The sequence below is a fragment of the Streptococcus suis YS161 genome (genome assembly GCF_002760245.1).
Lineage (GTDB): Bacteria > Bacillota > Bacilli > Lactobacillales > Streptococcaceae > Streptococcus > Streptococcus suis_I.
Window position 1 is genome coordinate 1 of record NZ_ASCA01000008.1, and the last position, 41603, is coordinate 41603.

Genomic DNA, 41603 nt, shown 5'->3' on the forward strand with positions numbered 1-41603 from the left:
TTAAATAATCGCCTTGCCTTTCGTATTTGCCGCCCATTTCCTCAAAAATTGTCTTTGCCATTGTCTGTTACCTCCACATTCTTTTTTATTTTGAATGTCCGCAAAATCCGTCCTACATCCATTGGAGCTTATGACCGTTCTCATAATTTACGGAATTGACAATAAAGTGCGTGTGTATATGCCCCTTGTCTATATGCGTGGCTATCAGAACTTCATGCCCTTTCCATGCCTTTGTATGCTCTGCCAGCTCGACAGCGTTCTTGTGAGCCTGCTCCGGGGTTATTTCCTCGTCCTCATGGTAGGATTGCACATAATGCTTACGTTTGCTTTATAAATCTACCTCAGTTCCTTCCAGTAAACAAACGGTTATTTCACCATCAAGTCCTATCCTGATATGGTCTAGCACTCGGCACATATCTGAGGGGTTGAAGTCTATCTGCTCCTGCCTAAGCAGGTCACTCAATGCCATGCTGTAGTGCTTATCCAGTAGGCGATTCTCTGCTAAGATTTTCTCCCACTTGCCATCAAGCAAATCAATGTTCTCGCTTAGTAGCTCTAATGCCTTTAGAAAAATCTGCTCGAGTGTCGCCTCATCCAAATGGCTACTGTAACACCCTTCAACACCCTTTATGCGATAGCGGTTGTTACATTGCCAAACTTTACGTTTCCCTCGGCTGGTTGCCCAATTCTTCCGTCCAAAGGCTGACCCGCAGGCTCCGCAGAACACCTTGGTGGTAAATGGGTTGTCCTCACTCTGCATGATATAAGATTTGAGCTGATGCTCATCTCGGTAGGTTTTGCGTCTAGCCATTTCCAGTTGAACAGTCTCCCAAGTCTCCTCATCAATAATGGCCTCATGGCTATTTTCTACATAGTATTGGTTAACCTGACCGTCATTTTGAACTCGTTTCTTAGTCAGAAAATCAACGGTAAAAGTCTTTTGCAATAAGGCATCACCCTTGTACTTTTCATTTTGAAGCATTTTCTGTATAGCACTTGGATACCAATTTGCCTTTCCTGTCCAACCAGGTATTTCATTGTCATTCAAATACTTAGCAATGGATTCAGGACTGTACCCCTCTAAGAATTTCTCGTATATGAATTTAACAGTTTCAGCTTGCTGAGGGTTAATGATAAGCCTACCATTCTCATCCTTGTCATAACCCATGAACTTTGTGGTATTCACGCGCACCTCACCACGTTCAAACTTTTTACGAATTCCCCACGTCGCATTCTCTGAGATCGAGCGTGACTCATCCTGTGCTAAGGAAGAAAGGATTGTAAGGAGAACTTCACCTTTGGAATCTAGGCTGTCAATATTCTCCTTCTCAAAAGTCACACCAACACCAAGTTCTTTCAACTCTCGGACGTATTTTATACAATCAAGGGTGTTTCTTGCAAAGCGACTGATCGACTTTACCAAAATCCTATCCACCTTACCAGCCCTACAATCTTGTATCAAGCGGTTAAAAGCATCACGTTTTTTGGTATTAGTTGCTGAGATGCCCTCATCCGCATAGATGTCAACTAACTCATAGTCCTCGTGTTTGGAGATATAATCTCGGTAATAATTAACTTGGTTTTCATAACTTGATAGCTGTTCGTCTTGGTCGGTGGACACTCGGCAATATGCGGCTACATTGACTTTCTTTCTGACCTGATGTTGAACGCTGGTCTGCACTTTCTTGGCCGGAATAACTGTAATACTTTTCCCCATCTCTATCCCTTTCTATCACTTTTACTGGCGAGGTTACTGTCCAATTTGAGATATCTACTTCTGGCACACGCATCCCTTGACAAGCTGCTTTTCCTTCCTTAATGTATTTGGAACAGCACCAAACAATTTTTTTCTTGTAAGAAACTTGTCTCTTTAGAGTCGAACCACAATGCTGACACTTTAATAACCCCGTAAATTTATAGGTTTTGTTTCTACCTTGTTGCCATCTTCTACTGTTTAGTTTTACCTGGACTGCTTGCCAATCTTCCATTGAAATAATAGCTTCATGATTATCCTCTATCAGGTATTGTTCGAGTTCCCCCTGATTCAATTTTTTAGGACCATTCACACCATCGTGAAAATACTTCTGCAATAAGACCGAACCGTTGTATTTTTCATTGCTTAACATTTGACGGATTGTGGTGTCATGCCATTTAGCACCTGTAACCGTCGCAACTCCCTTTTCATTTAACAGTTTGGCAATACGATGAGTACCATACCCTTCAAGGTAAAGTGCAAATATTTTTCTGACTATCAAAGCTTCTTCTGGATTGATAATCAACTCACCATTCTCGTCTATATCATATCCTAAGAATCGCTTGGTGTTAATGACTAGCTCTCCTCGTTGAAACTTCTTTTGAAATGCCCAACGTTGATTGCCACTCATACTCCTCAACTCGTCCTCAGCAATACTAGCTAATACTGAAAGCATCACTTCCCCTTCACTAGAAAGGGTATGAATGTTTTGTTCCTCAAAGAAAATGTCTACTCCTATTGCCTTCAGTTCACGACTAATTTCAAGAACTGTAACCGTGTTTCTAGCAAATCGAGCAATTGACTTGGTATGAATAATATCAATCATACCTTTACGACAATTTTCAATCATGGCTTGAAAATTTGGACGATTATCCTTAGAACCAGATATACCTCTGTCATGATAAACACCTACAAAATCAATATCGTCTCTATTGGAATACAGGTTTTCAAAATAATGTTTCTGATTTTCTAACGATTCTAACTGACTTCCATTAGTCGTCGAAACTCGAATGTAGGCACAGATCCTCTGCTTGTGTTTTTGTTTATTGACTCTAATCTTTTTTACGGACATTTACTCTCCTTCCTATGTAATGGCACACTATATATCACTCTAAAGGGAAAATAAGTCAAGTTATCAGACAAACTAATTCGACCTGATAAATTTATGCCAAAGTTCATGGAATACAAATATTCCTCCTACCTTACTAGGTAGGTTTGGGAGTAATTTTTCCGCACTTATTGAAAAAAAAAGCAAAAAAATAAAGCCTGATGTTCCCACCAGGCTTAAGACTTAATTATGATATTCTAAACCAACCTACAACTTTACCGAGTTTAACTGTTCCAGTAGAATCGTAGAGTGAGCCATCCGCCATCCATTGCCGTTTCACACGACGAGTAATTCCACCGCCACCAATTTCTAATTGGTCATTGATACCGTTCTTATTATAGTCAGAATATCCATCAATATTCTGTTCCACACCATCAATACTTTTTCCGTCAGAATCCGTCACACAGACACCAATATGCCCATAAACCATACCATCTGTTTGAATAACATAGAAATCACCTGCTTTAGGATTCACACCCCAAGCATCGTAGATTACTTGGAAACCATTTGATTTTGCTTTCTTCAAACAGTCAATGGCATTAGTATAGGACATATTCTTGTCCGTCAACTCTTGCACAATCTTATCCACCAAGGCGACACACTGCCCACCGTAAGGGTTAGATGGAACGGTCACCTTTTGACCGACCTTGGATAATGCTGACGCAACCACACGGCTTGCAACACTGGTTGGAATAGCCGTTGTTGTTCTTGAAGCTACGTTAACCTTGAGTGTTTGTCCAACTTTCAGGATATCCGACTTCTTCAAACCATTCACCACAAGAAGGGCATCCACTGATAGACCAAACTTCCGAGCGATTCCATAATACGTATCGCCTTTCTGTGCTTGATAGGTCTGCTCACTATGGCCTTTAGTTGTTCCTTCTACATCCTGCTCAAGCACCCATGACTTGATTCCATCAAGTAGATAAGCTCTCTTACTGTTGGACTGGTGAACATTTTTTACTTGGAGGATTTTGTAGGTTCGCCCCTTGACCCAGTTGGCGATTTTCTGACCAGTCTGATAATGAGTCGCATGAGGCAACACCCTAAGACTATCACCAACAAGATAGATTGGTTTTGAAGGAGTTCCTGAACTCCCAACAGTTGAACTGGGTGTCGAGTGTACAATTGTCTTGACTTCAACTCCTGTTATAGCTGATACAAGACCTCTCGCAATATCCTCTTTCTTGTTCTCAAAAATCGCCATATCTTGCTCATTATCGATGAAGGCAATTTCCACCAAACGATAAGTATATCCACGACTTGCTGCTTGGTTGGCATTATAGAGCCAATCTACCTTCTTAATGCCACGATTTTGGAAATAACGTGAAAGGAGAGATAGGATGGCCATATCTTCCTTGTCTGCTTCTAAGGAAGATTGAATCAAGACTTCTGTCCCTTTGGCACTACCATTAAAGGCATTGAAGTGCAATTCAGTAATCGAGTCGTATCCCTTACCAATACTAGTAATACTCCGATAATCATAAACATTTTGTTCGGTAATAAAATCAATCTGTTGTCCACTGTACTTAGACATTAACTTGGCTAATTCTCGAACCTTTCCTGCTTCTGTGATGCCTAGTTTGGCATTCACTGCTCCAGGATCATAGCCTGTTCGCCCTTGCCCATGACCACAAATGACTAGATGTTTTCCCATATCTTCTCACCTCTCGTTGATTTGTTTTAAGATTGCTTGTAGTTTCTCAGGTATCGGTAGACCAATTCGAACGGTATTTTCTAGAATGCTTAACCCTTCATTACTGAGATAAAAGAAAATGACCATGGTTCGAATTGTTCCACCCTGCTTGATGATTGCAGTATCAATCATATGGCCTAATGAAACTAAAAATAAAATGGCTATCTTTTTAAAGATGCCATGAAAACCGATACTACTTGACAATTGTTTCTCTACAACTGCCGCAAAAATTCCTGTTAGATAGTCAATAATAATGAAGACAAGTAGGGCATACAGGATACCATCCAATTCTCCAAATAGACTACCAATCAAGCCTCCAATCATAGAGAATAAAATCTTATTAAGTGTTAACAATTCCTTCATCGGTCACCTCACTTTCTACTGAACCTTCCTGCACAATGGTAGGGTCTGACCAATCTGGTTGACCGTTCTCATCAAACCGCATCAGATAGAAACAATCATGGAACAGATCAGAAAGGTTCAGTGTTAATGTGGTACTGCCCCACTGATTAAATGCCCAAACTGTTTCTGTAGTAACTAACTGGCGCTTTCCATTTTTAATGGCAGGTCGCCTTACTTCTTCAAGATACATGTAAAAATCCTGCTCAGCTGTCTTACATCGGATGAACTCTCCATTCTTGCGCATGTAGGCAAGAGCTGTCTCCAAATCAAATGGTTCTGTTACTTTGTCAATATTGAGTAGTGCCATAATCGCTATTCTCCTTTCCCTACTCCAGGTTTTGTCTGAACTTCTAACAACTCAGTCAATTCCTGTTTTTCTTTCCGCAATTGACTAAGCTCCTCATCTCTTTCCACCAATTGGATAGCGATGAGGTTCTTAGCGGTAATTTCATCAGAGAGCTTTGTGACAAGCTCCTGAATAGTTAGTTTTAATGATTGGTTGATTTGTTCTAGATTCATCCGTGAACTCCTTTATTTAATCGTATCCCATGTCAAGATGACGTCACCTCGACCTGTGATGTTTACTAAGTGTTTAAAATTGTGATTGAATTGATGAAGTACGTCTTTCAAGCTGACATAGGTTGTCCCATTTCGATAGATGCGGATATCTCCGATATTCAAAATGGAACTTGGGCGGTCGGATGCTTTAAAGGCATCAATACTCAATCGGTTAGGCAACGTTACTATTTCCCAGCCATCTGGATTTGTGTATGGAGCACTAGCTAAACGTACCTTATCGCCCACCACATCAATTTGGTCGGTATCAGTACCGTTCCATGCTCTAATCCCTACAAAGCCACCGTCATTGGCGTTCCAGTTGTTCCATCGATTCGAACCGATAATGGTTACACCACATGGTTTCCCGTTTGATGTTCCTGTCTCAAAGGAAACCCATTGGTGGGGATATCCACTAACCTCTCGAGAAATGGATGGAGAGTTTGTATAGAACTTGATGTTTCCAAGTGATAGATTGATTTTCATAGCTCCGTTGATTGCTGACAAAATACCTCCAGAAATTTTGTTGGCAGATAGGGTTACTGACTGCACTTGAGTTATGAAGGCTGATTTGGCGAATAACTGCTTGAGATAGGCTTCCGTTGCCATAAACTTGGTGAAGAAAGCTTGGTCAACCTTTAACTTATCCGCAGTGATAGCTTCTGCTCCAATTCGAGCCGCTGATATGATGCCTGACGTAATCTTTCCTGCATCAAGACTGGCAATCTTTCCGCTCGCAATCACACCATCTTGGATATAGGTCGTGCCTGTTATTTGAACGAGTTTTCCATCAATCTTGACTGTGCCATCCTTATTGAGATTAAGTTGACTCAATACTGTTCCAGCACTGGTCAAATTTCGAACCGACCACGCCCCTGCAAGTGTTGAAACCTGCGTTTGAATGGCAGTTACTGTGGCAGTTGTCGCTCGACTTGTTTCTAGATTGCCAACTCGTGTCACAATCCCATTAGCCGTTTGAACAACCTGACTGATTTGATTGGTGTGATCTCCAATGGTCCGAGTGTGACTACTTACAGTATCCCGCACTTCATGAAAGGCGGTCACTGTCGTAAAGTCGTCTAATGATGGTGTCCAATAGTCTGGAAAGATATCACCAGTTGATACCATTAAGGCTCTCACATGAAACTTACCTGTCTTAACCCCATCAATTCTGACTTGAAGTTCAAACCCTTTTGACTGTTGGTACATCTCTTGAGTGACGGTAGAGGTTAGTTTGATTAACCGATAATTATTACCAGTTGTCAGATTACTGCTCCATTTATTGTAGAAAGGGTGATACAAATTCCAGTTGGTCCATGTCCAAACATTTTGACTATCCAAGATTGGACCTTGGAGTTTCATAGAACGAGTCGTCACCGCAGGGTCAAAGGTAATCTCATCCGCTGAGATATGAACATATAAATGGACTTTTGACCCGATATAGATACCACTATTATCTCCAAATTGTACTCTTCCTAAAGAGGCTATCCAGTTACTACTCACATTTATCGTCTGATAAGCCCCCCCATCTATCCGAAGTACCAGCTATCAAGTTGCGATGCGAAACTGAGGTAGGGATTCTGCTTTCTGTTTGACTGATTCGCTGGGTAAAACTATCAGAGGTAGATCTAATCAAATTCTGCACACTGGTTGTCGTCGCATAAGGTTGTAGCGAACTGCTGGTTAGATAGCCACGACCCGTAATATTGGAATCAACCTGAGACTTGGTTTGGTAGCCTTTTGAGTTAATGGCTGATTCAACTTGCGTACTTGTTAGTCGTTGTTCAATTTGCCCAGCCTGTGTATGTATAGTGGATTCTGCACTTGCTACTCGACCGCTCAAATTATTAAAATCCGTCTTTGCGACTTTCTGTGAGATGGCATCATTGGCAATAGTTAGCTCAGACTTGGTCTGACTAATCATTGTCGCATTGCTAGTTGCTTTTGAAAGGGCTGCTTCTGCCGTAGATTTCACACCGTCCACAAAGGTCTTGTCAGCTTTAAGTAAAATGGACTGGGTCGTTTGATTAATACTTGTCGTATGATTCTCAACTGTACTCTTGAGATTGTCATAGTCCATTTTAGATACTTTACTAGCCACATCACCCAACAATTGCCTGATTTGGGTTTCAGCATTCATCATTTTATTCTCAGTATGAGTAAGCTTTGTAGACAGCTGAGTTTGGCCCTCAGCTGTCTGAGTAATTAGTGTTCTGGTTTGACTGAGATCTGTGATTAAGTCTTCAGGAGCAGGTGACCAGTCAGTAGGCATAGAAGAAAGTTCAAACTTTGGTCTTCCAGCTAAGGCATTTCCTCTGACTTGCACAAAAAGATTGAGCTTTGCTACACTAACAACCGATACACCATCAGGAATACGAACCGTTCGGTATATTCGCTCGCGAGGTTGGGTTGCTGAAACAACTTTATAGCAGTTTAGATAGAGAGGATTGCCATTGGATAAAGTCAAGCGTAGCTCGCATCCTATCCTAGACTGTCCTCTTTCATCAGGCGACAGATTTTCCCCCTTGATATCAACGCTGATCGTCACAAACTTTCCTGCCTGAGCATAGTCGATAAAGTCCGAAGCACTATCTAGAAACTTACTCCCGGATGTAATATAAGTATCACTTTTTAGTATGTAATTTCGACCACCAAAATCAACTGGAATCTTAGCTACGGTCTCTCGAATCTCAGTTGTTATCCGATTCCCCAATTGCGTAATCGTTGACTCTGCAGTTTCGATTCTCTGTTTTGCTTGGTTAAAATCGCTAGTCTTAACACGCTGGGAAATTTGGTCTGCTTGCGTTTGAATCATGGATTCTGCACTAATTACTCGACCAGTCAGACCATCCACCAGTTGCTTACTCGCAAGTAGTTTTATATCCTCCTTGGTTTGTGTGAGATTGGTAGTGACAGTTGCCAACTGTCCACCTATCAGTGATTTTGCTACATCAACCAATCGACTCGCCTCAGAGATAGCTTGTGATTTTGCTGTCGCAATTTTTAACTCTGTTTGACTACGCTCCGTCGAAGTCAAGCGGTTAGCTTCTTGAATCGCATCGAGCTTGGCTTGTTCTGCCCTTCTGAGAGCTTCAGTTGCCCCAGTTTGAGCCTGTACTGCCTTTTGTTTGGCTTCTGTGGCTAGGTTGGTATTTACCCCAGCCTTTGCCAATAAATCACGAGTTGTGCGTTGCTGTTCCTCTTCTTGTTGCAGCATCTGTTGGTGAATAGAAGAAAGCTCACTATCAATGCTAGCCTTTAATCGATCCGCATAGACCTCCCCATGACTTTGAGCCTGAAGGATTGCATTATCAATGGCTACTTGACGTTTCTCAAATTCTGCATCAAAGGCTCTGTTGGCATTCTCAATGGCAATTTCAACGGCAACATCCTCACTCCGCTTATTCCCTTCAAGGAGATTATTTGCTAGGGTAGTCAAGCTTCCGCCAGTTTTACCTGTACCGATACTTGCCTTATCATCAAACGTGATAGAGCGGTAATTCTTAGCTAGAGGATCATAATCATAAGCAAGGGCTTTCTTCCTCACATCAATGCCGTGTAGCTTGCTTTTTAAAGTCACTGTATCGCCTAGATGAACTGTTTGACCATCTAATTCAAATGCCTCAATGATGATGGCATCTTTGGGCTTATCAATACCCTCTAAGCGAAACTTGCTACTAGCCCACTCTATTAACTCTTGACGAGTTCTGACACTATTATTTGTATAGGTCACTTCATTGATGAAAGGATAAGAGTTTATCAACGGACTGTCTACAGTTACTTGAAGGACAGCTTCCCTATCCTGACCCTCTTGTTTAAAGCTTGAAGTGGCATGGATACGAGTGATAATCTGTGAACTTTCTTTCGTTCGCTGATACTTTTTCAAATTGTAGTGAGTAGAGATAACAACTCCACGGTCCTGTCCTCGCTCACTCTTAATTGATAAGGCAAGGTTATCTCGAACCAGTTCTCCCTCCCAAGTTCCAAGGATAGAGTGTTTACCATCCATCAGGCTGGAGTACAGCGTCTGTTCCTTGTCCGTTGTATAGGTTCTATTCTTGACAATGTCACTGGTAAAAGAAAAATCTCCAAGTGGAGACTTGCTTGCCATGACCATGCTTGATAGTGCTGTTGCACAAGGTACCTGTTCACACCTAAATGGAGATACCAACCTAGTCATGACGTCATCTGATATGTGATAGGCCACAACTTCAAGACTGGTGTCTCCTTCAATGACTTTCTTAATCCTAAACAACTGGTGTCCCAATACTGGAACTGGGCTACGAACGAGGTAGTCCTCTTTTAACTCTCGAAATAGTCCGCTGTCTGTGATTGGATAGGTAAAATTTAGGACAAAATCCCCATTCAAGGTTTCTTTAACGCTTGCCTTTATGGTCTCTGGGAGTGGTTTCCCATGCCATTTTGCCGTTCGAACGGTTTTGTCTAATAAAGATAGCACTAAGCCCACCCCCAATTCATTTCTATTGTTAATGATGTAATGCCAGCACCTAAGACAACTCCAACCGAGTCATTTCTGGCCGCATCAATGGAAATAAAATCGCCAGACCATTTTACAGGCTGACCTCTTTGTGTCTTAAAACTTGGCTGACTAGGATTATTATCCATAATGAGTGTTTCTTGTAATCGCTCCAAGCGGATGACATCATCCCCAATCGTAAAGCTAGTTTCACTAGTCGAGTTGCCACTTATGGTAATCTTTGGAAAAGCAATGGCTGAACCTTGACTTCTAAAAGTACCACTAGTCCTAAACACCTGCGAGGTCGTCGTTTTGAACCACTTGGTTGGGTGACAAGAAAATGTAACCTTAAACTCATACACCCCCAGCTTATCCTTTTGAACTGGAGTATGGTGTACCTTGTAACACCAAAAGCGTATGGTCTTGAAACTAGCGTTCTCAAGCCAAAATCCTTCTTTCAAAAATAGCTTCAAAAAGGATAATAACTGTTCTTCACTAGGTTTTACAAGATAGAGGGTGTAGCTCAGTTCCATGACACTTCTGCGAGGATTGGTTTGAAGAACCGCTCCTGACAGGCCTTGGTGTTCTATCAATTGCGTCTTACTTTCACTTACTGTGATTGAAGGACTATCTTCCACGATTACCTTAAAAGGAAAAGAACTCGTGGACACTCCACCAATGGTTAATGCATTATGTTTAATCATGGTTTCACTCCTCTCAATCCTTGTTGACGTTCTAATTCATACACTAGTTTTTCTCCAACCATCTCCGCTAGTCGGTGAAGGTCAGTTTCTTCTCTTATCGTATTTCCAGTAATGGTGATGTGAATGGTTGGTAAATTGCTTGTCATGGTCTTTGCGATTCCTCGACCAATTGCACCCAATGTTTGTTCATTCAAGGGCAAGACTGCTTCTTTTCCAGCCTCACCTCCAACCATTAGGCTATTGCCATTCATTCCAAATGCAGTGGGCTTGGTTAAAATTCCACCTTTGGCATACCAATCAATGGAGATTCTCGGAATACCGCCCTTCAACCAATCGAGTGGATTGGCAGAACCTGATACTCGAAAATGAGGAAGGGGAATATGTGGCCATCTGATTTGGAAGTTAAAAAGATTTTTAATGGCATTGATGGCATTACTCACGGCATCTCTTGCACCATTGATAGCACTTGAAATGGTATTTTTCACACCGTTCCAAACAGATGAAACTGTATTGGATATCCCATTCAGAATATTGGATACGGTACTACTGATACCATTCCATATGGTTGATACTGTTGAACCAATCGCAGACATAACACTGGAAATTGTCGACTGAATAGCTGACCAGATAGATGAAATGACAGAACTAATGGCAGATAGTACATTTGAGATGGTATGCTTGATACCTGTCCAAGCAGTTGAGATGTACTGGGCGATGAAATTGAGGGCTAAGGAAATAAGGGACTTGATGCCCTCCCATGCTATCGACAAGACCTGTTTGATGGTTTCCCAAGCGCCAGTCCAATCACCAGTGATAACCTGCATGACTGCCTTGATGATACCAAGTACCACATTGATAGCAGTCTCGACCACAATCTTTATCATCTCCCAAGCGGCTGTGATGATGAGTTTGATATTCTCCCAACTTGCTTGGATGAGCGGTCCAAGAATAGTCATCACCGTTTGAATAACCGTATTGATGGCATTCCATACCGTGGTTGCAGCATTTAGAATCAATTGCTGGTTTTCAGTCCACCATGTGGTTAGCGTTCCCCAGATGGACATAACAAAACTAGAAATCTGCTGGATGATCATGGACAGAAAGGCATAGATACTATTCCAGATTTCCGTCACAGCCGTTCGAAAGCCTTCGTGATTCGTCCAGAGTTCTTTTAACCCAACAATCAGTAAGGTAATGGCAGCTACAATACCAACAATAATCCCCACAATCGGCAAAAATGCCGTTATCATTCCAACAACGGTTGTCCCCATAGCGGCTGCCGCAACCTGTAAGCCCAAGAAAATAGGAAGTAACATACCTACCACGGCTAAAATACCTGTGAAGATAATGACGACTTCCTTGATGGGACTGGATAAGTTGGTAAACCAAGTCGCTAGTTGACTAATAATGTCTGCCAAACTTTGGAAGACTGGAATAAGGATCTCCAGAATCGGTTGACCGATTGCTGCTAGAGCATTAGTTCCAGACTGTCTTAAGTTACCCAGAACGTTTTCCAGTCCATCTGATTCCCTTGCAGCTTGTCCCAAGGCTCCAGAGAGTTCATTGCCGTCCTCTACCATTTGAAGGAGGGTTAACTGCTTCTGAGCTTCTGATAGTTCATTGAAGGACTTTCCATAGAGCTTGTTCGCCGCTGCATTACGAGTGGTTTCTGTCGCAGAAATACCTAGAGCTGCGTCATTTTCATAGTTTCCTTTGAGGAAGGACTGCAGGTTTTCGGTGACTTCTTCGATGGATTTGTCGTAAAATGCTGCCCCATCAGCCGCTGCTCTGGTGGCACGAGTGGTCAGATCCAAAGCCTGAGCCGTATCCATTCCAGAGGTTTTGGCAAAGGAAGCCATCTGAGTGAAGGAGCCTTGAAGACGCTCTGGAACAATGTCCATCTCTTCCCCAATCTTATTGAGGGCATCCTTAGCAGCATTCTCCATATCCCCAAATACTGTAGAGAATTGGGCATTGCTGGCTTGAAGTTGAGCTGCCGCAGACATGGACTCTGTTCCGACTTCGAAGATTTTCTGAGAGATGTCTGCTAGCTTCTCACTGGTTGCTTGAAGTGCCTCAGCCCGAATGGTGTCAGACATGGCTTTCATACCATCTTGAGCACCATCGGCAGAGGATTTGGTCTCATCCATCTCGTTGTTCAAGTTATTGAGAGCGGTCTTTGCTTGGTTCAACTCAGCCTCCATCTTATTGGCTTCAATGGAATTCTCACCATATTCACTCTTTGTCAGGGCTAGTTGCTTTTCGAGATTGGAAATTTGTTTAGAAACAATTTCTGACTGTGCTCCGATCTTTTGTTGGGCTATGGCATTGCGTTCTGCTTCGGAACTATTGGATGACAAAGCACTTTCTTGTAACTCAAATTGAGACGTGACCTTGTTCATCTCACTTGCTAACTGCCCCTGCTCCACTTGGAGTTTATCTAATTGTTGAGCCGCTGAACTACTTGCTCGACCGTGATTCTCAAGTGTTGATGACACATCAGCTAACTTAGTTTCATAGGACGTTAGCAGCCTTTGAGTAGTTTCCACCTCACGTTGAAAGGCACGGTACTGGTCTGCCCCAATATCCCCAGCCTTAAATTGAGCTTCCACCTGTGATTGGGCTTGACGGAGCGTTGCCAATTTTTCTTTGGTTGTCTCGACTTGTTTTGCCAAGACTTCCTGCTTTTGAGTAAGGAGGGTGACATTGCCTGTATCAAACTTGAGAGCCTTATCAATTTGTCTTAGTTCTTTGGTAGCTTCAGATGCTTGTTTGTTCACACCCTTTAGGGCATCTTGTAAGGGTTGGGTATCGCCACCAATTTCAATTGTAATCCCCTTTATGTTTCCAGCCATAGTCCCTCCTTTCTACCATCAGAAATTATCAAAATCAGCTTGAGTTGCCGGGCGTGTTTGAGAAGTTTCTCGAGTACGCATCTCCACATAGTCCGTTTGATAGTCAAGTGCCATTCCAATAGAGATATGTTTTAAATCGTCAATGGTCAGACCAGTCTCCTTACAACAGGAGAAATAACTCTCTACTGTGAAGATTTCTTCACTCGCTGTTTCTGTTTCATCTGCTTTTTTCTGGTTGACATCCCTTGGTTCAACATATTCATCAAGACAGGGGCTACTTCCTGAACTGGAAATTCCTCCAATTCCATGAAGAAATCCACAAAAGGTTTCACACGAGGATTGGCAGATTTGGCAAAAACCCAAAAAAGACGATGGAAAAAGGTCATATCAAAGTCAGATAAGATAGACACATCAACCTGACTTGCCTTGAGTTCTTCCCCTTCCTCCAGCTGGTCTAGCTTATCCAAGATAGCTTGACTATTGACCATAGAAAAGAGATCTTGGAAATAGTCCTTACCAAACTGCTCTTTATAAGCAATTGGTGTGTAGGCATTGGTTGCTAACTCGTAGGTTGTTCCTGCTATGGTAATACTTTCTCTCATTGCCTACTCCTTACTTACGAGGTTCAAAAACTGCCTTGAACCAGTTTTGACGAATCTCATCACTCGTTTCCTCCGTTGTTCGTCGACGTACAACCTTATCAAGAGGGCGAGGACTGGCAGTAAAGGTCAACTCTACCTCATTGATATCTGAACCAGACTTGGTTTTTGAACCAACTGTCGGTCGAGATGCGTAACAATAATACAAAACGTGTAATGTTTCTTTTTTATCCCCTTCAAAACGGAACATCAACGCAAAATTTTTCTTTTCGCTGTTTGCGATTTCTGAAATGGTATTTGTCGTCGCATCCAACTGTTCTCCAAGGACTCGAGTCAAAAATTCTTGCGTTAGAAGAGCAACTTTTAGCGTTCCTTCATAACCATCGTTTGACTCAGTAGTATAAAAATTGATATTGTCTGCCTTATAAGAACCCTTGTCGCCTGTTGGTTCTAGGGTTAATTCTGCAGCACCACGAAGGCGTTCTACATTGCCGTATGTCAACGCACCATCAGAACCTTCGCTTGTAACTTCTGCCCAATGGACATCTTGTAGTCCAAAGGTGACCTTATTCTTTTCAGCCATATTATCCTCCATGTAATGTGATGTAATAGGTTATTTGATAGAGTTTCTCAGATGAGATATAGGTCTCTACTTTTTCAAAATAAATAAGGTGGCTGTCAAATAATGACTCCACCTTTTGTTCAGTTGCTAAATCTTTCTTAGTAGTATAGAGTTCCACTTGCAGATTATTCTGCTTATGATAGGTCCAATTGTCTGCACCATGATTTTCTGATTCAGTCACTAAATAAACCAGATACGGTGGTCTTGGACGACTCCCTTCTTCAAAATGATGGTAAGCGAGGGGGAGCTGTAATTCTTTGAGAATGGAGTACATTTCGCTCAGTAACATGTCTTATCACACTCGCTTTCTCAGCTTTTCTTCTAAGGTTCGTATCGCTTGTTTCTCAACGGGAGCGATATGCTTAATTCCCTCAACTCGCCCGCCAGAGCTTTTTGCATGACCATTTTCTAATAGATGCGTCAGGCCTGGCGTTCGATTATGAATGGTTTTGGTTAAACCTGTACTGGTATCAATCGTTGCTTTACTCTTCCACCCTTTGGCATAGGAACCACTCTTTCTAGGTGACATTGCTTTCAAGGTTTCAATGGATTCATCTGTGACTTCCTCTACAACTTCACGCATCACCTCTGTTGTATCCTCAACAAATTCTGCCAGCTCATTTGCGATGGCAGTTTCTAGTGCATCTAGTTCAATTCTAGTCATAACTCTCCTCCCTAATGGCGACGATGTAAATTAGTTGTCGTGGCACTGTATCTCCATCAATCGACTCAATCTCATAGGTTTGACCACGAAATTGAATGCGAGTCGTTAAGGAATGAAGTCCAAGAATTGCCTTTTCATACCTGAGGGTGAACTGGACTTTCTCTTGATCCAGTTTCGTCACACTACCGTCCCTTTCGGTCAAGGTGAGAGGACGACAAGAGCACCACCGTTCAAATAAAGGGAGCCATGTCGAAGTTTCATTACCAATCTCATCTTGAACAATCTGTCGAACATGAAATGACAAGCGTTCTCTCAGAGGTGCAATCTTCATCAGAACACATCCTTTCGTTCAGCCAACAACAAGTGATAGAGAGTCTCCTTCAACTCCTTATGATTTGCATCTTCTCTATGTTCATAAAGATAGGCAACCCCATATAGGATTGCCGTCTTTAGAACATCTGAATAGGTCGATTGACGCAGAATATCTTCACAGAGTTGTTGACAGGTTTCAAGCAACTGCTCAATCAGCCCATCCTCATCCTCGTGTTCCACTTTAAGATACTGTTTTGCTTCTGCTAAACTAACCATGACTACTTAGCCTTTACTGTTAGTGTCTTCACGGCTTCAGGTAGGACTAACTTGCCATCAACACGTTGTGAAGCAAGAAAACCAATCTGTCCATTATTGGCATAGAGTTCGTTCAGACGTTTGAAGGTACGTCCCTGACGGTCCGCAATCCAATAATATGAGAAATCACCAAATGCAATGGCCTTGTTTCCTGCTTCAGGAAGTGGAGCAAAGGTTGATGTATAGTATGGACGATTTAGAATCAAATCTGGTTGTCCAGCTTGAGTGGATGGCTGCCAAATGTAATTGCCATTATTATCTTTGAGTTTACGGATAGCTTTGACAGTCGTATCATGTAAAATCCAAACTGCGTTCTTACGATATGGTGCTGGTAGAGAATGATACAATTCAATCATGTCATCAAAGGTAATATCCTTTGTAGCAGTCGTTGGACCTGTAACTTCTGCCTGAGTAAAGATACCTGTCGGTTTCTTAGAACCATCACCAATCAAGAATGCCTTTTCTTCTTCCGTTCCAATACGACGAGCAAATTCAGCTGTCATATAGGACTCAAGGTCAAAGACTGAATCGTTAAGCAACTCTTCTGAAATACGAATGGCAGTACCAATCTTATGAGAGTCGAGTGTCACCTGACCAAAGGTTTCTTCTGTTTCTGGATATAAACCATTTTCATCCATCCATGAGGCTGATCCATGTCCAGTCACAACAGGAATCTTTCGCTCACCACTAGATGTTTTGATAACAGTCGCAAGGCTACGGAAGAAATTCTCTTCTTGTAATCCTTGAACTAGTTTCTTCTCATACTCATCAGGAACCAGATGACCACCTTCGGTATCTTCCCCAACTCGAAGGACGTCTTTAACATCAAAGAAGTGACGCTTACGGACACTTGTCCAAAATGTCTTGGCATAGCTATCTGAAGCCACACCCTTCTTTTCCTCTTCAGTAGTCTTGTCATTCAGAACTGTAGTGGGCTGCCCAATTAGAGCCTGTGAGGCTGGTTGAGAAAGTTCAAGGTCAATCTTTTCTTGTCGCTCCAACCGGGCAATCTCTTGATTGTAGAGGTTGATTTTTGCTTCCATGTCATCATAGCGTTTAGAATCCTCCTCTGATACCAGTCCATCTTCTGAGCGAACAGAATCAAGGAAGGTTTTTGCTTGTTGCCAAGCTAGGTTACGTTTTTCTTTCAATTCAAGTAATTTAGACATCAGTTCATTTTCCTTTCGTTATTTAAGCAAATTCAATCGTTTTTCCAACTGATTGATCGGGATTGTTTTCTTTGGTTGTTGGACTCCAAGTTTCGCCTGCATTTTGACAAGTAAATCTTGTTGGGCAGCAGTTCGACTGAAAGAATAACTCTCAGTCTCCATTCTATGTTCCTCTTGTTTGTCAAAGAGAATCTTGTCTGCAAAGCCCAGTTCAACAGCCTTTTTGGCATTGAACCAAGACTCTGAGTCCATGAGGTGTGATAGCTTGGTTCTTGAAAGTCCTGTTCTTAGTTCATAGGCATTGATGATGGATTCCTTAATTTCTCCCAACATTTCAATGACTTTCTGCATATCTTTGGCTTCACCTTGTGCCACTGTCCAAGGATTGTGTATCATCATCATGGCTACTGGACTCATAGAAACCGTTGTACCTGCCATTGCAATGACACTAGCAGCACTTGCGGCCAATCCATCAATCACTACATGGACATCACCTTTGTAATCCATCAACATGTTATAGATTTGAGCAGCCGCAAAAACATCACCCCCTGGACTGTTTATCCAGAGGGTGATATTTCCACTACCTGCATGTAAATCATTTTTAAATACTTGTGGCGTGACTTCATCGCCAAACCACGTCTCATCAGCAATCTGTCCTTCAATACGAAGTGTTCGACCACTATCATCTTCTGTAAAATTCCAAAACTTATGCATCCATATCCTCCTCATATTGAGTTTCTTGTTCTAACGTTGCTTGTTTCATAAAGCCACCCGCATCCTTCAGTTTCGTCATATTTCCGTTTATCAAGTAGAGATTGCCTCCTTCCTCATCTGAAAGGAGATTCAAATCCTCAAGTTCACGAATATCATTCGTCGATAGCCAGCCATTTTGTCTCCCAATCGCATAGCCGTTCATACGACTCTGATAATCACCACGAAGAAGACCATCTACATTGAACTTCACAAAGTAGGTTTTCTTTTCTTCAGGTAAAAAAAGAGACCTCTTGAAAGCCTGTTCAAGACGAACTACCCAAGGGTCTAAGGTATATTTAACAAATTCTAGAGATTGTTGCTCGATGTTTGAAAATGAGGATTTCTCCAAGTCACCAACCATATGAGGTGGAATGCGGTAGAGCCTTGCAATTTCATTGATTTGGAATTTTCTTGTCTGAAGAAACTGAGCTTCTTCAGGTGGTATGCCTACTTGAGTGTATTTCATCCCTTCCTCAAGAACTGCCACTTTATGGGCATTGGTTACCCCATTGTAGACTGCATTCCAAGAATCTCTCACTCGTTTGGGATCTTTGAGAATCCCTGGATGTTCCAAAACGCCACCTGGATTTGCACCATTCTTAAAGAATGATGCACCATAGTTTTCCGTAGCCAATGTCATACCGATAGCATTTTTTGCAAGGGCAATTGGAGAATAACCTATCAAGCCATCAAAACCCAGCCCAGGAACATGGAGAACATCTTCTGCTCTTAAGATAGCATCTCCTTTTTCCTTAAAGTTTGGATTTTCCTCTGACTGACGCTTGTATTTGTAGTAGAGCTTTCCACTATCGTCACGATGAACAGACATCTTATCTGGTAAGAGTGGGTAAAGACTGATAACCTGTCCACTCCTATCTCGAATAATCTGGACATAGGCATTGCCCCATATCAGAAGATGGGTCATCAAGGTTTCTCTAAAGACAAAAGATGACATCTCATGGTTAGGTTCATCATGTAAGAGAAAATAAAGGGGATGTTCCACCTTTCTCTCTTTTCCAGTTGCCGTTCTCTCATAAACATGAATGGGTAGTGAAGCTACTGCTTCGGCTAAGATACGGACACAAGCATACACAGCAGTCGTCTGCATAGCTTTAAACTCATCCACATTCTCCCCACTGCTCGTTCGTCCAAACAGATAGGAAAAGTCCTGGCCTTCATAACTATTTCGTGGCTTATCTCTAGCACGCTTAAGTCCCAGTAAATATAGTAGTCCCATAGTTCCTCCTTTTGAGTACGAAAAAAGCACCTCAATTGAAGTGCTTTTCGTTTATTCTTAGATGGTTTTCATCTCTCCTTCTTCAAGAAGATACCAAGTTCAATCACTTTCTTGAAGTTGTATCCTCAATAAGAAAAGTTTTAATGATTCCGAATGTATTCTAAAATTGCATCATAATCTAATTCTGATGAAGCTACTCCAAGTCCTAGCTTCACTACTTCATCATCAGTCTGATTTAACACAATGCCATTTAATTCTAGGAAAATAATCATGACAAAAACTCCAATTCGCTTGTTCCCATCAAGGAAGGCATGATTATTAACTAGCGAATAACAAAGTCTAGCAGCCTTTTCTTCAATACTTGGATACTTCTCAACACCAAAATAAGTACTAAAAGCTGAAGATAGTGAAGATTCTATTAAACCAACATCCCTAACACCATCTAAACCCCCAGTAGCTTGAATTAACCTAGTGTGTAATTCAATAACCTGTTCAACAGTTAATACTTTCATTTTGCCAATTCCTTAAATGCATCAAGATGGCGTGATAAAACTGAAGTCGCAACTTCATCCAAAGTTGATTGTTCAACAACCGTAGGTGTTGCCTGTTCCTCTTTAATTAGACTCTGATAGTCCACTAATACATACTTTGGTGTGTTATTTTTCAAAATTACTGCAGTACCATTCGTATCGACCATACGAGCTACCTTAGAAAAGTTTTGATTTGCTTCAGAAATAGAGACTAAGTTTTCAATATTGATTTGCATGGTAATATCCTCCTTTTCTCTATTCTACCACTTTTTAGGATATATTCAACCTATTTAGGTTGAATATATCCTAAAAACTCAATATTCCACGTTCATCATACACACTTCCTTCATCGGTTTGGTGACGTATACAACGGTCCAGTCCCATAATGAGTGCTACAATACCGTCAATCTTCTCGACTGACTTTTCCTTATCAGGCTTGATATTACCAGCAGGGTCTTGTCTCATGACTACGTTTTGTCCCATCCATTTCAGAACTGGATGCCCACCATGTTGAATCTTGCCTTCCATCAAAAGTTTGTAAAGTTCCTTTGATGGTGGACTCATATCCTTGTATCCCTGACCGAAAGGCACCATGTTCAAGCCCATCCCTTCTAGATTCTGAACCATCTGCGTCGCATTCCAACGGTCATAGGCTATTTCCTTAATATGATAGATTTCAGATAAGTCTTCTATAAATTTTTCGATAAAACCATAGTGAACAACATTACCCTCTGTAGTTTTGATGTAGCCTTGACGCTCCCAAACATTATATAGAACATGGTCACGTCGACATCTCAGTTCCAGTGTATCCTCAGGTAGCCAAAAGTAAGGCAGTACGATATAATTTTCCTCTTCAAATCTAGGAGGAAATACTAAGACTAATGCTGTTATATCGGACGTACTAGACAGGTCTAGCCCTGCATAGCAACTACGACCCTTGAGGCTTTCATATTGAATAGGATCATTTCCCTTGGCATAGACATGTTCAGGAATCCAAGCAACGCTTGAGCTTGTCCACATATTTAGACGAAGCTGCTTAAAGACATTTTCTTCTGCTGGGTTATCAAGTGCCTGTTGGTAGGCTTCTCTAACACGGTCAATCCCAATAGTATGCCCTAGTGAAGGGTTGGCTCTTCTCCAGTTTTCTTCATCATTCCAATCATCTTCATCGGATAATCCATAAACCACCGGATAGAATGAAGTGTCCTTCTTTCTACCATTCAGAATATCCAATGCTTTAGTATGCAATTCATAACAGATGGAGTTCCTATCCGTTCCAGCTGTTGTGATAATAAAAAAGAGGGGTTGTTCCCTTGCGTCTCCTGACCCCTTGGTTAATACATCATACAAATGACGATTAGGCTGAGCGTGGATTTCATCAAAGACCAAGCCAGATACGTTTAGTCCATGCTTTGTCCCAGTCTCTGCTGAAAGAACTTGGTAAAACCCAGCGTTAGAATAATTTACAATACGCTTGGTAGCACCCATTATCTTAGAACGCTTTTCCAAGGGGCGACTCATCTGCACCATCTGCTTGGCTACATCAAACACGATTGACGCTTGATTTCGGTCACAAGCCGCACCATAAACTTCTGCACTGGCTTCATTATCCGCATAAAGTAGATAAAGAGCGATAGCTGCTGCTAGTTCTGACTTGCCATTCTTCTTTGGAATTTCAATATAGGCAGTTAAGAACTGACGGTTACCATCTTCTTTCACAATCCCAAATAGATCACGAACAATCTGTTCCTGCCACGGCAACAAATCAAATCGCTTTCCTGCCCACTTGCCCTTTGTGTGGGAGAGATTATTGATAAATGTTACTGCCCTATCAGCCTTTACCTTATCATAGTGTGAGGTTGGAAGCATGAATGGACTTGGTTCATAATGATAGCTCATAAAATTCCTCCTAATAAATCTTCCATTTCATCACCAGTACCAACTTCCGAATCCATCGTCGCTAAACGGTTACGTGCTGATGGTGTTAAACCAAACTGTTCACAGAATTTAAGCATGATTTTGAGGTTAGTATGGCTGATAGAGACTTGAGGGACTTGTTGCAGATAACCATTCGGGGTTTTGATAATGGAGCCATGCTTGGTAAGAAACTCTTCCGCCTCTTTCCAGCGTGCGTAAGCTTGACAATATCCTGCAAATGCAGTCATGTCCATTTCGGTTAAAATTCCCATTTGTTCGAGAATTTTTCCCATCCGTTTCCACTCCTTCTTTGCATCATCTTCAAGCCACTGTGGGCAACGTGGGGCTTTTTGTTTGGGTTTGACTTCATTCGTAGGAAGTGGTCGCTTACCAGGATTTCCCTCAAGTATTTTCATATTCGTTGGCTTTGGTTTTCGCCCCCTGATTGCCACAATCTCACCTCCTTTAGAGTAAGAAAAAAGAACTCAATTCGAGTTCATTCTTAAAGTTCATTAAAGTTATCAAGAACTGCCTGACAAACTGTTCTATCAATATCGTCCATGTTATCTATTTCATTCCCATATCTATATTGGTAGATATATTCACCATCACGTTTTATTGTCAGAATTCTAATCCAAGCACCGTCTATATTTCTCGGGTCTGTGGTATCTTCACGGAGAAATTCACAAACGTAATTCCTATCACCAACCGTTCGAGTCATTATTTCCCACATCTTACTTTACCTTTTCCACGATATCTATTCCATACAAAACATTCAGACAACTGCCGTTTTCCCACTTAACTAAGAGTGAACCAATGTCATCCACTCCAATAACTGTACCAAGTGTTCCTTTAGGAACTGGATGTGGATCATCCATTTTTACTAATCTAACCTTTGTACCGACCGGATAGATTGTCTTTAGGTTGTCGAAAATTTTTGCGTCCATGTTATTCTCCAAACATATCGAATGCCCACTTGACAGCGTGACCAAGATCCGTAACAATTATTGATTCCTTGTATATTCGGTTAAGTCGGCATTCAAATATTTCAAATTCTTCAAGGCTATCAACGATTTCGTAAATCTCAACTACTGTTTCTTTGTTTCCTTTGGATGCTACGATAACCCATTCCTTGTAAGGAATGATACTTGCAGTTGTTGGGTAGATTTCATAGAGTTTTTCAAGTGTTGTTGTCATGGTTTTGTTCTCCTCTTCTTTTGTTGTGTACATATTAACTCTAAAGGAGACTTATATCCAGTCATTTATAGATTATTTTGAAGGTATTTTCGACTATTTTTCACTTGCTAGAATGGCACATCCAATGGCATAAACAACTGTTACCGTCACTCCATTTCCAGCTTGTTTATACAGTTGGGCATCGGAGTTTACTGCTTGGGCTTTTTCGAACAAATCATCCGAAAAACCTTGTAGTCGAAAACATTCTCGAGGGGTTAAACGTCTAATTTTCACCACTCGATCATTCCAAACCACAGCACCCATTTGACCACCGCAGGATAGGTTATGGGCGATTCCTTTCCCAACTCTTGCTCGTCTAGTTGGAGAGTTGGGATAAGATAAATCAACTGAATCACCTACCTCAGCAACTTGATAACCTTGCTTCGTACCATTTCTGACCTTGATACCTTCAAGAATGCCATGGCGGTCTTGAGAGGTCAATGTGAACATTGGCTCATCCTGTTCCTTGAGCCTGCGTCCATTTTGACGCTTATTGATTCTATTGGGTGTTAGAATAGGTTGAATTTCGAGTACTCCAGAATTCATAGCCGTCCGCTTTGTAGCTCCAGCAGTATATCGTGCAGTGATACAACGTGCCTCATCTGTCAACTTTGGTTCTGTCAAAGATTGGTCAATCAAATATAGACCAGTCTTAGCTCCCAGTCCACCACCCGCACCAACAAGGGTTGTGGCAATTCCACTAGGGTCGTAGACACGATAGCTTTGCATTCCACCTACAAGTTGCTTAAGATGGCTACCGCTTTCTCCGCTGATAGGTAGTACTTTTCGTCGACCTCTACTTCTAAGATGTCCGAGAGTGTAGATGCGTTCTCGATTTTGGGGAACTCCGTAGTCTTTTGAATTGAACACTTGCCACTCAAGGTCGTACCCTGCTTCATCCAAGATAGAGAGATAGTCGAGATAATCTCGTCCCCCGCCACTTGATAAAAGTCCCTTAACATTTTCAAGGAGTATCCACTCGGGTTTATCTTCTTCCTCTTGGCTTTGGAGGAGGTCAACAAATGTAAAAAAGAGTCCACTTCGTTCACCGTATAGGCCTGCTCGCTTCCCTGCGATAGACACATTTTGACAAGGGCTTCCCGCAGTCCATAAATCTGCTTTTGGAAGTTGTGTTGGGTCAATGCTTGTGATGTCGTCATGAAACCATTCTCCTTTCGTGTCATACATTGCTTCATAAGATTTTCGTGCAAACTTATCCTTTTCACAGTAACCGATACATTTGAACCCAGCTAATTCCAAACCACGACGAAAACCACCCACTCCTGCAAAGAAATCAAGAAAAGTTAAGGTCATACCGACTCCTCCATCATTGAATAAGCTTCATCAAAGGTCAATGTCTGTCCATCGCGCAACACCGTCACGTTATGATTTCCTGTTGACTCTATATAACGTTTGACAATGACATCCACAAACTTCTCATCCAACTCAATGCCGTAACAAACCCTTCCAGTTTGGTCTGCGGCCATTAGGGTCGAACCTGAACCAAGGAATGGATCAAGAACAATTGTCCCACGCATGGATGAATTTTGAATAGGATAGGCCATGAGCGGAATGGGTTTCATTGTTGGGTGGTCTTTACTAGATTTTGGACGGTCATATTCCCAAATGGTTGTTTGTTTACGGTCACTGAACCATTGATGTTTTCCCTTTTGTTTCCAGCCATAAAGACAGTTATGAGTAACAATTCCATCTGCAATATAATGTTCATATTTTTCAACAGCAAGAGAATAAACAGGTCCACTGAATCCTTTTGTAAGAACCTCATCAATTACGCCCCAGTAAAAATTTTCTCTCGTTTCCTTTTCATAAGTTTTTGGAATTGGAACTTGCATAATTTGAGGGATCAGATTACAAGCATTGATGCGAGCAGTTACTCGTTTACTAAATGCCTCATGTCCATTTCCTTTGTGAATGAGTGGGTATTTGATATTTCGACCATAGTCAACAAGCAAACGTCTAGCATTATCTAATTGAATTTGGCTATCCAAGTTATCATAAATCATATCGACATGATGAGATGTGCGTTGAGTTTCTTTCTTTGGAAGTCCTCTATCCATTTCCCAATGAGTATAAGGAATACCGTACTTGAGGGCTAATAACTGTTCGTGGCACTGGGCTGTTACTTTATCATCAAATACATCAATGACCCAAGCCTCTTCACCTTTCTCTCCACGAAGTCTCGTTTTCAAACCAAATCCCCTCGAGTTATAGAGTTCAGTAATCCCTACACGCCAACGGTCTCCTTTACGCATAAGATAGGTACAATAATTGTTTTTTGTTGATTCATTAAAACGAACCGAAAACTGATGGTTATCCGTAGCCCACGTTATTTTATTTCCAATTTTTATACCGTATAAGGTGCCATTATAATATCGAGAAGCTGTTTTTATCTCATAGCCACCATTACGCATCCCCAGAATTGTTCCTGAATAGGAATTGTAACTAATGACCCTATCACCATCCTTTAAGTCTTCTATTGGAACGGGACCATTTATAGTTTGAACAATCGTACCTGCTGGCTGACATGGTTCATGTTGCCACTGATAGGGACTACGTCCAAGAACTAAGGAGTTCTTCTTCCAAATGCAACACCCACTGAGGTAGAATCCCGCCTCTTTAAATGCCTTTCGGAAGTTCAGTCCTTCTGTATCCGCATGGAATACATAGATTGAACCATCAGACTCCATATGTTTTTCTACTTGAGTGAACATATCAAAAAGAAACTGGTAAAAGTCACTATCAGGCATATTGTCATTGAGAATCTTTCCAGCTGTTTCTTCTACATCAACATTATAGGGAGGGTCTGTCACAACCAAATTTGCCTTTTTATCACCTAAAAGTTGGTCATAAGTTTCAGCTTTCGTAGAGTCTCCACAAATCACTCGATGCTTACCAAGTTGCCAAATGTCCCCTCGTTTTGAAAAGGTGGGTTTCTTCAATTCCTCTTCAACATCAAAGTCATCATCTGATAGGTCTTTATCATGAACATTCGACAGGATATCGTCAATTTCTGGTGGTTCAAAACCAGTCAGGTCGAGATTGAAATCCGATTCCTGTAAATCCAAAAGCAAGTCCGCCAAAAGTTGGTCGTCCCATTGACCGGTGATTTTGTTAAGGGCAATGTTCAGTGCCTTTTCATCTTCTTTGGATAAATCGACAATGACACATTTGGCGGTTTCATAGTCTAAGTCCTTCAATACAGTTAATCGTTGATGGCCACCAATTACCGTCAAGTCTTTATTGACGATGATGGGGTCAACGTAGCCAAACTTGAGTAGACTTTGCTTAATCTTTTCATACTCCTTATCACCCTTTTTAAGTTTTTTTCGAGGATTGTAGGAGGCTGGGTGTAATTCAGACAATCGAATTTCTCTAATTTCCATTGTTGGTTGGCTTGTCATTGGTTTCTCCTTTATAAAAGCGTGATTGAATGTAACACGAATGGCTACAAAATTTCCTATTTGGATTGGCATAAGATAAAAATGACCTGCCACATTGCTGGCAAGTCAAATCTTCATATGCAGTTTTTGATTTGTCGTGTTCGTCAGAATGAGTGGCCCACCAGACTTTACGACATTTATCCGAACAGAACTTCTTTGGTCTTCCTATTTTATGAATTTTAAGTGTTTGATAACACTGTGGGCAACGGAGTCCGTCATTCTGGTCGGCTTTTGCCATTTGCTTTGTCGCCGCTCCATGACCAAGCAATGCTGGATTTCGTTTACAGTATTTTTTAACAGAATCTCTAGACAGTCCTGTAGCCTTACCGATTAAGCCATAGCCAAGACCTTCTGCTCGCATTTTCCAGATTTGTTTGCGTTGACTTTCGTCCATTTGTTTTCCTTTCCAGCAAAAAAGGACTAAAAACAACTATTTTCTACATTGTTTCTAGCCTTTTTCACTATTTTATTACCAAAATGACATACTTGGGAACGCTACATCCCCACATTAGAAACGTGATAACGGTGGGAAGGAACGTCAAAATGAAGCGATTTTAATGTACCCGCTTGCGAATTTTGCGAAATTGCACGTTTGAGGGGGCGTCGGTCTTAGTCTCCCAAGGGTTTAGAGATTTTATCCCCCCTCCCCCAATGGGCGAAAAATGAGATACTTTTGTAACGAAACTCCAAGACTAAAATCGATACGAATACTCCACATAACGATCAGTCGTCTTAGTCTTTCTGTCATGACAAGACTTACAAAGTGCTTGCCAGTTGGTTTGATTCCAAAAGAGTTCTTGGTCACCTCGGTGGGGTGTGATATGGTCAACGACCGTTGCCTTGGTCAGTCGACCTTTGGCTTTGCATTGAACACAGAGTGGATGAACTTTTAAGTAACGAAGTCGTGCTTTGTTCCACTGGGCATTGTATCCTTTGGCTTTGGTTGACTTGGAATCCAGTTGGTGGTTTGCTTTATGGTTCTCACAATACTTCTGACCATATGATACTAAGTTAGGACAACCATTTTGTTTACAAGGTATGCTTGGTCTTCGTGGCATTTTACTTCTCCCAAGGTAGATAGTCTTTCGTGAAATGTCCAAAGCAAGTTGTCTCGGTGTAGTCTACATCCAAGAGATGAAGTTTCTTAATGATACCTCCTGGTGTTAAATCATACCGCTCACGAATCATTCCTTCCAGTTGTTGTGTGGTGTAGCGACTGGTTCCAAAGGTTTCTACGTAAACCGACACAGGTTCTGCTACTCCAATGGCATAGGCAAGCTGAACTTCACAACGTTTGGCATAGCCTTCACGAACAATATCCTTGGCAATCTTTCGTGCCATGTATGCGGCTGAGCGGTCAACCTTGCTTGGGTCTTTTCCAGAGAAGGCACCTCCACCATGATGTGCGAAACCACCATATGTATCTGCCACAATCTTACGTCCAGTCACTCCTGCATCCGCAAATGAGCCACCAAGAACAAAACGTCCAGTTGGATTGACTAGAACTTTGAAATCTAGATTCTGACGATAACGATGAGCCACCGACATCATGGCTTCCATCACAATTCGCTTCACTTTGTCAAGGTCAGCCGTTTCGGTATGTTGGATGGAAACTAAAAATGTATCAATCCGTCTCTTCTCATAGTCGTAGGATACCTGAGCTTTAGCGTCCTTTCCAAGTAAGGGGTGACCAAGTGACATCAGTTTCTCAAGGACTCGAGTTGCTAGAACATAAGGAAGTGGCAGGTACTCAGGTGTTTCATCTGTCGCATAACCGAACATCATTCCTTGGTCACCAGCTCCACCATTGTCTACACCTTGGGCAATATCGGAACTCTGAAGTCCAAGTAGGTTAGTTACCCGAACATTCTTCAAACCTAGTGGCTCGACAACCTGTCGAACAATGTTCTCGAGATTAAAGTAATGTTTAGTAGAAATTTCACCAGCTACCACAACATGGTTATCCTTTATTAAAGTCTCAACTGCCACTCGACTTGATTTGTCATACTTGAGACACTCCGTCACAATAGCATCTGAAATCTGGTCACAGATTTTATCTGGGTGTCCAACCGACACTTGTTCACTAGTAATAATCATAATTCCTCCACGCAAAAAGCCCAACCCTCGGGCTAGGCTTTGGTTTATTTTACTGATTGTCGGCCTGCTTCGTAGGCTCTCTCCAATGCTCTTTTGATTCCCCAAACCGAAACATCGTAGAAATCGAGGTTGTCACTCCAACGTTTTTCCAAGGTTTCAACTAGTAGTTCTTCTTTAGCAATCTCTGTTAAAAGTGCATTGAGTTTTTCTTCTTGGCGTTTTGTCATTGTATTGTTCTCCTCTTCTTTTGTTGTGTACATATTAACTCTAAAAAGGAGATATATCCAGTCATTACTGGGTATTTTTTATCTTTTTTGACATCTTAAGTATATCACAGGTCTAGGTTGAAAATCAGTACTAAAACAGTACAAATTTAGTGCTAATGTAGTGCTAATTTAGTACCAATTTAGTGCAATCGACCATCACTAGATAGGAATGTGATAATCTTCCACCTTAAGTTCAAGACTTTTTGATGTCCAACGATAACACTTGCGTAATTGTTTTAGAATCTTACGCCTACGATAAGCAAGTGTTGAATGGCTGATTTCATAAATCTCTTCTAGTTCAGTCCAACTCTTGCCTAAGTAAATTAAATCATTAGCTAATGGTTTCAAATCCTCAGGCAATAACTCCATAACAAACTCAAAGTAATAAAGATCCATTTTTAAGCAGTAATAGGTATTAAGCAAACTACTGAGGTACTCTTGATTCTCTTGTTCTTGTTTTTCTCTAAAATTAAGGGAAATCAGCTCACTACGACCATGGTTTTTACTTTTCTTGACCATTTCTTGCTCTGACTTCTCAAATACTAATGACTGAATCACACTATCCTCTGAGATTGGTCGATAGTTGAGCAATTTCTCTTGAACTAACTGTAACTTCATTTTCATGTCTTGATAGTTCTTAGCAATATAATCCACCTTATCCATCTGCCCCTCCTACTTGTGCTTTTACAGCTGCAATCAGCCGTTCTTGTTGTGCATCTTTGTTTTCTAGTGCCTTGAGGATTTCCTCATCAATCGTTCCTTCAGTCACAATGTGTTGGATAACAACTGTCTCAGCCTCCTGGCCTTGACGCCAAAGTCGTGCATTCGTTTGTTGGTATAATTCCAATGACCACGTTAATCCAAACCAGACCAAGTGGTGACCGCCTTTTTGAAGGTTCAACCCATGACCTGCACCAGCTGGATGAAGTAAGCCAACTGGAACATTTCCCTTGTTCCACTCGCGAATATCTTCTTCTGTTTTCAACACCCGACTCTTCACCTTGAGTTTTTCTAAACGACCAATAATCCGAGCCAAGTCATGTTTGAACCAATAGGCCACTAAGACAGTTTCTCCATTTGCGGATTCAAGGATATCTTCTAGGGCATCTAGTTTCTGTTCATGAAGCGGCACGACTGTATGATCATCAGAATATACAGCACCATTGGACAACTGAACTAGCTTGTTCGTAAGACTTGCTGCATTGGCAGCAGTTACTTCTAATCCATCCAACTCTGATAAAACATACTCTTTCTTAAACTGACTGTACTTTTCTTTTTCCTTTTCTGACATACGCACCAGCTTCTTGGTTGAAATCAAATCAGGCATATCTAGATAATCTAGAGCCTTCATGGAAATGGTAATATCACTAATCTTGTCCTGAATTTGACACTCCGCATAATCCATAGGGATGTATTCATAGACAATGTTTCCATTGCGACGACCTTCTTCAAAGTAGCGACTACGAAACTCACCAATGAATCGACCAAGACGTTCTCCTCCGTCAATGACTTTAAACTCAGCGAACAAGTCCATTAGTCCGTTTGAACTAGGTGTTCCAGTCAAACCAACGATACGTTTCATGTAAGGACGCATTGCCATGAAAGCTTTGAAGCGTTTGGACTGCCAAGACTTGAAAGAACTCAATTCATCAATCACTACCATATCCCACTTAAAATAGGGACTACATTGTTCCACCAACCAAGGGAGGTTTTCACGATTGACGATATAGATATCCGCATCTTTCTGAAGAGCTACTTTTCGTTGCTTGGGAGTACCCACGATTTTCGAATACCGTAAGTGACGCAACTCCGCCCATTGCTCAATCTCGTCACTCCAGACCGTGTTTGCAACACGAAGTGGGGCAATGACCAAAACCTTAGCGACTTCAAACCTATCAAACATCAGCTCATTCACCGCAGACAAGGTTGTAGCTGTCTTTCCCATCCCCATGTCTAAGATGACCGCTGCATTAGGGTGACTTATGATGAAGTCCTTGGCGACTACTTGATAGTTATGTAATGTCAATTTCATCTAGCACATCTCCAATCATCTCAATGTGGTCAAGAACATAAACCTTAAAACCTAACCGCTCAAACAGCCTATGCCTTGCTTCCTGTAATTTCCGTGGCTTTCCACCAGGCGCTTTTACTTCCACCAAGCCAAACTTGCCCTTTGGTAAAAACACCAACCTGTCTGGCACACCAGAAAAAGATGGTGATACCCACTTGGGACAAACTCCACCACGCTTTTTCACTTCACTCACTAACTTCTGTTCTACAATTTTTTCTCGCATAATAAATCCTCTCGTCAAAACATCGCCAAGGAAAAAGTGTATCTCACGATAGTCAGTTACATTACTTTCCTATATCTCTTTTATCTTTTTTATTTTTTCTTATATCTAAGTTATAGAAAAGACCTACTAAACCTGCACTTTAAATCTTCCTATGGCAACTTTTGTATGTGACATTCTCGACATGCACTTTTCAACCCCAGTGTAAGTCGTGACAGTTTTGTATAAACTTTTCTCTTCACTAAAAATAGCAACTTTTAGCTACTCTGATAATCGCTCTGTGACTTAACTATCACGACATGCACTAACACCTCCTATTGCTAGAGGCAACTTTCACTGCTTTACACATTTAATCAAGGAAATCGTCATCTAATTTCAACTGTAGACCTTTTACCATAACACCCTTGTTTGTTCTTTTTTTGGTGAAACCAGCATTCGCAAGAGCTGTGTAAAAATCCGTTGTGCTGCGCGTGTACTCATTGATACCAGCACAATAAGCTCGATAAGCTGAGTAAAGTTCTCCTGATTTCTCAGTTAATTGGTCGCCGATTTCACAACAATCACCAAGAAACTGTCCCATCCAATCATTAGCTTCTCGATAGGCAGACACAGATTGAGCAACAACCTTTGGCAGAGTTAACTTGAAATTGGCATTGATTGCTTTCTCTGCACCTTCAATAATCCATGACATAATTGCCTCGGATGCTTCCTCGTACAGGTAGTCCGCAAAGTTTTTGATATCTGACCGACCTGTGATTTTGGCATTAAAAGGAATGACAATCAGACGTCTCCAAATCCCATCATCGTTCGCACCTACTTTTGGTAGATGGTTGGTGTAAAGAACTAGCGTGTGTGATGGCACAAAATGAAATGGTGCCTTGTACTTCTTCTCAGCTAAGATTTCATCTGTCGAACAAAGTTGTTTAACCATTGAAGTGTTCAACCGCATTCCCTCACTCATCTCAGATGCAATAATAAGACGTTTTCCTTTTAACTCTGCCATTTCAGGGCTAACATTTCGTCGGACACTCATGGTTAGAGCATCTGCCGATAATTTGCCTGAGTAGTTGCCCAGCACTCGTGCAATGGTATTCCAAAAGGTAGACTTGCCGTTTGCCCCACTGCCGTAAGCGATAATAAGGTGCTCTTGGTAAACCTTACCGATAGCAGCCATACCCACCACCATCTGAACGTAGTCGATTAGTTCTTGATTACCACAAAAGAAAGTTGCTAGAGTCTCTAGCCACAAGCCTTTTCCCTTATCGCTTGGCGAAGCTGTTGCCATCTTAGTGATATAGTCAGTTGAATCATGATCTTTTACACCAGCTAAGCCCTGGGATAAGTTAATGGTGGCTTTAGGAGTATTGAGCAACATTTCATTGTTATCAAACTCAGACACACTCATCCGAACCATGTGTTTAGCGGTTTTAACGATAGCTGAGAGATGGCGATAATCACGATATTTCATGACAAATTTATGGAAGTCAAATGCTTTCTTGTACTCCTTAAAGGCTGATAATTGACTTGGTCCATCAAGGGCTTTTTCAATGGCTTTAACCCCCTTAAAAATCAGTTCCTCTGAAATACCTGTTTGGATGAGCCGTTTTGTCTTATCCTCTAGGTTGGCATCTGCTACTGCTAGTTGCTCATCCAAGAAAACATGAACCTGTCGCATGGCCAATTGCTCATCCTCCACCCAGTGTTTCCCATTGAAAGCAAGATAGTCAGTCTCACGAGTAAAAGCAATTCGGTCTCCATATTCACGAGCTAACAGTCCTGCTTCACCAATATCGGTATAGTCATCAGGTCGCATGGCTTCTCGGTTATAGGCCTCAGGTGATACATAATCTTGTGACTGCTTAATGGTTCGATTGTAAAATCGGACTGCACTTCCCCAGATGGTATCTAACTCTGTTTTATCAAGTGGCGGTACACATTTCTGTGCCTGCTCATCATAACCATCCCTAGCTTCTTGGGTCACGCCTAACCGTTTGAGAATTCTCGCAGCAAATACTGACATCGTTGAATTACGACTTCCTTGCTGGATTGGTCCACTGGAAGGAGTATAGAAGTCTGCATCGAAATCTTCCTCGTCATCAATAGACACAGCTTGAAACAAATCTTCATCAATAGTTAGCCATGAATCATGCCATATAACCTGTGCATTTGGATTTCCAAAGAAGAAACGTGCCGCATCCTTGGCATGATCATCAAAAAACTTGTATTGATTACAAAGTTCTTCCTTCATAGCTACGTAGACATCTTTATCAGTTACCTCATTGATTTGGAAGTAAATATGATATTTTGGTCTTGGAGCTTTTCCTGCCTTTGCCTGCAAATGACTTCTACTAGTTACCAAAGCAAAGTTGTAATCCGCAAAGATTTCTTTTAATCGCTCGACCGTCATCCATTCATCTGGATTTTCAGAATGGTCATTATCAATATCCATGACCAAAACGTCCGACTGGATGAAATTGGTATTTGAGCGTGTATTGTTTAAAAACAGCCCTGCCACATGGTCAAATTGCGCAACAGTTTGTAGCGATATTTCATCAGTAATAGTAACTTGATTGGGATAGACCGTGGTTGTCTGAACCCCATTCTGTCCTGAATGAGATAAGTTAAATTGCATTATGCACCCTCCATATTTTTGCAGTAATTTTAGAAATATATCTTCTTAACTTACTAAGTAAGAATCTGACAAATTTTTCCGCTCTTTCAGAAAAAAACATTCAAAAAAATAGAAGTTTCCTATTAAATTGCACAGGAAACTTTTTTGATATTCAAAAATTTTTTCAAATCTAACGGAAAAACATCACTTGGTTCTACTTAGTAATGTGTAAGAGGTATGTCTAAAAAAATCTCTTGCAAAGTGGAAAATTTAATAAAAACCTTACTTAGTAAGATAGGAGGACCAAATATGGTAAACGAACCATACATCAAACCTGATGAAGACGTAGCTGATACTCTCATAGCTATCAGCGTCATCTCAAAACTACTCGCTAAAAAAATTATGGAGGAAGAAAGTAATGAGCAAAATGAAAGAACTGAATAGACTAATTCATGATATGGAAGAAACCGCAAAGTACTACCTTCGCTTGGTGGATGAGTTCAAAAAACTCCTATCTACTGATGATGAAACAGTTCCTGAACCAATATCACCCAAATCTGAACCACAAAAGGAAATTCAATTGGAGGATGTCCGTGCAGCCCTTGCGACCAAAGCTAAAGACGGGTTTAAAAATGAGGTTCGCGCTCTTCTAAATACTTACGGTGCTTCTTCTCTATCAGCTCTTGACCCTAAACACTTTGCGGCAGTCCTTGAAGAAGCTGGAGGGATTGGTAATGACTAACCATGCCATTCTATCCGCATCTGCTTCACACCGATGGTTGAACTGCCCACCATCTGTTCGCCTTACAGAGGAACTACCAGGAACAACATCTGAGTTTGCTCTTGAAGGTACTGATGCTCACGAGTTGTGTGCTTATCTAGTCGAGAAAGCCTTGGGTAGGAATGCGCGTGATCCAACTGAAGATTTAACATTCTATAACGATGAGATGCAGGAATGTGCAGAAGAATATCGCAACTATGTCATCGAGCAAGTCGAGAAAGCCAAAGGCTACTCTCGTGACCCTACAGTTCTTGTCGAACAACGACTTGACTTTTCCAAATGGGTGCCTGAGGGCTTTGGGACTGGAGATTGCATCATCGTGGCAGACGGACTTCTACAGGTTATTGATTATAAGCACGGACTTGGTGTTCTAGTTGATGCAGACCACAACCCTCAAATGATGTGTTATGCACTTGGAGCACTTGAGATGTTTGATGGACTTTATGATATTGATAAAGTTACCATGACCATCTTTCAACCACGAAAACATAACATTTCTACCTTTGAGATGGAAAAAGCTGACTTGCTTGAATGGGCTGAAAACGTACTCGTTCCAAAAGCTGAACTTGCTTTCAAAGGTAAGGGGGAGATGCAGTCTGGTAAACACTGCCAATTCTGTAAACTCAAGAATATCTGTCGCAAACGTGCTGAGGATAATTTGGCACTAGCCAAGATGGAGTTTGCGAATCCAGATACCCTTGATAACGAGGACATTGCAGAGATTTTGCCTAAACTAGATTTGTTAATTTCATGGGCAAACGACATCAAAGCTTATGCATTAAATCAAGCAAAAGATGGACATCCTATCCCAGGATACAAACTGGTTGAAGGTCGCTCTGTTCGAAAATTCTCAGATGAGTCAGCCGTTAGCCAAGCAGTGATTGAAGCAGGCTATGACCCTTATGAGAAGAAACTGCTCACTATCACTGCCATGACTAAGTTACTTGGCAAGAAAACTTTTAACGACCTACTTGGTGGTCTCGTAATAAAACCAAGTGGTAAACCAACACTCGTTCCAATTGACGATAGCCGTCAAGAGATGAACCTAGCAAAAAATGAATTTAAAGAGGAATAACAATATGACAACTAAAGTAATTACAGGACCAAACACTCGCTTCAGCTACTTAAATGCCAATGAGCCAAAATCTATCAATGGTAGCACTCCTAAGTACAGTGCCTCTCTCATCATCCCAAAAGATGATACAGTCACCATTAACAAGATTAAAGTAGCCATTGAACAAGCCTATAAAGAAGGTGAGTCAAAACTCAAAGGTAACGGTAAATCTGTACCTGCTCTATCTACTCTGAAAACTCCCCTACGTGACGGTGACCTTGAACGCCCTGATGATGAAGCATACAAAAATGCTTACTTTGTGAATGCCAACTCTCCACACAAACCTGGGGTGGTTGATGGCAATCGTCAAGAAATCATTGATAGTTCAGAATTGTACTCTGGTATCTACGGACGTGCTTCTATTACCTTCTATGCTTTCAATTCAAATGGTAATAAAGGGATTGCTTGCGGTTTAAACAACTTGCAAAAATTGCGTGATGGCGAGCCCCTCGGTGGACGCACTAGTGCTGAAGATGATTTTGCGACAGAAGATGATGATGACTTTTTGAGCTAGAAATGGAGAATTAGATTGATGATGTATACTATTTTAACTTGTACTTTAATGGGAATTTGGGTGGTAATAGCACTATACTTTGGATATATGACCATTAGAAATGACATTCGAAATGAAATGGAACGAAGGGCTAAACGAAAGAAAGAAAAACTTAGTCAAACACCACTCAGTCGAAAAAACAAATAGAACTCAAGGTGGCAGTCTTCTGTCACCTTTTTCAGAAAGGACAAACTATGCCAATTAAAGAGATCAGTATAGACATCGAAACTTATTGTGAAATTGACTTACGAAAATCTGGTGTCTATCGCTATGCGGAAGATGACAGTTTTGAAATCCTTTTGTTTGCGGTATCTGTCAATAATGGACCAGTGACTGTTTACGACTTAACTAAAGAGAAATTACCACAAGACATTCTTGAAACTTTAGTAGACGATAGAGTCATCAAATGGGCTTTCAACGCTTCATTTGAACGAATTTGTCTATCAAACTGGCTCAAGAAACATCATCCTGATTTGTTGTCAGATGGATTTCTCTCCCCAGTTTCATGGCGATGTAGCATGATTTGGTCAGCCTATCTAGGACTTCCCCTCTCCCTTAAAGGAGTTGGAACAGTTCTCAAACTCAAAGACCAAAAGTTAAAGGAAGGTGGAGATTTAATCCGCTACTTCTGTCTTCCCTGTAAGCCAACCAAAGTCAATGGGGGACGAATTCGCAACTTTCCACATCACGCGCCTGACAAGTGGTCTACCTTTATCGATTACAACAGACGTGATGTTGAGGTCGAATTGGCCATCAAGGAACGACTGAAAAACTTCCCAGTACCTGATTTTGTTTGGGATGAGTACCTCCAGGATCAGATTATCAATGACCGTGGTATTGGCATAGATGTTGACTTTGTCAAAGCAGCAATCAAAATTGATGCAGAGAGCAAAGCCAAAATTCAAGACGAGTTAAAAGCATTAACTGGCCTTGAAAATCCCAACTCTGTTCTTCAGATGATCGGTTGGTTACGAGAACACGGAGTGACCACCGATTCACTGGATAAGAAAGCTGTGAAAGAACTCCTCAAAACAGTCGATGATAAAACGGCAAAAGTCCTCAAACTTCGTCAGCAAGCTGCCAAATCAAGTGTGTCTAAATACCAGGCCATGATGAACTGTGTGTGTAAAGACGGTCGAGCAAGAGGAATGTTTCAATTTTACGGAGCAAACCGTACAGGTCGATGGGCTGGTCGCTTGGTGCAACTTCAGAACTTACCACAGAACCATCTTCCTAACTTAGAGGAAGCTAGAGAACTTTTCAAAACCGGTGACTTAGAAGCTACTGAGCTACTCTACGATACTCAGGATACCTTATCGCAACTTATCCGTACGGCTTTCGTTCCAAGTGAAGGAAAGAAATTCATTGTTTGCGACTTTTCAGCAATCGAAGCTCGTGTCCTGTCCCACTTGGCAGGGGAGAGATGGCGTAGTAAGGTATTTGAACTAGGAAAAGACATCTACTGTATGTCCGCTTCTCAGATGTTTGGAGTACCAGTTGAAAAACACGGACAAAATTCTGAATTGAGACAAAAAGGAAAAATTGCGGAACTTGCTTGCGGATATGGTGGTTCAGTCGGTGCACTCAAAGCCATGGGAGCAATTGATATGGGACTATCGGAGGAAGAACTCCAACCACTAGTGAACTCTTGGCGACAAGCAAATCCCAATATCGTTCTCTTATGGTGGGATGTCGATAATGCTGTAAAGACTGCTGTAAAGGAACAAATTCCAACATCTACTCACGGTATTCAATTTGAAGTAAGAAGTGGCATTCTATTCATTACACTCCCATCTGGTCGTAAATTAGCATATATTAAACCAAGAATTGGAGAGAACCAGTTCGGTGGAGAGTCCGTCACTTATGAGGGAACTGGAACTGCTAAACGTTGGGAGAGGTTAGAAAGTTATGGTCCAAAATTTGTGGAGAACATTGTACAAGCTATCAGCCGTGACATTCTTGCTTACTCTTTGAAACAACTGAAAGAGTTTAAAATTGTAGGACATGTACATGATGAAGTAATAATCGAATGCCCAATGGAACAAAAACTTGATGAGATTGCATTATTAATGGGGATTGCACCAGACTGGATGTCTGATATTAACCTTCGTGCCGATGGATACGAATGCATATTCTATCAGAAAGATTAGCAAAAAATCGCCACCTCACAATTGAGATGGCGATTCTGTTATTTATTTAATTCTTTGTAAAGCTCAAACCCTTCTTTCTTAGTATTATTGACTTTTTTATAGCCTGCAGATTTCTGAACTCCTAGTTTTTCAAAGATTTCCTTATTCTCATAACCATCAAATAGCATTTCCAAAATTTCTGGTGCTTGAAAGTTTGATTCTGCAAGTTTTGATTTCAAAAACTCAAATTGATCCATGAATAGATAAAGCTCAATCCCATCATCAATAACTGGTAAATCTTGTTTCTCTGTGAATGCTTCCCAGGATGAAACTTTAGGGGCATTTTTACTCGGCTTACGAAAATCTTTGAGATAATCATTAACTGAGTTGTTATACCACCAGACCATCTGTTCATAGTCCTCTTCTGCGACTGGAACAAAGGCAGTTAGTATTGAAATACCCATGATACGACATTGACGAAACGTGCCACGTAGCAAACCTGAATGATGTGAAGTCATGTAGTAATCCTGTACAAACATAGGTGCTAGTACTTCACTTTCAGTTGGATGTACTCCAGTTGATGAAGATTGAGCTTGGCAGTAGTTGAAAAAGTTGACATTGATTGTCATGATTGATTGGCTTTCCAGTTAATACCGAAAGCACACATGACAAATCAAGGCATGCAAAAAATATTCTTGACCGCATAGTTACTTTCCTCTATGTTATCGGTCAGCCAATTTCACAAGCTGAAATAGTTTCCCACCATCTCTACATCTGAAATTATGGTCATCGTCATGACTCCGTATTGACAGAAGGTGTTCTTGATAAGTCTAGTATAGTACCATTGAACGAAATGGTACACAGCAAAAAATGAGGGGTAGAACAGCTTCCCTCATTCAATAAAATCGTTAAAATCAGTGTTTTTGAAACTTCCTTTCACATACTTAACTTGATGACCTCCACTCTCAAATACACGCATAACAAACAAAAAAACACCCCTCAAAATTTGAAGGGTGTCGTTAAAATTATTTTTCCCAAAATTCAGGAATCTTCATCTCTATCAACTTCTGGTTGCATTCATAAGCTCCCAAATGATAGTAATATCTCAGCAACATCTTATAAGCACAATGAGTCGGCATCTCATCTCTAAATGTTGTACCACTCTTTTCAATCAACTTAAAGCTAAAGTCAGGATATAGCTTCATTCCAAGAGTAATCCCCATCATCTTTTCCAGTTTCCTACTCGCATCTCTTTGAGTTTCAAAACGCTGAATAGTAGATAAACTAACACCTGATGCCTCAGCAAGATCTTCTTGAGTGATGTTTTTGCGTGTACGATGGTAGATAAGCATGGCACAAAAGCCACTCGGCATCTCATCATTGATTCTGACTACCTCTTCAAATATTCGTCCACTATCTAGAATTATTGAACCATTAACAATATTGGTGAACTCAGAGAAATCCACCTCTATTTCAACCGTCGATTTTCCACGATACATCACATACTCATTAAAGATAGTGATCGATATAGACTTATTTTTATCTGTCTTATAGAAAATATCAAACAATAGGCAACACTCATCCATATGTTTGTATGCATAGTCTGTCATTTCGTAAATACCGTACTCCACCATGTTCACATATTGAGGATCATTCAAGCAAAAATGGTTATCCACATAAACATATCGACCTGAATCCATCAACTTCCTAAACTGTTCATTCTTCCAACTCAACAGACAAGCGTTGGGAAAGGCAATAGTGAAGCTTTTGTTTTCAGTCATAGCTTTAAGTTCACAACCATAGCTTCGTAGATATTCATCTCCAACGAAATTATAAATGCCTTCAAATTCATGATAGCCCAATTGTTGTAACCGAATTTTAGCCGCTAGGCGAGAGACCTGAAAGAATTCTGCGAGGTCATCTATGATTCTTTCAAACATGGTTAATTTCTCATCACTAGCATATTTTAAGGAGTAGTCTGTAAAGAGTTGATTGACCTTTTGCCTTGTCATGGACTTAGGCATCAGAATTCTAGCAGCAATTCCATTTGCCTGCCACTCCATCCAGTCATAGTCTCTCCACTCTGATGAACTAGAGATAGTGTTATCTCTTAGACTACTACTTCGTTTATGATTCTGATCAAATAGCATTTTATACTCATTATGATGACGATGGAGCAACCAGTGAACTGATTCATGGACTATTGTATTATTATAACTCCCTTGATTACGCAAGCAGATAACTTCGGGATCTACTAAAATAGTCTTTTTCTTCACGAGTCTTGATTCTGGAGTATCCTCATCATAAAATAGAACTTCTGTATCTTTGAAGACCATCTCTCCAAAAATGGAACTATCCTCTGTTAACTTACCCTCCATCTTAGTCAATCCGATATTGGCAAGATAGCCATCAATCGGCAAAGCCATGGGAGCTTCTAGTGCTTGAGGGTAATATTGCTTCAAAATTCCTTCCGCAATCTCATCCATATCCTTAGCTTTAATGTATGGAACAAATTCTGGACTAAGACCTAATTCACTATTATCATAATCTTTTGGATCAAAGGGATTAACCTGAAGAACTGTAAAATTATGTATTCCTTCATTCAACTCATACTCAACCGTCATTCTTAACCACAGATTGGCACTATCTATTTCATAGCCATACTTCGTCTGCCCCTTAATTTCAAGAGAAGCAATGACCTGAAGTTCAGAAACAATTATTCCGTCTCTAACTTTACGAGACAAGACTTTCTTTATCGCAAAATCATCCAACTTCTTAAAGTTTGGGTCTTCAACAGTATGTGACTTGACCGATATATAGGAACGGTGGTGGTAAATATAATTATCTACTGCTTTGAAAATATCGTTATAATAGTTTGATTGAAGCAATTTTTCGAATGAATTAAACGCCATATCCTGTTCTCCTAAAACATAGTGCTATCGAGATTTGAATTACAAACATACCTACTCTTTACTCTTGCTTTATATTATACACTATGATATAATTTTGTCAATCTATAAAATGACAAAAGGGGTGAGAAAATGTTTTCTGCCAGTAAGTTAAAAGAATATCGATTAACCAATCATCTATCCCAAACAGCTATCGCAAACGAACTAGGGGTCACAAGAGCCACACTGTCTGCTTGGGAGACAGGCAAAACTGTCCCTAATAAGAAACACCTCAAAGAACTGGCTCAAGTCCTCCATATAGAAGCAAGTAACCTTCAAGAAGAACATCCCCACCTCACCCTCTACAAACAACTCAACAAGACAAACAAAAAGAAGGTCGATGAGCTAACTCACAACCTTCTCATGGAACAAAAGGGTTCTGTTGCAAAGTTTTAAATAAAGAATAAAATCCCTTACGGTATCTATGATTTAAGCTGGGATTCCCAAT

Annotated in this window: 44 protein-coding genes and 3 pseudogenes; 6 read left to right on the forward strand and 41 right to left on the reverse strand. The window is 41.0% G+C overall.

Annotated features, from left to right (window positions below; translation table 11 throughout):
• Window positions 1-112 precede the first annotated feature (112 nt).
• From SST111_RS12605 to SST111_RS01620, 39 genes and pseudogenes are all read right to left on the reverse strand, one after another.
• Window positions 113-310 (reverse strand): relaxase/mobilization nuclease domain-containing protein, encoded by a 198-nt coding sequence (locus tag SST111_RS12605; protein WP_024407616.1) that lies wholly within the window; start codon window positions 308-310, stop codon window positions 113-115.
• Between the two features lie 18 nt (window positions 311-328).
• Window positions 329-1681: a recombinase family protein gene (locus SST111_RS01445; protein ID WP_079267951.1), complete on the reverse strand. Its 1353-nt coding sequence runs from the start codon at window positions 1679-1681 to the stop codon at window positions 329-331.
• A complete protein-coding gene (locus tag SST111_RS01450; protein WP_024412678.1) occupies window positions 1584-2825 on the reverse strand; it encodes a recombinase family protein in 1242 nt (413 codons plus the stop codon). The genes SST111_RS01445 and SST111_RS01450 overlap by 98 nt, the downstream gene beginning before the upstream one ends.
• Before the next feature lie 223 nt (window positions 2826-3048).
• Window positions 3049-4518 carry a LysM peptidoglycan-binding domain-containing protein gene (locus SST111_RS01455; RefSeq protein ID WP_099809777.1) on the reverse strand — a complete coding sequence of 490 codons (1470 nt, stop codon included), beginning with the start codon at window positions 4516-4518 and terminating at the stop codon, window positions 3049-3051.
• A gap of 6 nt (window positions 4519-4524) precedes the next feature.
• Window positions 4525-4920 carry a phage holin family protein gene (locus tag SST111_RS01460; protein WP_099809778.1) on the reverse strand — a complete coding sequence of 132 codons (396 nt, stop codon included), beginning with the start codon at window positions 4918-4920 and terminating at the stop codon, window positions 4525-4527.
• The gene (locus SST111_RS01465) at window positions 4898-5266 is read right to left on the reverse strand and encodes a hypothetical protein (RefSeq protein ID WP_024376953.1); all 369 of its coding nucleotides are present in this window, start codon (window positions 5264-5266) and stop codon (window positions 4898-4900) included. The genes SST111_RS01460 and SST111_RS01465 overlap by 23 nt, the downstream gene beginning before the upstream one ends.
• 5 nt (window positions 5267-5271) lie before the next feature.
• Window positions 5272-5478: a hypothetical protein gene (locus SST111_RS01470; protein WP_099809779.1), complete on the reverse strand. Its 207-nt coding sequence runs from the start codon at window positions 5476-5478 to the stop codon at window positions 5272-5274.
• A gap of 12 nt (window positions 5479-5490) precedes the next feature.
• Window positions 5491-7017: a gp58-like family protein gene (locus tag SST111_RS12325; protein WP_257211346.1), complete on the reverse strand. Its 1527-nt coding sequence runs from the start codon at window positions 7015-7017 to the stop codon at window positions 5491-5493.
• Window positions 7010-9973, reverse strand: a complete 2964-nt coding sequence (locus tag SST111_RS01475) for a phage tail spike protein (RefSeq protein WP_257211347.1) — start codon at window positions 9971-9973, stop codon at window positions 7010-7012. The genes SST111_RS12325 and SST111_RS01475 overlap by 8 nt, the downstream gene beginning before the upstream one ends.
• The gene (locus SST111_RS01480; protein WP_029180492.1) at window positions 9973-10695 is read right to left on the reverse strand and encodes a phage tail protein; all 723 of its coding nucleotides are present in this window, start codon (window positions 10693-10695) and stop codon (window positions 9973-9975) included. Before SST111_RS01480 ends, SST111_RS01475 begins: the two co-directional genes overlap by 1 nt.
• Entirely contained in the window at window positions 10692-13550 is a 2859-nt protein-coding gene (locus SST111_RS01485) for a phage tail tape measure protein (RefSeq protein WP_099809780.1), read from the reverse strand. Before SST111_RS01485 ends, SST111_RS01480 begins: the two co-directional genes overlap by 4 nt.
• Before the next feature lie 182 nt (window positions 13551-13732).
• Window positions 13733-14152 carry a hypothetical protein gene (locus SST111_RS01490; RefSeq protein ID WP_024407624.1) on the reverse strand — a complete coding sequence of 140 codons (420 nt, stop codon included), beginning with the start codon at window positions 14150-14152 and terminating at the stop codon, window positions 13733-13735.
• 10 nt (window positions 14153-14162) lie between these two features.
• Window positions 14163-14732, reverse strand: coding sequence for a major tail protein (locus SST111_RS01495; protein ID WP_024376948.1), 570 nt, complete (start codon window positions 14730-14732; stop codon window positions 14163-14165).
• Window position 14733: 1 nt separating this feature from the next.
• A complete protein-coding gene (locus SST111_RS01500; protein ID WP_044688770.1) occupies window positions 14734-15060 on the reverse strand; it encodes a hypothetical protein in 327 nt (108 codons plus the stop codon).
• Window positions 15061-15066: 6 nt separating this feature from the next.
• Window positions 15067-15435, reverse strand: a complete 369-nt coding sequence (locus SST111_RS01505; protein ID WP_044688771.1) for an HK97 gp10 family phage protein — start codon at window positions 15433-15435, stop codon at window positions 15067-15069.
• Entirely contained in the window at window positions 15428-15766 is a 339-nt protein-coding gene (locus SST111_RS01510; protein WP_099809781.1) for a head-tail adaptor protein, read from the reverse strand. Before SST111_RS01510 ends, SST111_RS01505 begins: the two co-directional genes overlap by 8 nt.
• Complete coding sequence (locus tag SST111_RS01515) at window positions 15766-16023, reverse strand: head-tail connector protein (protein ID WP_044688773.1); 258 nt, start codon at window positions 16021-16023, stop codon at window positions 15766-15768. Before SST111_RS01515 ends, SST111_RS01510 begins: the two co-directional genes overlap by 1 nt.
• 2 nt (window positions 16024-16025) lie before the next feature.
• Window positions 16026-17231, reverse strand: coding sequence for a phage major capsid protein (locus tag SST111_RS01520; protein WP_044763609.1), 1206 nt, complete (start codon window positions 17229-17231; stop codon window positions 16026-16028).
• Window positions 17232-17249: 18 nt separating this feature from the next.
• Window positions 17250-17945 (reverse strand): head maturation protease, ClpP-related, encoded by a 696-nt coding sequence (locus SST111_RS01525; RefSeq protein WP_099809782.1) that lies wholly within the window; start codon window positions 17943-17945, stop codon window positions 17250-17252.
• The gene (locus tag SST111_RS01530) at window positions 17938-19221 is read right to left on the reverse strand and encodes a phage portal protein (RefSeq protein ID WP_099809783.1); all 1284 of its coding nucleotides are present in this window, start codon (window positions 19219-19221) and stop codon (window positions 17938-17940) included. The genes SST111_RS01525 and SST111_RS01530 overlap by 8 nt, the downstream gene beginning before the upstream one ends.
• A gap of 140 nt (window positions 19222-19361) precedes the next feature.
• Window positions 19362-19733, reverse strand: coding sequence for a type II toxin-antitoxin system death-on-curing family toxin (locus SST111_RS01535; RefSeq protein WP_024409988.1), 372 nt, complete (start codon window positions 19731-19733; stop codon window positions 19362-19364).
• Entirely contained in the window at window positions 19730-19987 is a 258-nt protein-coding gene (locus tag SST111_RS01540) for a type II toxin-antitoxin system Phd/YefM family antitoxin (protein WP_018374772.1), read from the reverse strand. The genes SST111_RS01535 and SST111_RS01540 overlap by 4 nt, the downstream gene beginning before the upstream one ends.
• A gap of 70 nt (window positions 19988-20057) precedes the next feature.
• Window positions 20058-21650, reverse strand: a complete 1593-nt coding sequence (locus SST111_RS01545) for a terminase large subunit (RefSeq protein WP_099809784.1) — start codon at window positions 21648-21650, stop codon at window positions 20058-20060.
• Window positions 21647-22120, reverse strand: a complete 474-nt coding sequence (locus SST111_RS01550) for a phage terminase small subunit P27 family (protein ID WP_099809785.1) — start codon at window positions 22118-22120, stop codon at window positions 21647-21649. The genes SST111_RS01545 and SST111_RS01550 overlap by 4 nt, the downstream gene beginning before the upstream one ends.
• Window positions 22121-22170: 50 nt before the next feature.
• Window positions 22171-22389 carry a hypothetical protein gene (locus SST111_RS01555; protein WP_240016829.1) on the reverse strand — a complete coding sequence of 73 codons (219 nt, stop codon included), beginning with the start codon at window positions 22387-22389 and terminating at the stop codon, window positions 22171-22173.
• Window positions 22390-22402: 13 nt separating this feature from the next.
• On the reverse strand, window positions 22403-22615 hold the full coding sequence (locus SST111_RS01560; protein WP_099809787.1) for a DUF4314 domain-containing protein: 213 nt from the start codon (window positions 22613-22615) through the stop codon (window positions 22403-22405).
• 1 nt (window position 22616) lies between these two features.
• The gene (locus SST111_RS01565) at window positions 22617-22865 is read right to left on the reverse strand and encodes an Nmad4 family putative nucleotide modification protein (RefSeq protein WP_099809793.1); all 249 of its coding nucleotides are present in this window, start codon (window positions 22863-22865) and stop codon (window positions 22617-22619) included.
• Window positions 22866-22958: 93 nt separating this feature from the next.
• Window positions 22959-24218: a DNA cytosine methyltransferase gene (locus SST111_RS01570; protein ID WP_099809788.1), complete on the reverse strand. Its 1260-nt coding sequence runs from the start codon at window positions 24216-24218 to the stop codon at window positions 22959-22961.
• Window positions 24215-24595: pseudogene (locus tag SST111_RS01575) on the reverse strand (DNA-methyltransferase); the annotation flags it as partial. The gene SST111_RS01570 and the pseudogene SST111_RS01575, both read right to left, overlap by 4 nt.
• A 27-nt stretch (window positions 24596-24622) precedes the next feature.
• A pseudogene (locus SST111_RS12545) lies at window positions 24623-25336 on the reverse strand (hypothetical protein); the annotation flags it as partial.
• A 111-nt stretch (window positions 25337-25447) separates the two neighbouring features.
• Window positions 25448-26326, reverse strand: a pseudogene (locus SST111_RS01580) (DNA methyltransferase); the annotation flags it as partial.
• The gene (locus SST111_RS01585) at window positions 26298-26759 is read right to left on the reverse strand and encodes a hypothetical protein (protein ID WP_014638126.1); all 462 of its coding nucleotides are present in this window, start codon (window positions 26757-26759) and stop codon (window positions 26298-26300) included. The gene SST111_RS01585 and the pseudogene SST111_RS01580, both read right to left, overlap by 29 nt.
• 298 nt (window positions 26760-27057) lie before the next feature.
• Window positions 27058-27423: an HNH endonuclease gene (locus tag SST111_RS01590; protein WP_014638127.1), complete on the reverse strand. Its 366-nt coding sequence runs from the start codon at window positions 27421-27423 to the stop codon at window positions 27058-27060.
• Window position 27424: 1 nt separating this feature from the next.
• On the reverse strand, window positions 27425-28462 hold the full coding sequence (gene metK / locus SST111_RS01595; protein WP_024399320.1) for a methionine adenosyltransferase: 1038 nt from the start codon (window positions 28460-28462) through the stop codon (window positions 27425-27427).
• 44 nt (window positions 28463-28506) lie between these two features.
• Window positions 28507-28689, reverse strand: coding sequence for a DUF6900 domain-containing protein (locus SST111_RS01600; protein WP_014638129.1), 183 nt, complete (start codon window positions 28687-28689; stop codon window positions 28507-28509).
• 198 nt (window positions 28690-28887) lie between these two features.
• A complete protein-coding gene (locus tag SST111_RS01605; protein ID WP_014638130.1) occupies window positions 28888-29391 on the reverse strand; it encodes a hypothetical protein in 504 nt (167 codons plus the stop codon).
• A complete protein-coding gene (locus tag SST111_RS01610; protein WP_014638131.1) occupies window positions 29384-30760 on the reverse strand; it encodes an SNF2-related protein in 1377 nt (458 codons plus the stop codon). The genes SST111_RS01605 and SST111_RS01610 overlap by 8 nt, the downstream gene beginning before the upstream one ends.
• The gene (locus SST111_RS01615) at window positions 30741-31022 is read right to left on the reverse strand and encodes a VRR-NUC domain-containing protein (RefSeq protein WP_014638132.1); all 282 of its coding nucleotides are present in this window, start codon (window positions 31020-31022) and stop codon (window positions 30741-30743) included. Before SST111_RS01615 ends, SST111_RS01610 begins: the two co-directional genes overlap by 20 nt.
• A 346-nt stretch (window positions 31023-31368) precedes the next feature.
• The gene (locus SST111_RS01620; RefSeq protein ID WP_099809789.1) at window positions 31369-33651 is read right to left on the reverse strand and encodes a phage/plasmid primase, P4 family; all 2283 of its coding nucleotides are present in this window, start codon (window positions 33649-33651) and stop codon (window positions 31369-31371) included.
• A gap of 216 nt (window positions 33652-33867) precedes the next feature.
• Here SST111_RS01620 and SST111_RS12030 point away from each other — a divergent pair, with 216 nt between their 5' ends.
• From SST111_RS12030 to SST111_RS01640, 5 genes are all read left to right on the forward strand, one after another.
• Window positions 33868-34074: a hypothetical protein gene (locus SST111_RS12030; RefSeq protein ID WP_142350740.1), complete on the forward strand. Its 207-nt coding sequence runs from the start codon at window positions 33868-33870 to the stop codon at window positions 34072-34074.
• On the forward strand, window positions 34049-34372 hold the full coding sequence (locus SST111_RS01625) for a hypothetical protein (protein WP_018374789.1): 324 nt from the start codon (window positions 34049-34051) through the stop codon (window positions 34370-34372). The genes SST111_RS12030 and SST111_RS01625 overlap by 26 nt, the downstream gene beginning before the upstream one ends.
• Window positions 34365-35486, forward strand: a complete 1122-nt coding sequence (locus SST111_RS01630; RefSeq protein ID WP_099809790.1) for a DUF2800 domain-containing protein — start codon at window positions 34365-34367, stop codon at window positions 35484-35486. Before SST111_RS01625 ends, SST111_RS01630 begins: the two co-directional genes overlap by 8 nt.
• Before the next feature lie 4 nt (window positions 35487-35490).
• On the forward strand, window positions 35491-36039 hold the full coding sequence (locus tag SST111_RS01635; RefSeq protein ID WP_099809791.1) for a DUF2815 family protein: 549 nt from the start codon (window positions 35491-35493) through the stop codon (window positions 36037-36039).
• A 233-nt stretch (window positions 36040-36272) separates the two neighbouring features.
• Window positions 36273-38228, forward strand: coding sequence for a DNA polymerase (locus SST111_RS01640; protein ID WP_099809792.1), 1956 nt, complete (start codon window positions 36273-36275; stop codon window positions 38226-38228).
• A gap of 38 nt (window positions 38229-38266) precedes the next feature.
• Here the strand turns inward: SST111_RS01640 and SST111_RS01645 are convergent, their stop codons facing one another.
• Window positions 38267-38836, reverse strand: a complete 570-nt coding sequence (locus SST111_RS01645) for a hypothetical protein (protein ID WP_024376920.1) — start codon at window positions 38834-38836, stop codon at window positions 38267-38269.
• 396 nt (window positions 38837-39232) lie between these two features.
• Window positions 39233-41119, reverse strand: a complete 1887-nt coding sequence (locus SST111_RS01650; protein ID WP_024376919.1) for an XRE family transcriptional regulator — start codon at window positions 41117-41119, stop codon at window positions 39233-39235.
• Window positions 41120-41248: 129 nt separating this feature from the next.
• On the opposite strand from SST111_RS01650, the gene SST111_RS01655 reads away from it, so the two are divergent.
• Entirely contained in the window at window positions 41249-41551 is a 303-nt protein-coding gene (locus tag SST111_RS01655) for a helix-turn-helix transcriptional regulator (protein ID WP_029743928.1), read from the forward strand.
• Window positions 41552-41603: the final 52 nt, after the last annotated feature.

What these genes read in the sequence shown, in the direction of transcription:
- SST111_RS01485 (WP_099809780.1), bottom strand. Translation starts at nt 13,550, where the DNA reads ATGGCTGGAAACATAAAGGGGATTACAATTGAAATTGGTGGCGATACC.
- SST111_RS01655 (WP_029743928.1), top strand. Translation starts at nt 41,249, where the DNA reads ATGTTTTCTGCCAGTAAGTTAAAAGAATATCGATTAACCAATCATCTA.
- SST111_RS01625 (WP_018374789.1), top strand. Translation starts at nt 34,049, where the DNA reads ATGAGCAAAATGAAAGAACTGAATAGACTAATTCATGATATGGAAGAA.
- SST111_RS01645 (WP_024376920.1), bottom strand. Translation starts at nt 38,836, where the DNA reads ATGACAATCAATGTCAACTTTTTCAACTACTGCCAAGCTCAATCTTCA.
- SST111_RS01585 (WP_014638126.1), bottom strand. Translation starts at nt 26,759, where the DNA reads ATGGACGAAAGTCAACGCAAACAAATCTGGAAAATGCGAGCAGAAGGT.
- SST111_RS01570 (WP_099809788.1), bottom strand. Translation starts at nt 24,218, where the DNA reads ATGACCTTAACTTTTCTTGATTTCTTTGCAGGAGTGGGTGGTTTTCGT.
- SST111_RS01530 (WP_099809783.1), bottom strand. Translation starts at nt 19,221, where the DNA reads ATGGGACTACTATATTTACTGGGACTTAAGCGTGCTAGAGATAAGCCA.
- SST111_RS01640 (WP_099809792.1), top strand. Translation starts at nt 36,273, where the DNA reads ATGCCAATTAAAGAGATCAGTATAGACATCGAAACTTATTGTGAAATT.
- SST111_RS01635 (WP_099809791.1), top strand. Translation starts at nt 35,491, where the DNA reads ATGACAACTAAAGTAATTACAGGACCAAACACTCGCTTCAGCTACTTA.
- SST111_RS01480 (WP_029180492.1), bottom strand. Translation starts at nt 10,695, where the DNA reads ATGATTAAACATAATGCATTAACCATTGGTGGAGTGTCCACGAGTTCT.
- SST111_RS01620 (WP_099809789.1), bottom strand. Translation starts at nt 33,651, where the DNA reads ATGCAATTTAACTTATCTCATTCAGGACAGAATGGGGTTCAGACAACC.
- SST111_RS01565 (WP_099809793.1), bottom strand. Translation starts at nt 22,865, where the DNA reads ATGACAACAACACTTGAAAAACTCTATGAAATCTACCCAACAACTGCA.
- SST111_RS01520 (WP_044763609.1), bottom strand. Translation starts at nt 17,231, where the DNA reads ATGTCTAAATTACTTGAATTGAAAGAAAAACGTAACCTAGCTTGGCAA.
- SST111_RS01465 (WP_024376953.1), bottom strand. Translation starts at nt 5,266, where the DNA reads ATGGCACTACTCAATATTGACAAAGTAACAGAACCATTTGATTTGGAG.
- SST111_RS01630 (WP_099809790.1), top strand. Translation starts at nt 34,365, where the DNA reads ATGACTAACCATGCCATTCTATCCGCATCTGCTTCACACCGATGGTTG.
- SST111_RS01600 (WP_014638129.1), bottom strand. Translation starts at nt 28,689, where the DNA reads ATGACAAAACGCCAAGAAGAAAAACTCAATGCACTTTTAACAGAGATT.
- SST111_RS01610 (WP_014638131.1), bottom strand. Translation starts at nt 30,760, where the DNA reads ATGAAATTGACATTACATAACTATCAAGTAGTCGCCAAGGACTTCATC.
- SST111_RS01510 (WP_099809781.1), bottom strand. Translation starts at nt 15,766, where the DNA reads ATGAAGATTGCACCTCTGAGAGAACGCTTGTCATTTCATGTTCGACAG.
- SST111_RS01505 (WP_044688771.1), bottom strand. Translation starts at nt 15,435, where the DNA reads ATGACTAGAATTGAACTAGATGCACTAGAAACTGCCATCGCAAATGAG.
- SST111_RS01650 (WP_024376919.1), bottom strand. Translation starts at nt 41,119, where the DNA reads ATGGCGTTTAATTCATTCGAAAAATTGCTTCAATCAAACTATTATAAC.
- SST111_RS01555 (WP_240016829.1), bottom strand. Translation starts at nt 22,389, where the DNA reads ATGACTCGAACGGTTGGTGATAGGAATTACGTTTGTGAATTTCTCCGT.
- metK (WP_024399320.1), bottom strand. Translation starts at nt 28,462, where the DNA reads ATGATTATTACTAGTGAACAAGTGTCGGTTGGACACCCAGATAAAATC.
- SST111_RS01615 (WP_014638132.1), bottom strand. Translation starts at nt 31,022, where the DNA reads ATGCGAGAAAAAATTGTAGAACAGAAGTTAGTGAGTGAAGTGAAAAAG.
- SST111_RS01515 (WP_044688773.1), bottom strand. Translation starts at nt 16,023, where the DNA reads ATGGTTAGTTTAGCAGAAGCAAAACAGTATCTTAAAGTGGAACACGAG.
- SST111_RS01525 (WP_099809782.1), bottom strand. Translation starts at nt 17,945, where the DNA reads ATGCATAAGTTTTGGAATTTTACAGAAGATGATAGTGGTCGAACACTT.
- SST111_RS01455 (WP_099809777.1), bottom strand. Translation starts at nt 4,518, where the DNA reads ATGGGAAAACATCTAGTCATTTGTGGTCATGGGCAAGGGCGAACAGGC.
- SST111_RS01450 (WP_024412678.1), bottom strand. Translation starts at nt 2,825, where the DNA reads ATGTCCGTAAAAAAGATTAGAGTCAATAAACAAAAACACAAGCAGAGG.
- SST111_RS01590 (WP_014638127.1), bottom strand. Translation starts at nt 27,423, where the DNA reads ATGCCACGAAGACCAAGCATACCTTGTAAACAAAATGGTTGTCCTAAC.
- SST111_RS01500 (WP_044688770.1), bottom strand. Translation starts at nt 15,060, where the DNA reads ATGTTACTGAGCGAAATGTACTCCATTCTCAAAGAATTACAGCTCCCC.
- SST111_RS12030 (WP_142350740.1), top strand. Translation starts at nt 33,868, where the DNA reads ATGTCTAAAAAAATCTCTTGCAAAGTGGAAAATTTAATAAAAACCTTA.
- SST111_RS01460 (WP_099809778.1), bottom strand. Translation starts at nt 4,920, where the DNA reads ATGAAGGAATTGTTAACACTTAATAAGATTTTATTCTCTATGATTGGA.
- SST111_RS01605 (WP_014638130.1), bottom strand. Translation starts at nt 29,391, where the DNA reads ATGGATAAGGTGGATTATATTGCTAAGAACTATCAAGACATGAAAATG.
- SST111_RS01560 (WP_099809787.1), bottom strand. Translation starts at nt 22,615, where the DNA reads ATGGACGCAAAAATTTTCGACAACCTAAAGACAATCTATCCGGTCGGT.
- SST111_RS01535 (WP_024409988.1), bottom strand. Translation starts at nt 19,733, where the DNA reads ATGAAAGTATTAACTGTTGAACAGGTTATTGAATTACACACTAGGTTA.
- SST111_RS01470 (WP_099809779.1), bottom strand. Translation starts at nt 5,478, where the DNA reads ATGAATCTAGAACAAATCAACCAATCATTAAAACTAACTATTCAGGAG.
- SST111_RS01545 (WP_099809784.1), bottom strand. Translation starts at nt 21,650, where the DNA reads ATGAGCTATCATTATGAACCAAGTCCATTCATGCTTCCAACCTCACAC.
- SST111_RS01540 (WP_018374772.1), bottom strand. Translation starts at nt 19,987, where the DNA reads ATGCAAATCAATATTGAAAACTTAGTCTCTATTTCTGAAGCAAATCAA.
- SST111_RS01495 (WP_024376948.1), bottom strand. Translation starts at nt 14,732, where the DNA reads ATGGCTGAAAAGAATAAGGTCACCTTTGGACTACAAGATGTCCATTGG.
- SST111_RS01490 (WP_024407624.1), bottom strand. Translation starts at nt 14,152, where the DNA reads ATGAGAGAAAGTATTACCATAGCAGGAACAACCTACGAGTTAGCAACC.